The 57671-nt window shown below is 36.6% G+C and carries 50 protein-coding genes (1 of these 50 running past the window's edge); 23 read left to right on the top strand and 27 right to left on the bottom strand.

Going from position 1 to position 57671, the window contains the following annotated elements; genetic code table 11:
* The 9 genes from ABH942_RS00250 to ABH942_RS00210 form a co-directional block, all read right to left on the bottom strand.
* Positions 1-577 carry the 5' portion of a hypothetical protein gene (locus tag ABH942_RS00250; protein WP_370028829.1) on the bottom strand. 494 nt of this gene lie to the left of the window's left edge, so the window shows 577 of its 1071 coding nt (coding positions 1-577); it begins with the start codon at positions 575-577; its stop codon lies off the left edge, out of view.
* Positions 578-637: 60 nt separating this feature from the next.
* Positions 638-1420, bottom strand: a complete 783-nt coding sequence (locus ABH942_RS00245) for a hypothetical protein (protein WP_370028827.1) — start codon at positions 1418-1420, stop codon at positions 638-640.
* Positions 1421-1435: 15 nt separating this feature from the next.
* Complete coding sequence (locus ABH942_RS00240; RefSeq protein ID WP_370028825.1) at positions 1436-2665, bottom strand: TolC family protein; 1230 nt, start codon at positions 2663-2665, stop codon at positions 1436-1438.
* Between the two features lie 11 nt (positions 2666-2676).
* Positions 2677-2889 carry a hypothetical protein gene (locus tag ABH942_RS00235; RefSeq protein WP_370028823.1) on the bottom strand — a complete coding sequence of 71 codons (213 nt, stop codon included), beginning with the start codon at positions 2887-2889 and terminating at the stop codon, positions 2677-2679.
* 99 nt (positions 2890-2988) lie between these two features.
* The gene (locus ABH942_RS00230) at positions 2989-3378 is read right to left on the bottom strand and encodes a hypothetical protein (protein WP_370028821.1); all 390 of its coding nucleotides are present in this window, start codon (positions 3376-3378) and stop codon (positions 2989-2991) included.
* Between the two features lie 34 nt (positions 3379-3412).
* A complete protein-coding gene (locus ABH942_RS00225; protein WP_370028819.1) occupies positions 3413-3868 on the bottom strand; it encodes a DUF2589 domain-containing protein in 456 nt (151 codons plus the stop codon).
* A 21-nt stretch (positions 3869-3889) separates the two neighbouring features.
* Positions 3890-4171, bottom strand: coding sequence for a hypothetical protein (locus tag ABH942_RS00220; RefSeq protein ID WP_370028817.1), 282 nt, complete (start codon positions 4169-4171; stop codon positions 3890-3892).
* Between the two features lie 28 nt (positions 4172-4199).
* A complete protein-coding gene (locus ABH942_RS00215; protein ID WP_370028815.1) occupies positions 4200-4901 on the bottom strand; it encodes a DUF2589 domain-containing protein in 702 nt (233 codons plus the stop codon).
* 21 nt (positions 4902-4922) lie between these two features.
* On the bottom strand, positions 4923-5522 hold the full coding sequence (locus tag ABH942_RS00210; protein WP_370028814.1) for a hypothetical protein: 600 nt from the start codon (positions 5520-5522) through the stop codon (positions 4923-4925).
* 185 nt (positions 5523-5707) lie between these two features.
* On the opposite strand from ABH942_RS00210, the gene ABH942_RS00205 reads away from it, so the two are divergent.
* The 3 genes from ABH942_RS00205 to ABH942_RS00195 all read left to right on the top strand — a co-directional run bounded on the left by ABH942_RS00205 (position 5708) and on the right by ABH942_RS00195 (position 8730).
* The gene (locus ABH942_RS00205; RefSeq protein WP_370028812.1) at positions 5708-6136 is read left to right on the top strand and encodes a hypothetical protein; all 429 of its coding nucleotides are present in this window, start codon (positions 5708-5710) and stop codon (positions 6134-6136) included.
* Positions 6137-6348: 212 nt separating this feature from the next.
* A complete protein-coding gene (locus tag ABH942_RS00200) occupies positions 6349-7977 on the top strand; it encodes an ATP-binding protein (RefSeq protein ID WP_370028811.1) in 1629 nt (542 codons plus the stop codon).
* A 3-nt stretch (positions 7978-7980) separates the two neighbouring features.
* A complete protein-coding gene (locus ABH942_RS00195) occupies positions 7981-8730 on the top strand; it encodes a LytR/AlgR family response regulator transcription factor (protein WP_370028810.1) in 750 nt (249 codons plus the stop codon).
* On the opposite strand, the gene ABH942_RS00190 is transcribed toward ABH942_RS00195, so the two are convergent.
* The 4 genes from ABH942_RS00190 to ABH942_RS00175 form a co-directional block, all read right to left on the bottom strand.
* Positions 8731-9576, bottom strand: a complete 846-nt coding sequence (locus ABH942_RS00190) for a DMT family transporter (RefSeq protein ID WP_370028808.1) — start codon at positions 9574-9576, stop codon at positions 8731-8733.
* A 305-nt stretch (positions 9577-9881) separates the two neighbouring features.
* Entirely contained in the window at positions 9882-11858 is a 1977-nt protein-coding gene (locus ABH942_RS00185) for a DUF3857 domain-containing protein (protein WP_370028806.1), read from the bottom strand.
* On the bottom strand, positions 11855-13804 hold the full coding sequence (locus tag ABH942_RS00180) for a DUF3857 domain-containing protein (RefSeq protein ID WP_370028804.1): 1950 nt from the start codon (positions 13802-13804) through the stop codon (positions 11855-11857). The genes ABH942_RS00185 and ABH942_RS00180 overlap by 4 nt, the downstream gene beginning before the upstream one ends.
* Positions 13770-17024 carry a tetratricopeptide repeat protein gene (locus tag ABH942_RS00175; protein ID WP_370028802.1) on the bottom strand — a complete coding sequence of 1085 codons (3255 nt, stop codon included), beginning with the start codon at positions 17022-17024 and terminating at the stop codon, positions 13770-13772. The genes ABH942_RS00180 and ABH942_RS00175 overlap by 35 nt, the downstream gene beginning before the upstream one ends.
* Before the next feature lie 155 nt (positions 17025-17179).
* Here ABH942_RS00175 and ABH942_RS00170 point away from each other — a divergent pair, with 155 nt between their 5' ends.
* From ABH942_RS00170 to ABH942_RS00130, 9 genes are all read left to right on the top strand, one after another.
* Complete coding sequence (locus tag ABH942_RS00170) at positions 17180-18055, top strand: clan AA aspartic protease (protein ID WP_370028801.1); 876 nt, start codon at positions 17180-17182, stop codon at positions 18053-18055.
* Between the two features lie 165 nt (positions 18056-18220).
* Positions 18221-18613, top strand: a complete 393-nt coding sequence (locus ABH942_RS00165) for a hypothetical protein (protein WP_370028799.1) — start codon at positions 18221-18223, stop codon at positions 18611-18613.
* A 175-nt stretch (positions 18614-18788) separates the two neighbouring features.
* Positions 18789-19868 (top strand): efflux RND transporter periplasmic adaptor subunit, encoded by a 1080-nt coding sequence (locus tag ABH942_RS00160; protein WP_370028798.1) that lies wholly within the window; start codon positions 18789-18791, stop codon positions 19866-19868.
* 227 nt (positions 19869-20095) lie between these two features.
* Positions 20096-23266, top strand: coding sequence for an efflux RND transporter permease subunit (locus ABH942_RS00155; protein WP_370028797.1), 3171 nt, complete (start codon positions 20096-20098; stop codon positions 23264-23266).
* Positions 23259-24692: a TolC family protein gene (locus tag ABH942_RS00150; protein WP_370028795.1), complete on the top strand. Its 1434-nt coding sequence runs from the start codon at positions 23259-23261 to the stop codon at positions 24690-24692. Before ABH942_RS00155 ends, ABH942_RS00150 begins: the two co-directional genes overlap by 8 nt.
* 288 nt (positions 24693-24980) lie before the next feature.
* On the top strand, positions 24981-25760 hold the full coding sequence (locus tag ABH942_RS00145; protein WP_370028794.1) for a hypothetical protein: 780 nt from the start codon (positions 24981-24983) through the stop codon (positions 25758-25760).
* A 200-nt stretch (positions 25761-25960) separates the two neighbouring features.
* Positions 25961-27112 (top strand): efflux RND transporter periplasmic adaptor subunit, encoded by a 1152-nt coding sequence (locus ABH942_RS00140; protein ID WP_370028792.1) that lies wholly within the window; start codon positions 25961-25963, stop codon positions 27110-27112.
* A 6-nt stretch (positions 27113-27118) separates the two neighbouring features.
* Positions 27119-30268, top strand: coding sequence for an efflux RND transporter permease subunit (locus tag ABH942_RS00135; protein WP_370028790.1), 3150 nt, complete (start codon positions 27119-27121; stop codon positions 30266-30268).
* A gap of 20 nt (positions 30269-30288) precedes the next feature.
* Positions 30289-31677: a TolC family protein gene (locus ABH942_RS00130; RefSeq protein WP_370028788.1), complete on the top strand. Its 1389-nt coding sequence runs from the start codon at positions 30289-30291 to the stop codon at positions 31675-31677.
* Between the two features lie 66 nt (positions 31678-31743).
* On the opposite strand, the gene ABH942_RS00125 is transcribed toward ABH942_RS00130, so the two are convergent.
* Complete coding sequence (locus ABH942_RS00125; RefSeq protein ID WP_370028786.1) at positions 31744-33903, bottom strand: tetratricopeptide repeat protein; 2160 nt, start codon at positions 33901-33903, stop codon at positions 31744-31746.
* Between the two features lie 256 nt (positions 33904-34159).
* Between ABH942_RS00125 and ABH942_RS00120 the strand changes: the two genes are divergently transcribed.
* The 4 genes from ABH942_RS00120 to ABH942_RS00105 all read left to right on the top strand — a co-directional run bounded on the left by ABH942_RS00120 (position 34160) and on the right by ABH942_RS00105 (position 36628).
* Positions 34160-34954 (top strand): hypothetical protein, encoded by a 795-nt coding sequence (locus tag ABH942_RS00120; protein WP_370028784.1) that lies wholly within the window; start codon positions 34160-34162, stop codon positions 34952-34954.
* Positions 34955-35030: 76 nt separating this feature from the next.
* Positions 35031-35891 (top strand): WG repeat-containing protein, encoded by an 861-nt coding sequence (locus ABH942_RS00115; RefSeq protein WP_370028782.1) that lies wholly within the window; start codon positions 35031-35033, stop codon positions 35889-35891.
* 62 nt (positions 35892-35953) lie between these two features.
* Positions 35954-36235, top strand: coding sequence for a hypothetical protein (locus ABH942_RS00110; protein ID WP_370028780.1), 282 nt, complete (start codon positions 35954-35956; stop codon positions 36233-36235).
* Between the two features lie 156 nt (positions 36236-36391).
* Positions 36392-36628: a hypothetical protein gene (locus tag ABH942_RS00105; RefSeq protein ID WP_370028778.1), complete on the top strand. Its 237-nt coding sequence runs from the start codon at positions 36392-36394 to the stop codon at positions 36626-36628.
* Positions 36629-36746: 118 nt separating this feature from the next.
* Here the strand turns inward: ABH942_RS00105 and ABH942_RS00100 are convergent, their stop codons facing one another.
* From ABH942_RS00100 to mnmE, 5 genes are all read right to left on the bottom strand, one after another.
* Positions 36747-37940 carry a retropepsin-like aspartic protease gene (locus ABH942_RS00100; protein WP_370028776.1) on the bottom strand — a complete coding sequence of 398 codons (1194 nt, stop codon included), beginning with the start codon at positions 37938-37940 and terminating at the stop codon, positions 36747-36749.
* Positions 37941-38031: 91 nt separating this feature from the next.
* A complete protein-coding gene (locus ABH942_RS00095; RefSeq protein ID WP_370028774.1) occupies positions 38032-38781 on the bottom strand; it encodes a succinate dehydrogenase/fumarate reductase iron-sulfur subunit in 750 nt (249 codons plus the stop codon).
* Between the two features lie 17 nt (positions 38782-38798).
* Positions 38799-40715 (bottom strand): fumarate reductase/succinate dehydrogenase flavoprotein subunit, encoded by a 1917-nt coding sequence (locus ABH942_RS00090; protein WP_370028772.1) that lies wholly within the window; start codon positions 40713-40715, stop codon positions 38799-38801.
* 11 nt (positions 40716-40726) lie between these two features.
* Positions 40727-41383: a succinate dehydrogenase cytochrome b subunit gene (locus ABH942_RS00085; RefSeq protein ID WP_370028770.1), complete on the bottom strand. Its 657-nt coding sequence runs from the start codon at positions 41381-41383 to the stop codon at positions 40727-40729.
* A gap of 248 nt (positions 41384-41631) precedes the next feature.
* On the bottom strand, positions 41632-43041 hold the full coding sequence (mnmE, locus tag ABH942_RS00080) for a tRNA uridine-5-carboxymethylaminomethyl(34) synthesis GTPase MnmE (RefSeq protein ID WP_370028768.1): 1410 nt from the start codon (positions 43039-43041) through the stop codon (positions 41632-41634).
* A gap of 142 nt (positions 43042-43183) precedes the next feature.
* Between mnmE and ABH942_RS00075 the strand changes: the two genes are divergently transcribed.
* Both ABH942_RS00075 and ABH942_RS00070 read left to right on the top strand, forming a co-directional pair.
* Entirely contained in the window at positions 43184-44023 is an 840-nt protein-coding gene (locus tag ABH942_RS00075; protein ID WP_370028766.1) for a universal stress protein, read from the top strand.
* A 34-nt stretch (positions 44024-44057) separates the two neighbouring features.
* Positions 44058-45428, top strand: coding sequence for an NAD-dependent succinate-semialdehyde dehydrogenase (locus ABH942_RS00070; protein WP_370028764.1), 1371 nt, complete (start codon positions 44058-44060; stop codon positions 45426-45428).
* A 359-nt stretch (positions 45429-45787) separates the two neighbouring features.
* Here the strand turns inward: ABH942_RS00070 and ABH942_RS00065 are convergent, their stop codons facing one another.
* The 6 genes from ABH942_RS00065 to ABH942_RS00040 all read right to left on the bottom strand — a co-directional run bounded on the left by ABH942_RS00065 (position 45788) and on the right by ABH942_RS00040 (position 51392).
* Positions 45788-46327 (bottom strand): hypothetical protein, encoded by a 540-nt coding sequence (locus ABH942_RS00065; RefSeq protein WP_370028762.1) that lies wholly within the window; start codon positions 46325-46327, stop codon positions 45788-45790.
* A gap of 10 nt (positions 46328-46337) precedes the next feature.
* Entirely contained in the window at positions 46338-47456 is a 1119-nt protein-coding gene (gene dnaN, locus ABH942_RS00060; RefSeq protein WP_140001486.1) for a DNA polymerase III subunit beta, read from the bottom strand.
* 98 nt (positions 47457-47554) lie between these two features.
* The gene (gene gldG / locus ABH942_RS00055) at positions 47555-49219 is read right to left on the bottom strand and encodes a gliding motility-associated ABC transporter substrate-binding protein GldG (protein ID WP_370028759.1); all 1665 of its coding nucleotides are present in this window, start codon (positions 49217-49219) and stop codon (positions 47555-47557) included.
* The gene (gene gldF / locus ABH942_RS00050; RefSeq protein ID WP_370028757.1) at positions 49219-49944 is read right to left on the bottom strand and encodes a gliding motility-associated ABC transporter permease subunit GldF; all 726 of its coding nucleotides are present in this window, start codon (positions 49942-49944) and stop codon (positions 49219-49221) included. The genes gldG and gldF overlap by 1 nt, the downstream gene beginning before the upstream one ends.
* 238 nt (positions 49945-50182) lie before the next feature.
* The gene (locus ABH942_RS00045) at positions 50183-50479 is read right to left on the bottom strand and encodes a putative quinol monooxygenase (protein ID WP_370028755.1); all 297 of its coding nucleotides are present in this window, start codon (positions 50477-50479) and stop codon (positions 50183-50185) included.
* A gap of 85 nt (positions 50480-50564) precedes the next feature.
* Positions 50565-51392, bottom strand: a complete 828-nt coding sequence (locus tag ABH942_RS00040) for an S-adenosyl-l-methionine hydroxide adenosyltransferase family protein (protein ID WP_370028753.1) — start codon at positions 51390-51392, stop codon at positions 50565-50567.
* Between the two features lie 106 nt (positions 51393-51498).
* Here ABH942_RS00040 and ABH942_RS00035 point away from each other — a divergent pair, with 106 nt between their 5' ends.
* The 4 genes from ABH942_RS00035 (at position 51499) to ABH942_RS00020 (ending at position 55044) form a co-directional block, all read left to right on the top strand.
* Entirely contained in the window at positions 51499-52449 is a 951-nt protein-coding gene (locus ABH942_RS00035; RefSeq protein WP_140001492.1) for a PhoH family protein, read from the top strand.
* Between the two features lie 126 nt (positions 52450-52575).
* A complete protein-coding gene (locus ABH942_RS00030; protein ID WP_370028750.1) occupies positions 52576-53373 on the top strand; it encodes a T9SS type A sorting domain-containing protein in 798 nt (265 codons plus the stop codon).
* Positions 53374-53516: 143 nt separating this feature from the next.
* The gene (locus ABH942_RS00025; RefSeq protein ID WP_370028748.1) at positions 53517-54467 is read left to right on the top strand and encodes a phosphoribosylaminoimidazolesuccinocarboxamide synthase; all 951 of its coding nucleotides are present in this window, start codon (positions 53517-53519) and stop codon (positions 54465-54467) included.
* 193 nt (positions 54468-54660) lie between these two features.
* Positions 54661-55044 carry an ankyrin repeat domain-containing protein gene (locus ABH942_RS00020; RefSeq protein WP_370028746.1) on the top strand — a complete coding sequence of 128 codons (384 nt, stop codon included), beginning with the start codon at positions 54661-54663 and terminating at the stop codon, positions 55042-55044.
* Positions 55045-55119: 75 nt separating this feature from the next.
* Here ABH942_RS00020 and ABH942_RS00015 read toward each other — a convergent pair whose 3' ends face one another.
* Entirely contained in the window at positions 55120-56211 is a 1092-nt protein-coding gene (locus ABH942_RS00015) for a M42 family metallopeptidase (RefSeq protein ID WP_370028744.1), read from the bottom strand.
* Between the two features lie 81 nt (positions 56212-56292).
* Here ABH942_RS00015 and ABH942_RS00010 point away from each other — a divergent pair, with 81 nt between their 5' ends.
* A complete protein-coding gene (locus ABH942_RS00010; RefSeq protein ID WP_370028742.1) occupies positions 56293-56949 on the top strand; it encodes a DUF4294 domain-containing protein in 657 nt (218 codons plus the stop codon).
* A 146-nt stretch (positions 56950-57095) separates the two neighbouring features.
* Here ABH942_RS00010 and ABH942_RS00005 read toward each other — a convergent pair whose 3' ends face one another.
* Complete coding sequence (locus ABH942_RS00005) at positions 57096-57392, bottom strand: hypothetical protein (RefSeq protein WP_370028740.1); 297 nt, start codon at positions 57390-57392, stop codon at positions 57096-57098.
* Between the last annotated feature and the right edge of the window lie 279 nt (positions 57393-57671).

Genomic DNA, 57671 nt, shown 5'->3' with positions numbered 1-57671 from the left:
AATTTTCTTTTTTACTGCTGCTTGCAATATAATTGAGCATGTTAAGGATTGGATTTTTCTTGAATTCTGCAGTTTCTTTTTCAAGACCTAAAAGATCGTTACCTTTTTCACCAGGTACAGGATCTACAGCCAGGATTCGTATTTTTTTAATAGGACTTCCTTCCAGAGTATTGCCTTCTTTGCAACTAGCATACAAAGCAGTGATAAAGCCCAATATACCAGCGGCTGCTCCACGGCTGTGGCCGCCAATGATTAATTCTACATCTTTATCTTTCTTAGGGTCTATTTCTTCCAATAGTTTGAAATAGTGTTCTAACTGAGCTAGTTGATGCTTTTCTTTATAGCCATAGGCCTGATCATGAAGCAGCTCAGTTTTTTTAAAAAAGCCCATCAGCCATTCTGTCCAGCTTCCGGTCTGGTTGTTCGAAAGTTTTTGGCTTTCTGTACGGTTATTTTCCGTTCCTAAGCCATCGACATAGGCAATTTTGATAGTGTCGTTTGCAGTAATATTGAAAAAATTACGCATGTGTTCAGCTGTGGTACCCGTTCCGGAGTACCATAAAAAAAGTTTTTTCATGTTTAAAATTTTAAGGTTAGAGTAAGCCGCATTGGCCTACGATGGAGTAAAAATTCGAGGTTATTGCCTGAATATTGTGTTTAGGATATCAACAATAAAACCTATGATTATGCCAATAAAGAGGTTATTGATGAATGTGAGATCCGTTAAAAAAAGTTCTGGAATTTTAAGTGCAAAAAAACTGCTCGCAAAAATTCCCAATAGAAGACAGTTCCGGTAAAAAGAAATCCGTGCTGAGGTTAAAGTAACATCACGGATCTGTTTTGAAAGTTTGACCGCCAAATAAAGCAGGTTTCCTAAACAGGCTGTTGCAATACCATAGCTTTTGATAAAATAGAATACAGCGGTATCCGTCAGTTCGAAAGAATAATAGCCGGTAAACAATCTGGTTTCTTTAGTACAGAAACCAACAGCGACAGCAATCACCATAAAAACAATAAAGCAAAAAAAGTATCTTGCTATTGGCAGCCTGAAGAATTTCTTTTTTGAAGAGAAATCATCATAAAATAGAGCGGCATACTTTACACTTTTTAATGTAGCCGGAACAATAGATTTTTGAAGCTGTTCATGCCATTCCATTTTTTGAGAGAGTTTTAAATCGTCTGTCAGAAGTTCGGCTGTATAGGTATTTCTTCCTTTTTTTCGGATGTGGTCTGACATCAACTTAATTTCATCATCAATGTACTGTTCTATAGCTGTTTTTCTCTGCCTTTTTTTAGTAAGCAGAAGTGTGGTTTTTTCTCTTTCCAATTCTGCTGCTTCGGTTTCGCTATTCTCGCTATTTACAATACCAACTTCTTGAAAATAAGAACGGTTTTTTATTTTTTCGACTATTGCATTCATAATAACTGTATTGAATTATAAGGTAGTTCCGGTATAGAAATCAAGAAGTTTAGCCTGAGTAATGGCCTGGTATTTTAAAGCAACTGAGTCCAAAGCGCATTGCTTGTTCCAATTGCGTACAACCAGATAAGATTCGGGATACGTATTTTTGCTCTTTAGTTTTTCTTCGCTGTCCTTTAGCAGGAGCGCAGACTTTTCTAAAGTGGAACGACTGGTTTCATATAAAGCCTGTCTGTTTTTTAATTCGCTGATGATAAGCACTACGGCATTCCAGAGTATTTCTTTCTGATTGTCGAGCTGTTTTTCCTGAAACAGACCTTGTATTGCTGCTTTTTCAATAGCTGCTTTTTGGGCAGCCCGATTAAATAGAGGAAACGAAATCTGTAGTCCGGCATAATGTTGCAACCCTGGCTTATTAAGTTCATAATAAGGTGCGTATCGAAGTCCTATTGATGGCAATAATAAAGTCTTGGCAATTATGCTATTTTCACGGGCAATATCAATGTCGAGCTGGTTGCTGCTAATGCCCGGATCTGCAAGAATAGCCAGAGGATAAGCTTCGTTAAGGTCAGTATGGCTTGCTTCAAATGATGGAATTTCTGCAATTTCAAAATCGGAGTCGTCATAAAGATTAATAGTCTGCTTGATTTTTAATAATGCGATGGCATATTGCTGCTGCAACGACTCAATTTCCTGGCAATCCTGCTGTAACAGGGCGTCAAAAAAGTAGCTGTCAGTTTTGGATAACAGTTTAGATGCACTAAATTCATCATACAGTTGTTTTGTCTTTTTATAAAAATCGACACAAACCTGATATTGCCCTTTTTTGGTGAGTGCTTCAGTGTAAGCATAGAGTACTTGCATTTCGATATTATTTTCGGCCATTGCAATACCATACTCGCTTTGGTTGATTATCAGATCGGCTCTCAGCAGTTCATGTTTTTTCCTTGAACCCGAATAGATAATGGTATTGGTTTCAAAACCAACATTCGGGCTCCAGACAAAAGAATTATTACTTGCTGTAAAGGCTCCGTTTGCAACAAGATTGTATTGTGGCAAGTAAGAGGCTCGGACACTTTTCTTATCCTCTCTATAGGAAGCGTTGAGTATTCTAATTTCAGAGGCCTCAAAACTGTTCTCTCTTCCATAAGCAATACATCCTTTTAGTGTCCAGACATTTTGTGCTGTTACCGTTTGGCTCAGATAGAGTAGGCCCAGATAAAATAATATGATATGTTTTTTCATGGTTATTAATATTAGTTTTTTGCTAATTCATCCAGGTTAACAGCTTCATATTTGCTGATATCGACTTTTTGTCGGATTTCGCAATTAGGGTAGGGCACGCCTTTTTTTTGAGAAAAATCGGCTATAGCGAAAATGCATAATTCGTCATCTAAGGCCAGCCTGTTAAGACTGGTTACATAAAGCATTTCTTGATGCTTTCCTTTAACGGTTAGTAAGCTTCCCATAACTATATTTTTTTAGGTGAAACAAATAGTTAAACCTCTTTACATCCGGATGTTTTTTTGAGGAACCCAAAAGGGTTTTTATGCTATGCTTGAGAAAAACTATCTTCTGAAATCACTTACAGTTTGTCCTTTTTCACGGTAAGAAATTTCTATGATTCTCGGCGTGCCGTCCAGGTTTTGGATAATATAGAAATGGAAAGCGTAACCCGAGTTGTCTCTTCCTGTGAAGTGAAGGCAAAATCCTCCTGATCTAAGGTCTTCCGGCTGGTGCGAGCCTTGTTCGATACTAACTTGCTCAACCCTGCCAGGATTAGTAGCAATATCAATAAACTCAAGTACCCAATGATCGCTAAAATGATTGCGGGCGTTACGAAAAGCGCCAACAACAAGCGATTCAGTAAGCGTATCCAGAAATGCCTGGTATTTGCCATATGTTTTAACATAGTCTTGACGAGCCACATTCCAGCCCTTTTTGAAAATCAGTGCCATAATTTTTTAAATTTTAATGGTTAGTAATTGATTTTTAGATTACACTCTTGACTAAATAGTCATTGATTCTTAAGAAAGATTCTGAAGGATCACCTGCCTCAAAGGTGATGTCAACTTTTGCAGTGGCCTGTTTTTTTCCAAAAATACCGCCGCTTCCGCCCATATCGATGTCCAGGCTAGGCCCGTTTTTGCTATCCGACTGGTCTATTTTTATTTTGCCAAGTCCTACTTCGAAACTCAGTTTCAGTTCTTTGATTTTTATAGCAGTTGGCGGAAGAAGGCTCAGTAGCGGAACTCTCAATGTGGTCATTGCCTCTGGATCGTCGTCCGGATCGAGAGTTGGAACATGGATCTCCTGTATGATAGGTTTTCCGTCTTCATCAAAATATTTCGCTATCTGCATGATATGCTGCTCTTCCGTAATTTCTTGGGCTTTTAATGCAGCGTTGTGGATAGCCTGTAACAGATGGTCAAATCTTTGTTGCGACATGATATGGTTGTTTTTTTAAAGTTATTTTTCATCAAGCCAGTAAGGTTTTCTGGCAAATCCAACATGGTAAGTTGTGCTCTGCATGTTGAGCTCATGCTCGCCCAGCTTAAAGCTTCCAATAGAAATGTCTTTTCCTATTATGATGCCTTTAGGGTGCTGTGACAGGCATTTGTTAAGCAACACCAACTGATCTTCCCGCATATCGTCTGTAAAAGGCGCACTCGGATTAACAGTACCTATGGTTACTTTTTTGATATATCGTATCTCTGCGATTGTGGTCTTTTTTGAATTGTCAGGAATCATGGCAGTTGGCGTTAACTTAATAGATTAATTAATTGTTTTCTGAAGTCGGATTTGCTTCTGTACCGTCAGCATTTACAAGCTTACCTTGTTCTTTCGGTTTTCCGTCTTCGCCTCTTTCAATCTCACCATTTGCATTTGGCTTGTAGGCCACAATCTGGCGTGGTTTAGCAGCGTCGTTCATAATGTCCAGTACTCTGGCCAAACCTTCCGGCATACCGTGGTTGGTAGCTTTTACGGCTACATGATATTTGGCTGAATGGTCAGTAGAACGCGTGTTTTCTTTGCTCGATGAAATCGATCCCGAAACGCTGGCATTGATAGAAAAGAAGGCAATTTTTGCGCTCATAGAAGCACTGAATTCTCCTTTTGAAGCAGAAGATTCTACAGTTTTGGTGGAGCTTTTAACCTCCATGTCAAAAGTGATATCGACAAGATCTACCTGTAAGTTTGGAATCGGTACGATGGCAAGCATCGGTACTTTCATTTTTACTTCTTCGACAGTAGCATTTCCATCCTTGTCCTGTCCGGGACGTTCGAAAACGAAGTCTACCATACGTGCAGGTCCAGGCATGATTGCGCCGTTTTCATCTTTTACTTTTTCAAAACCGATGTCATTGATAAAGGCAGCTGTAGACTTTGCCAGATCGGTGTTTGACTTTACGGCTGCCGATAACGGCCCACCGATCAGGTCTTCCATAGGAAGTCCCTTAAATTGGTCTCCAATGTTCATAATGTAAATATTTAAGAATTATTAACTCGTAGTGAAGTCGGATTCTTCCAGCAAAGTGTACGTGAAAGAATTGCCGTAGAGTCCCTTGGCTTTGTTGCAGATGCCCATAAAGAAATGGAAATCGGCTACTTTTTGGAACACGGTGCATCCGGCCGACCATTTTTCGACCGTTAGCGATTCTGAAGTAGGATTGCTTCGGTGAATGTTGATTCCGAAAACGCCTTGGTGTTGTGGTCCGGAAAAATCCAGTTTGCCATCTTTATTGGCGTCTCTCCAGACTTTTACAGGTGCTTTTTGTACCAAAGCTTCGTATTGGCCTTTATGAAGCCCGATCTGGTGGGAACCTTTATATTGTCCCGGAACCAAAATGGCTGTACCATTAACATTGGTCGGGTTTTTGAGCCAGTATAATCCCGGATCAGTCGTAACCGAAAATGTGAAAATTTGCGAGCTAAGACTTTCATCCCTGTAAACAAGGTATAAGGTGTCGTCAAAAGAATTTGCTACAAGATTTTTACTTCGGATGCCAATAATGTTGACATTATAAGGCTTGTTCTGGTCAAAAAAGTCATATCCTTTTTTTGTAAGAACTTTTTGAATTTCAGCAATTGATGGTTTCATTGTCTTGTTTTTTAAATGAATATTGATTTTCAATTATTTACAAGACAATATTATCGCAACCCTAAAGGCTTTTGGACTGAAATGGCATAAGCGGTAAAACGAGAGGTATAAACGGTACGATAAAGGGAATAAACTTTATTTGTTTATTTTTACTATTAACTTAACCTGTTAAACTATTTTATGTCATGACAAAAATTAAATTTAAAAGCCCGATTTTACTGACCCATCCGGATTCTAAACAAAATCTAACACTTGTTTCCCCTTTGCTACATGCAAAATTTCAAAAAGGAGATACGGAAGGTAAAGAGAAATGGACTTTAGAAATCATCTGTACGCTACAAGTTTCCCGAGAGTATATTGAAAAGAGTATTGATATATCTATGGATGATGGTCTTCAGATGATGGGTATACTGCCAATAAAGAAAATATTTTTAAATAAGATCGATAATTTTGATTATAGAGTTGACCATTTGTGGTATATAGAAACAGAAACATTTGAATTGGATGAGTTTTATAATATAATTGAACTCTCTGTTGATGATGATCCGGATTGTAGCGGCAAAAGAAGAGGGGGAAAGACTGTGGGAATATATACGTCTCTTTCTAAACCTTAAAAGATGAAAATCATAATTATTTTTTTTTTGGATGTTACACTGTATTAGGACAAGATGAATCTACAGATGTTGCATCATTGCTTAAACAGCAATGCCCCATATGCAGGCATTATGTTAATAAACAACTCCCATTACTAGCAGACAATAAGAAAGGGACAAAAGACGGAAAACAAAAACCGGATTTTGTCCCTTTTCACAATATGCATGTGCAATTGGAGGAAAAGAAATATGCCGAGGTACTTCCTTTTATATTGGCTTCAATAGCAAACTATAGTGAAACTCCAAAAAATGACACGTTGCTTTATCTGTCTTATTATGCAAAAGGAAGTTTTTATACTAAAAATGGTTTGAAAGATCAGTCATTAGCGCCTATGCTACAGGCAGAAAAAGTCAGCAAAAGCATGGAAAATCCTCCCGGAAAAATTGGCTTCTATTCTGATATAGCCAACCTTTTTTTTGAACTTAGTAAGTATGAGGAAGCTCTTCAATATTATTTAGATCTGATACATAAAAATGATTTCAGTACTGATAAAAAGATTCAGGGTGCTATATACAATAATATGGCACGGTGTTATGCTACTATTGAGACACACGATTTTGAAAAAGCCGAATCCTACTATAAAAAAAGCCTTGCCTTTTATGGTGAGCTTCAGGATAGCCTTAATTTGGCAACAGTTCATTTGAATCTTGGTGATCTGTACTTTGAACAATATAAAGATCGTATGGCAATTGCCCATTTAAAAAAGGCGCTTCTTTATTCTGACGCTTCTCAAGCAGCCGATATAAAAGATGATATTTATTTTAATCTTTCACTGGCAATGGAATCCGCAGGTGATACTAAAAAGGCGTTGGCATTTTATAAGAAATATGTTGAACAGCTGGAAGGAATATGGAATAGGGATAGGATTTGGGGACTAGCCGAACAGGAAAAAAAGTTTGTAGTTGATAAAAAACAAACCGAAATTAAACTTTTAGAAAAAGAAGCCAAACTTCAGAAAATGCTTCTTGAAGCCAAACGACAGCAAAGCAATACTTTTTTTTCTATTGCTTCGGCATTATTGCTTTTGCTTCTGATAGGTTTATATTCCTACCGTCAACGGATAAAAAAAAATAAGGTTATTGCCATGCAAAATTTGCAGCTTGATGAACTCAATAAAACCAAAGACCGTCTTTTTTCTATCATTGCCCATGATTTGAGAACTCCGGTGCATCTGCTTAAAGAGAGTAATCTGAAACTGAAGAGCGCTTTGAAAAAAAATGAACTTCCTATTTTAGAAAAACAGCTTGAGTTTAATATTAGAATGACAGAAAATACTTACTCTATGTTGGATAATTTACTATATTGGTCATTGGAACAAAAAAAAGGTACTTTCTTTAAAAAGGAACCATTGCCTTTGGATTCTATTGTTGAACAGGTTCTTATGAATTATAGCGATGCGCTAAAAATGAAAAAAATTGAGCTAAAGAAGAATATTCCGGAAGGAATACAGATTTATGCGGATTCCAATGCTTTTAAAATTGTGCTTCGAAATATTATAGATAATGCAATAAAATTTACTCATGAAGACGGCCGCATATTGATAAACGCCAGTGTTCGTAAAAACCAGGCAGAACTTGTGATAGAAGATAATGGGATAGGAATTAAAAAAACAGTGCTGGAAACTATTTTTAATTCAGGAAGAGAGTCACGGCAAAAAGATACATCGGGAAGAATAAGCACCGGTTTGGGACTTGAGTTATGCCGAATCATGACTGAAAAAAATGAGGGTGAACTTTACCTGGATAGTGAAGAAGGAAAAGGAACTTCGGTTCGGATTTTATTTGAATTAGTAAAAAATTAGATTATGGCAAAAATACGTATACTCATTATTGAAGATGATTCCCTGCAAGCCGGATCGTTGCAGGATGCTTTGGAAGAAAAAGGATATGAAGTAACAGCAATAGCTGCAAATCTCAAAGATGCGCTGGGTTATTTTTATGCCCAAAAGCCTGACATCGTTATAATTGATGTTTATCTTGGAAATAATCCGGACGGCATTGTCTTTGCCCAGCGGATTAATGAAAACCCGGCTACATTAAGGCCATTCGTATTCCTGACATCAGCCGTAGACAGAGAAACTTTTGAAGCTGCCCGGTTAACCAATCCCTACAGTTACCTGATAAAACCTTTTAATGTTTTGGAATTACAGTTTGCGATTGAGCTTGCAATAGAAAGATTTGTAGAAATGCCGGGAATGTTTTCTACCCGACAAACCGGAACCGTGGTGATGGATGCTTTTTTGCTTATCAAGAAGAAAGAAGCTCTGACAAAAGTGCTGTTTAATAGTATTGAACAAGTCAAGGTAGAAGGCAAATATGTTTCTATTGCAACAGAGGAAGAAGCCTTTCTTATAGAAATGTCTTTAAAATTACTGCAACAAAAATTGCCTGAAAAACAATTTATTCAGGTACATCGTAATTATGTAGTTAATATGAATCTTGTCAAAAAACTGCATTTATCAGATAATGACATAGAACTTTTGTCTGGCAATAGGATACCAATGAGCAGAAGGTTCAAGGAAAAATTTATGGAACACTATTCCATTCTAAAATAGCTATCGTCTGGAAGTGATTGTTGATCCTGCTGAAGCGGCAACCACGAAAACTACTGCTAAGATTTCGTTGAATGAAAGATACTCCTGTAAAAATATAAAGGCACAGATTGCGGCCGCAGCAGGTTCTAAACTCATCAAAATGCTGAACGTGCGTGCAGGAAGCCTACCCAACGCTTTCATTTCTAAAGTAAATGGAATGGCGCTTGATAAAAGAGCCAAAGCGATTCCCATACCTAAAAATTTAGGAGTAAGACTGTCTAGTCCATCTCCAAAAATTCCGAAAGGCACAACAAGGCAAGCGGCTATAAGCATTCCTGTTGCAACGGCTTCATTGCCGTCCATCCTTTTTGAAATTTTTCCTCCAAGAACGATATAAGCTGCCCAAAAAACACCCGCCAGTGTAGCTAACGCCGCGCCCAGAATATCCACTCCGTTTGTTGTCCACGGAGCAATCAACACAATCCCTACAGCAGCAAGCAATACCCATAAAAAATCAACGGCACGTTTTGAGCCCAATACGGCTACCATTAAAGGGCCGATGAATTCTAATGTTACGGCTAATCCTATGGGAATTCTTTCGATTGCAAAATAAAACACCAGGTTCATGGCTCCTAAGCAAAGACCATAAGGAATCACAAATTTCCATTGCTTTTTTGTAAGTTTTGTCAATTTTGGCCTGTAAACGGTCATTAAAATCAACGCCGATATACCAATACGTAGTGACGCAGTTCCCGCAGCACCTATGGACGGAAAAAGTGTTTTGGCAATCGCTGCTCCCGATTGTACGCTGATTATGGCAAAAAGTACAGCAGGAATAGGAGGGATGTTGATGTTTCTGAGTCTCATAGAATGATTGCGTTGGAGACGACAAAACTACAAAATTAGCATTTGCGCTATTAGCAAAAGATAAAATACTTTTAAATGACTATCGGGAAGTTTATACCAGATTAGGTTTTATTATTAGGAATTTTGCGGCTCTGCGCCTTTGCGTGAAATAGTTGCTCGCAAAGGCGCAGAGCCGCAAAGAAAGAAAAGGAATTTGTTTTTGGTATGAAGTTTTAGATAATCAGAGCATTAATCGAACTTTTAAAGTCACTTTTGTATCTTTTAAAAACAAAAAATCCGGGTTATCCCGGATTTTCTTGTGTAATCTATTGCTTATTTAATATGATAACAATTTTATTAAAATCAGCCGCAGCGTTAATTACGGTTCTGTATGCTTCAAAGTTTTCGAGAGGATAATGTAATATGTTATAATACTCCTTGTTTTCTACGATAATTTCATTTCCTTTTTTCTCATACTTGCTAATAAATGCCGCTTCAGTTTTGCCATTTATGTCAGCCGTATAATTCATATTGAACTTGTCCAGGTTTTTTACAGTAACTCCTTCCGGCAGTATTATTCTTATTTTACGGGTATAAGCGTGGGGAAAACTGATTTCTACAGGTGACATACGTTTGTTTTCCTGATAAAGTTCCATCTGTTTTCCAATAGTCTGGCCCACAGAAAAAAGGTAATTTTCTCCTGCCTTACGAATCAGATCTTTTCCTTCAAATGCTACGTTTATCACAAATGGTTTTTTGCCAATATTGTCAACTCCATCATTTTCGGTTGTCAACGTTTTGAATTCCGTCTCGACCGTATAATTTTGGGCAATATTTTTGAGCAAGTCCTTATATTGTTCCGGAGAGGCAAAATCTTTAATCGGTTGGAAATTAAAAGCAGAATAGCCGCCAAATTGAATTTTATCGGTTATCATTGGATTTTCAATATCTTTTGTAAAATCTATGACAATGTCTATCAAATCATGTGTTACTTCTACACTTGGAATATCGATAGCTGCGATTTCACCAATTCCCATTTTTGTTCCCGCAAAAACTTTTTCTTTTATAAAAAGCCCATTCGTTCCGGCCAATTCAGCAGGTATTAATGGAATTCTGTATTCAATTTCTGTTGGAGTCATAAATTTCTTGATAGTCGGGAAATAGAACAACAATTCGTCCAGGTTTTCATAACTTTCAAACTCCTTATCAAAAGGTTTTTTATAACGATTGGATGTGAATACCATATTGTTTTCTACACCCATTTTTTGGAATACGGCAATATAAAGCCTTAAAATGTCGGTTTGGTTGGCTTGTTTTGATTTGATAATATCCTGTAATGTTTCCTGGTTATTGATATAGCGGTTATAGTTTATTGTTTTCTTGATTTTATTCTCAATATTCCAAACCTGTTCCTGTACATCATTAGATTTAGCAATGCCTTTGCAAAACTCATCTATAGCTTTTTGCTCTTTTTTGTCATACTGCGGATGAAATCTTTCGTATAAGGTTGTTGAGAATTCCTTGAAGTTATTAAGATTTTTGGAGCCGTTAGCTAAATTTTCATCCAGTTTGTAACGGAATCGTTTGATATTGTTGTTCCAGTTTGAATAGCTTTCATTGTCATCAAGAGCAGGCGTATCGGTTTCGCTTACAGTAAGGGTATTGTTTTTTTCGTTAGGCTGTTTTTTTTCAATTACAGCTTCAGAAAGTCCGTTATAGCTTTTAGTACGGAATATCAAATGTTCAGGATAAATTAGTTGGAAGGTGCTTTTTGCAATAGGATATTCATCCTGCATTTTTACAGTATAGCCTTTAATTTCAGGAAATTCTTCTATAATGAATATCTTTTCAATTATAGCTCCTTTTTCAAGTCCATTGACTGCAAAATATTTGAATTTAATACCTCTTTCTTCATCTGTTTCTTCTTTTATATCGCTATTGTGAAGTTCGATTATTTTGCCATTTTTTAGAATAACACGCGCTTTAGTAGAGAATACGCTTTCGTTGGCTCCAAAAGGAATATAGATCTTATTATTTCGTTCAATGGCATCGTCACTATTGATATATCTCTTTTCATGTATAAGATAATATTGGATGGCCTTGCCTTTTTCAATAAGAAGCTCAATTTTTGTATTTCGTTCTAAAATAGCTTCCTTTTCATCTTTGTATTTTGAAGGAATATCTGTTTTGGCTTGTTTTTCATCCCAATTATAGTTTTTAAAAGAAAAGTCCTGGGCAAAGACGTTAAGGCTAGAAAAAACAAGGAGGGTTAGTATTGTTTTTATTCTGAATTTAGAATTCATTTTTCGCTAAGTATTAAAGTTTGTGTATAGGTGTTTTTAAGCTTTTTAATCGTCTCATTCCACAAGGCAAAATCAGATTGTTCGAGCAATATTTTTTTTAATCTTATCTTTAAGGCTAAAGAAACTTTGCCGGCTGTGTTTGTATACTGGCATTCAAATTTCATAAGAGCATTGTCAAAACTGAAATTTTCAGGCAGGTATTTTACGGAATAGTTTTTTGGCAATTCCAATTCATAACGGCCATTATAAGCTGCTAAATATTCTAAATCGAATGCGGTGACGCGATCCGGTTCCAGTGACAATTTTTCATACATGCGGTCTAGGAAAAGATTTACATACAATTCTTTATCTACCTGTATGGCATAATCCGAGAGTTCAAAATTAAAATCGATTTGATAAGGCTTCTCGCGATCAGAAACGTTTTTTTCAGAAAATTCCTTGAGATTAAATTTGTTGTTACCTTTAAGCACCAGGCTTTTAATCATATCAAAACGCCTTTTATTGGAAGCATCTCCAATTTGAGACAGTATGCTGCTTCTGGCAAATCCTTTAAATTCTACAGTTCCGGAACCTATAATTTTTTCTTTATCAAAACTTAATTTTAGCACTTCCATAGTTTCATTATTCTCTGCTTCAACTATCGGAACTTTTATGATTTTATAGCTATCACCATTGCTAATCAGGGCTTCTTTTCCTTGTATGAAAGAAGTTGGGATTCCGTAGCGGCTTTCGCGATCTGTAGCGTCGAGAAATACATAATTTCCATTGTCATTATATACAGCAATCATGTGATTATCAACCGAAGGAGTAGAAAGCTGTTCATAAGAATAAGGGATTTCGCGTGTCCCAATCCAGGAAACGGTTACATTTTTTATTCCCGCATAATTAGCCATTGAAGTAATAATGCTGGACATATCCTTACAATCGCCAAATTTGCGCTTGTAAACAAGGCTGGCTTCACGCGGAATAAAGCCTTCATATCCATTTTCAAAAGCGATATATTTAATATTGTCTTTTACCCAATAGAATATTTTTTTGATTTTTTCAGTGTCTGATGTTACTCCTGCTGTGAGTTCAATAGAAAGTGTTTTGAGCTCATCATCGTCTGTTCTGTTTAGGTTTTTTATAAATGATTTGTAGTAATTGTACAGCTCTTGTGTGTTGTCCAATACATTGGTTTTGTTTTTATCAATAGTGTAATCCTTGACATACACGTTTATATGCGGAATAAAATAGCGATAGCCGGGATTATTCGGTTCCATTTTTACTGCCTTTACATCTTTTAATGTCCAGCTATAAATGTATTTTCCTTTTTTTTCAGTTTTAGAAAACTCAATACTGTTTGTAGGATCATTAAATATACGATATCCTATGTTGATGTCTTTATCAGTACGGACTTCCAGTGTAGAGTTTATTATTGGAAAATTGTCACCAAAAATAAAACTATGCAATAAAAAAGGATCTACAAATTCCGTTTGTACGCTATATACTTTTTTAGCTCCGGCTTCAAGGTTTGAAAAAATAAGCTGCCTTTCCTTTACATCGTTGTAAAAAACAGAGTTTTGTTTTGCTTGTTTTTCATTAGTCTGAGTAACTTTAATTTTACGGTCTTTCCCTTTGTCGTTGATTACTGAATAGGCTTCGTATTTATTAAGTTTTACTAACTCTGAATACGAAAAATTTTCTTGATTGTTTTGGATCCCGTTTTCAGATAAGATCATGGATTCATAATAGTTGTCTTGCAAAACACGGAGTTTCTTATTCTCAATAAAAATATCGTAAGAACTTTTATTGCTGATAACGACTTCATTTATGTCTCCATACTTTTTTTTATATTCCAAAAACAAAGGTGTTTTCTCCTGTGCCTTGACTTGTATGGACAACAGAAACAAGAATATAAAAAAGTGTTTTTTATTTACTGATTTCAACAAGTGCGTCTGAATCATATCGTTGGGTTTGGGAAACAATTCCATTAGTGTAAATTTTGCAAAGGCCATGCAATTCATCGTTTTTATATTCTGCTGTTATCCAGGGTTTTCCATCTTCTTTAAAAAACTCCTGTAATCCTTCAAAATTGGAATTTTTAAAGTTTTCCTTTTTATAAATCTTTCCGTTCGCATAATATTCAATTCTTGGGCCAGTCAAAAAGCCCATATCGTAATTGATTTCATATTCTGGCCTGCCTTCCTGATTATTAACTACTAGCTTGCCATCATTATTGCCTTTAACAAAATTAATTTCAATAGCAGTCTTTCCATTTGGATAGGATGAAATTATTTTGGCTGTTTGTCCAACAACAGGAGTTTTTTCAGTTAGTTTTCCGTTCTTGTCAAGTTTTATATAATAGAGCAGTGCAGCATTCTGATATCCTAATATAAGAATGTTATCGCCTTTTTGATTATAGTATTTAACTTCGCCTTCTATGTTGCCGTTATGTTGGTTGTATTCCAGATACTTCCCTTTATTATGATAATAGCGCGTCGAAAGTCCCGTATTGCTGCCAAATATATCCGTATCAGACATCCTGATGTTTCCGGCGATGTCATAATATTTGCCTATGCCGTCTGCTTTTCCAGAATATGAACTCCTTTCACTGATTAGTGCTCCAGTTGGACCATAAGCAGATTGTTTGCCATGTCTGACACCATTTATATAATTATTATCGCTTATTATCTTGCCATTTTTGTTCTTAATGATATACTTTCCTTCAAATACACCATTTTTCAGCGTATATTCATGTATTTCTGTACCGCCATATAATGCAACAGTAATTTTCTCATTTTTATTGGTATAATCAATTTCATTAAATTTTTTACCGTCAGAATTATAAGTTTCCAATTTTACAGGAGAGGAATTCATATAGGATGTCACAAAATTAACATTGCCATTTTGCCAATAACTGATACTCTTATACAGTTCACCATTTATATAGAAATCTTCTTGTGAAACACTTCCGTCAGAATGAAAAGACTTATGTGGTCCATTTAATTGTCCGTTTTTATAATGATAAATATTAGATAAAGCTCCGTGTCCATAGCTTTCATAAACTCCTGAAATAGTATCATTAACATAATTAAAGACAGAAGAAGGTCGTTCATCCATGTTATATGTTTTTGCAAGGCCGGTTAGTATTCCATTTTCATAGTTTTCTTTTTTACTCAAGGCACCGGTATTATAAAAATAACTCCATTCTCCTTTTTTCTTTCCTTTTTCATAACCACCTTTTATGAGTACTGAGCCTTCTATGTTTTTCATTAGATAGGTTCCTTTGCTTACTGGTATGTCAGTTGGTTTTGAATTGCCAGTTTCAAATTGCAGGGCAGTTTTTATTTCTCCTTTTTTGTTGTATGTTTCTTGAAAATAAAGAGCATCATTGCCATTGAAGTAGTTATTGGTTGCAACATATCCTTCTTTATCATAAAGTGTTTCATACGATTTTTTTCCATTGGCAAGATTGGATACTAGAGTAGCAGGATTATTATTCTGATAAGTGGTTTCTTCTTTAAGAATTCCATCGGGATAATAGACTTTATAAGGAGATGTGATTTTTCCTGCCTTATATTCAATTTCAGATTTTAATACCTTTCCGTTGAAGTATTCATATACTTTACCATCCACTTCGTCCATTGTATAAGAGTACGTTTTTGATATATTGCCTGCTTCATCATATTGAACACAATTGCCATTTACCTTTCCTTTTGAGTAGTTGATTTCACTTTTCTTAGTGCCATTTTCATAAAAGCAGATAAGCGCTCCGTCACGTTCATTATTGACAAAATTCACTTCACAGCTTTTCCCTCCATTAACATAATAGGTAGTACTGATTCCGTCAAGCAGATCATTTTTGTAATTTTCAATAAACTCGATATTGCCATTTTCGTAATATTTGGTTCTTTTGCCTTCAACTTTGCCTTTAGAATAATTGTTCTCTTCTGTCAGTTTGCCTTTATTATCATAATATTTTTGCAGGCCATCCAATTCATCATTAATCAGATTAAGTTCACTGATCATATTTCCTTCTTCATTGAGAACCTTGTATTTGCCTACTTTTTTGCCGTTTTCTTCTTTGCCTAAAAGATATGGCCTGTTATTTTTCAGGTAAACGATCACTTGTTCCTGCTTACCGAACAAATCAACATTACGTCTTGCAAATACCTGCCAGAAATCTTTAGAAAGATACGTTTCATTGAAAGCTGTCATTTTTTTATTCTGAGAGGTAAGTTTCTTGCCCAACTGTTCTTTCATGCCTAATAGTATATGGTAGGAAAAACCTTCAAATTGTTTTTTCTTTACAATATCAGCAAGCCAAGGAACATAGGTTGTTTCAAAAAAACCATTTTCCATTTTATGTTCTACGGCATATTCGGCAATAGCCTGTACCTGGCGAGTAATCACATCATCAATGGTCGAATTGACTTTGTAGGCACTTTTTAGAGGCAATGAATTACGCAAAATGACGTCAATCTCTTCGAAATTATCACCGGATTTGGAGAATGTCAGTTTGCTTTTCTCCAGGTAATTTTCTGAAAACTTCGCATTTAGCTTTAAGATTGCATTTTTACAACCTTCACCTTCATTAATTAGTGACAGATAGGCAAGAAGAGCCATTGAGCCTTCCGTTACGCGACCATCTTCAAGCGCTATCATACCTATAAGATAATGAGAACCGGCGTGATTTGGATTTATAGAAATTGCTTTTTCAAGATAGTCCACACATTTTTGGCGTTCCTCTTTGCGAAGATAGAGCAAGGCTAAATTGTAAAGTAATCTACTTGAATTTGGATATATTTTTAGAGCTTCAAAAAACATCTTTTCTGCCTTATCATAATCTTTTTGATCGCTTAAAAGACTCCCATAAGCCATATAAAAAGAAGGGTCCTCTTTCATATAACCTTTGTTGTAGGCATCTTCATAAAATGCTTTTGCCGCTTCCTTATCTTCGCCAGCAGCAAGCGCTAAAGCTTTTTCATATTGAGCCGTATAGAATTTAGGGTCATTTTTCACAATCTTATCAAATGCCTTAATAGCTTCTTGATATTTTCCTTCATCATAGAGCTGTATACCGTTTCTTAAAAAAGAGTCGCTGTCATATACAAAAGAATAATCGGTTTGTGAATAACCAACGCTGCTAAGCCCTAAAACAAAGGCTATGAATATGTTTTTCATATTGGGAATTAATTTTCCCAAATATAATTTTTTTGTAAAAATTTCCAAGCTATTCGAAAAATTTTAATCTCTTTTTTCTTACTCTATTTTATGAAATATTTATGAAGACAACTTCTATATTTGTGCCGCATAGACAACCCTGAAAACATCATTCAATGAAAAAATATCTACTTGTCGTAATCATCCTATTGTCAATTACTGCTCACTCACAGAATAAAGCATCTTTACCAGATACGATTCCTTTAATTATCAATAGCCAAAACACAATTTATGTCAAGGCCGTTTTTAATAAAATTGATACTTTAAATCTGAATTTTGATACAGGTACTACAGAATTAGTACTGACAAACGATGTGAGAAAAAACAAATTGAAGTCTGTACCTGAGCTTTACACTACGTTTTACGATGTCAGAATAGGCAAGCATGATTACAATACAAAAGTATATGATGCTGAATTGACCGGACATGGCACAGATGGAAGATTTGGCTGGGATTTATTCAAAGGCAAGGTAGTAGAGCTTAATTATGACAAGAACATTATGGTTGTTCATTCTAAATTACCCGACTATGTTGTGAAAGACAACGCATTTTCAAAACTTGGAATTACGTTTTTTAAGGGACTTGTTTTGGTAGAAAGCAAAATTTCGCAGGATGGAATAGACAATACGGCTTTGTTTTTATTTGACTCAGGTTATCAAAGGACAGCTATGCTTGATAACGATTTGCTGAAAGAAGGTAATTTTCCTGCCGATAAGATGAAAGTGATAAAAAAAGTCATCATGAGAGGCGCACAAGGAAACGAAGTGCCTGTGATTACAGCAGACTTGCAGTCACTGAAAATTGGAAAATATGAACTGAAAGATGTTCCGGTACAGCAAATCACGGGAAACAAGCCATTACGTGGAGCCAATATCCATATTCTTGGAAATGAAGTATTGAAAAGATTTGACACTTTCTTAGATTTTCAAAACAATGTGGTTTATTTAAAGCCAAATCGTCTTTTTAATGCAGAATATATTGAGAAAAGCTAATAGGTAGCCACTCACTTTTGACTACTTTTTATGTATTGGTTTAGAATAAATTACACTGAAAAAAACATTTTTGGAATCAATGATAACGTTTTCGAAACATTTACTTGTTAAAGCGTAGTGAAAATTCTTTTTTTGTTTCAATACTTTGTTTACTTTTGGCGACAAATGAAAAAGCTATTTGCATTACTCGTATATGTCTCTTTACTTCTGTTAAGCGGAGGGCAATACCTTAATGCAGCTACGCAACCAACTTCTCATTCGTCTTCCCATAGTTTCCAGAAAAAACATAGGGTAAAATTTACCAATCAGGACACAAGCAACACTTTAATCGAAGATGCTGACTTAGATCTTGATGAAGGTCATCCCGGCGGAGATGATCTCAAAGACGGAATTTGGAATAAACTTTTCATAGGAAATTATAGCTTATCTGATAACTGGTACCAGACTATCTACTGTCAACCTATTTTGGGCAGTTATCAAAAGAATTTTAAAACCTTCGCGCCATTTTGTGGCCAGTCAAATCCTATTTACATTACCCATAGGGTATTACGTATTTGATTAACTCGAATATATCGGTTGCCTAAAGTGTGATCATTATATTTTGTAGTTGTTATTTAACTCACTTCTTCATATATGGCTGTTCATGCGTAACTATGGTTACTGATGTTTTATTACACCTAACGGAATCATCGCATTCCAAGCATTCAATCGCTTAATTTCCATTTTTCACCTAATGAAGAAAATCATCCTAACAGGCATTATTGCCTTGTTGTGCCTTGCTAGTTGCACAACTAAAAAAGTAGAAAAAGAAGAAGCCGATAAATTTACAGTTACCAGCCCTGTAAAAATCGACACTACTTTTACTAAAGAATATGTATCGCAGATCAGATCGGTACGTAACATTGAGATCCGCGCTCAGGAAAAAGGATTCTTACAAAACATTTATGTTGATGAAGGCCAATTCGTAAAAGCAGGACAATTGCTATTTAAAATTATGCCTAAAATGTATGAGGCAGAATTACTTAAAGCGCAAGCAGAACAAAAATCGACCGAAATAGAATTACAGAATACTAAAATTTTAGCAGATAAAAACGTAGTTTCAAAGAACGAACTGGCCGCAGCCCAAGCAAAGCTTCAGGCAGCAAAGGCAGAAGTATCGTTAGCAAAACTTCACTTATCATTCACAGAAATCAGAGCTCCGTTTGACGGAACAATTGACCGTATCCCATTAAAATTAGGAAGCCTTATTGACGAAGGCGAATTACTGACTACTCTTTCAGACAATAGCCAGATGTTTGCGTATTTCAACGTATCTGAACCGGAATACCTGCAATACCAAACTAACGTGAAAGACCGTGCAGAAACCAAAGTAAATTTGATTTTAGCCGATGGTCAGCCGTTTAAATTCAAAGGAGACGTAGAAGTAATCGAAAGTGAATTCAATAACGAAACAGGAAATATTGCTTTCAGGGCACGATTCCCAAATTCGACCAAACTCCTAAGAAATGGTGAGACAGGACAAGTTCAAATGCTTGTACCTCTTAAAAATGCAATTGTAATTCCACAAAAAGCTACGTATGAAATTCAGGATAAAAAATATGTTTTTGTTGTAGGCAAAAATAACGTACTGAGCTCAAAAGAAATCACTATTGGTGGTGAAATGCCAGACTTATATGTAGTCAATAACGGCATTAACGAAAATGATAAAATCTTATTGGATGGTGTCCAGAAAGTAAAAGACGATGATAAGATCGCTTACGGATATGTGGCTCCTAAAAAGGTAATGAGTAATCTACGATTAAAAGCGGAATAAACAGATTAGTTTATAGTTGACAGTTTTTAGTTGATAGAGGATAATCGATAGTTGATAATCGATAGTGGATAGTTTTTAGTCTTTAGTTGACAATTGATAGTGGAAAGTTATTAGTCTGTCCATCTGTCATCTATTCTCTATTGTCCAAAAATCCAAAATCCAAAATCAGAAATCCAAAATCTGCCATCTGAAATCCATCTTCTTTAATCATTAAAAAATCAAAGTAAATGTTTAATAAATTTATACAAAGACCTGTATTGTCGATAGTAATATCGCTTATAATTGTCTTTTTAGGAGCCTTGTCAGTCTTGAACCTGCCAGTGACTCAATTCCCTTCGATATCGCCACCAAAAGTAAATATAACAGCAGATTATCCGGGTTCTAACGGTGAACTTATGATCAAATCTGTAATTATTCCTTTGGAAAGAGCCCTAAACGGTGTTCCTGGAATGAAATACATGACCTCTGATGCCGGTAACGACGGAGAAGCAAGTATTCAGGTAGTATTTAACCTGGGTACAGACCCGAACCTTGCAGCTGTAAACGTTCAAAACCGTGTAGCTTCTGTAGTAAACAAACTGCCGCCATTGGTAGTTAGAGAAGGAGTTAAGATTACGCGTGAAGAATCGAGCATGCTGATGTATGTGAACCTTTATAGTAACGATAAAAATACCGACCAGAAGTTCTTATACAACTTTGCTGATATTAATATCCTGTCAGAACTTAAAAGGGTAAATGGTGTTGGTGTTGCCGATATTTTAGGAACCCGTGAATATGCTATGAGAATCTGGTTAAAACCAGATCGAATGCTGGCTTACAAAATTTCTGCCGATGAAGTTATGGAGGCCTTATCAAGCCAGAGTTTGGAAGCCTCGCCAGGAAAAACAGGTGAAAGTTCCGGAAAAAGATCTCAGGCGTTTGAATATGTACTAAAATATTCTGGTCGTTTCACAACTAAAGAACAATACGGAAACGTAGTCTTACGATCTAACCCAAATGGCGAACTGCTACGACTAAAAGATGTGGCCGATATTGAATTGGGAAGCTCGATGTATGATATCTATTCCAACCTAAACGGAAAACCATCTGCGGCAATCGTATTAAAACAATCGTACGGAAGTAACGCGAGCCAGGTTATTAAAGACGTTAAGGCTAAATTAGAAGAGATCAAGAAAAGCTCTTTCCCAAAAGGAATGAACTATGAAATCAGTTATGACGTTTCTAAATTCCTGGATGCTTCTATTGAAAAAGTAATTCACACCTTGGTTGAAGCCTTTATACTGGTAGGTATAGTGGTGTTTATCTTCTTAGGTGACTGGAGGTCGACGGTTATTCCGGCAATAGCGGTACCGGTTTCTCTTATCGGAACGTTTGTTTTCATGCAGTTCTTCGGAATTACCCTAAACCTTATTACATTATTCGCTTTAGTACTGGCAATTGGTGTCGTCGTCGATGATGCCATTGTGGTCATCGAGGCCGTCCATGCCAAGATGGAAGAAGAACATCTCTCGGCACTGAAGGCGACTAAAAAAGCGATGCATGAAATTGCGGGAGCTATTATCGCGATTACGTTCCTGATGGCAGCGGTATTTATTCCGGTAGCTTTTATGTCAGGTCCGGTGGGTATTTTCTACCGCCAGTTCTCTATTACTATGGCAACTGCGATTATCCTTTCGGGTATTGTGGCATTGACTCTTACACCGGCGCTTTGTGCCATCATGTTGAAAAACCATCATGGACAGCCAAAAAAGAGAACTCCTGTAAAAATCTTTATCGACGGTTTCAATAAAACGTTCAACATTGCTTCTGATAAATATCAGAATGTTTTGGGGAAAATTGTAAACAGAAGAACCGTAACTTTTATCGCATTGCTTGGTTTCTGTGCCGGAACCTGGTTAATAAGCAGCTCGGTTCCTTCAGGATTTATTCCAAATGAGGATCAGGGAATGTTTTATGCCATTATCCAGACGCCTCCGGGATCTTCATTGGAAAGAACAAACAATGTTGCAGAAAGGCTACAGAAAATGGCAGAGAAGGTAGAAGGCGTTCAATCCGTATCAGCTTTGGCAGGATATGAAATCCTTACAGAAGGTACGGGTGCTAACTCAGGAACCTGTTTGATTAACCTTAAAGATTGGAGCGAAAGAAAACAGTCTGTACAGGAAATAATGGAAGAATTGGAAGAAAAAGCAAAAGAAATTCCAGGTGCAAATATCGAATTCTTCCAGCCGCCAGCCGTTCCGGGTTATGGAGCTGCAGGTGGATTTGAACTTCGTCTGTTAGATAAAACAGGATCGGGCGACTATAAGAAAATGGAAACCGTTACTCAGGATTTTGTAAAAGAATTGAACAAACGTCCTGAACTTTCTTCTGTATTTAGTTTTTATAGTGCGAGTTTCCCTCAGTTCATGCTAAAAGTAGACAACGACCTGGCACAGCAAAAAGGAGTTTCTATTGAAAATGCAATGAACACATTGTCTACACTTGTTGGTAGTAACTACGAAATCAGCTTTATTAAATACGGATTCAACTATAAAGTAATCGTACAGGCAGCGCCACAATACAGAGCCTTGCCAGATGATATTTTAAAACTGTATGTCAAAAATAATAAAGATGAAATGGTGCCTTATTCTGCTTTTATGAAAATGGAAAAAGTATATGGACTATCTGAAATCACAAGACATAATATGTACACTTCTGCTGAAATCAGTGGTGCTGCTGCTGAGGGTTACAGTAGCGGTACGGCGATTAAGGCTATTAAAGAAGTAGCCGAGAAAAAACTGCCAAGAGGTTATGGAATTGACTGGGCTGGTATTTCTGCCGATGAAGTGGCGCAAGGAAATCAGGCAATTTGGGTTTTCCTTATCTGTTTAGGTTTCGTTTATCTGGTATTAGCTGCACAATATGAAAGTTTTATCCTGCCATTGTCGGTTATCTTTTCGCTTCCGGCTGGTATTTTTGGAGCTTTCCTATTGCTGAAAATTATGGGACTTGAAAACAACATTTATGCTCAGGTTGCTATGGTAATGTTGATTGGTCTGCTTGGTAAAAATGCCGTGTTGATTGTCGAATTTGCCATTCAAAGGCATGCCGCCGGTAAGTCGGTTTTAGAAGCGGCTATGGAAGGAGCAAAAGCGAGATTCCGTCCTATTTTGATGACTTCGTTTGCCTTTATCGCAGGTTTGATTCCGCTGGTTTTTGCAACCGGTCCTGGAAAAATAGGTAACAGAACCATTGGTACTGCAGCAGCAGGAGGGATGCTTCTGGGAACCATTTGTGGTGTATTTGTGATACCTGGATTGTATTACATATTTGCCCGAATAGCCGAAAAGCACAAATTGGTGAAAAATGAAGAAGAGAACCCATTAACAGAAGAAATTGATAACAATCATGTTTAAATCCAAAATATACCAATATAGTATTGTCGTAGCGCTTTGCCTTGCCGTAATTGGCTGTAAGGCGCCACAGACAATAGCTGAGACTCCAAGCAAGCCTGTTCCGGAATCTTTCGGAACCAGCAAGGATACGACCAATATGTCGACTATTAAATGGAATCAGTTCTTTAAGGATCAGAATCTTGTAGAACTGATTGATACGGCATTGAAAAACAACCAGGAATTGAATATTACTTTACAGGAAATCGAAATTGCTAAAAACGATGTTCGTGTTAAAAAAGGATTATTGTTGCCAACAGTTGGACTTCGTGCCGGAGCCGGACTTGAAAAAGTGGGAAGATACACAAGCCAGGGTGCTGGTGATGCTTCAACCCAAATCAAACCGGGCGTTGAAACGCCAGATCCATTGCCAGATTATACGATTGGTGCTTATGCCAACTGGGAAGTTGATATTTGGAAAAAACTGCGCAATTCTAAAAAAGCGGCAGTAAACAGATATTTGGCTACCGTCGAAGGTAAGAACTTTGTAATTACAAATCTTATCGCTGAAGTAGCCGATTCGTATTATGAATTGTTGGCTTTAGACAGCCAATTGGATATTGTAAAACAAACAATTGAATTGCAATCCAATGCATTGGAGATTGTAAAAATCCAAAAACAGGCCGCAAGAGCAACAGAATTGGCGGTTCAGAAGTTTCAAGCTGAAGTGTTGACTTCAAAAAGTTTGGAATTTGAGATCCTTCAAAAAATCAAGGAAACGGAGAATAAGATCAACTTTTTGTTGGCGCGCTATCCACAGGAAATCAAAAGAGACAAAACCAATTTTACTGACTTGCTGCCAGCTACTGTAAATTCAGGTATCCCATCACAATTGTTGTCCAATCGTCCGGATATCAAACAGGCAGAATTAGAATTGGTTGCCGCTAAATTGGATGTAAAAGTTGCGCGTGCTGAGTTTTATCCGTCACTTGATATTTCAGCAGCATTTGGCGTGCGTGCATTCAAACCGGCATATCTGTTTACATTCCCGGAATCGCTTTTGTATTCTGTGGCAGGCGATTTAGCAGCACCGCTGATTAACAGAAATGCCATCAAAGCAGAATTTAAAAGTGCCAATGCAAGACAACTTCAGGCATTGTACAATTATGACCGTACGGTTTTAAATGCGTATTTGGAAGTTTCTAACCAGCTTTCTAAAATTGATAACCTTCAAAAAGGCTACGATTTAAAATCGCAACAGGTAGATGCTTTAAACAGATCTATTGATATTTCAAATGATTTGTTTAAATCGGCTAGAGTTGATTATTTCGAGGTATTGATGACCCAAAGAGATGCTTTGGAATCGAAACTCGAATTGATAGAAACCAAAAAAGAACAACTGAACGCTGTAGTTCATGTATATAAAGATTTAGGAGGAGGCTGGAAATAGGTTGATTTGTTAGGTTGATTGAAGAACTAGTTGAGGAGTATATTATTCCTTGGCTAGTTTTTTTTTGCTGTAAAAAGAAAAGACGCTAAGAATCCTTCATAAAATAATTTTCTAGTTAATTATGTAAGTTTATTTTTATAAATTTGATTGTAAACCAATGTAAATCAGTAATTGTTGGTTTCTGTGTTACGATGAAAATGCCAGCCCTGATTACCATTTTCACAGTGACTAAACAAACAATTATTCGGAATAAGTAAAAACACAATTGAAACTAAAAAGAACAAGAAGATGAATTATTACGAAGAACTTAAGCCTGCAAAAAGTCCAAATCTGCAACCATTAGAAGAATTGTTAGATAAAGTGCATCTGTCAAAAGAACTTGATACTAAGTATTACAGTACGAAAGTTGAAAATAATATAGAAAGATTAGTTTTTCGTATGGGTACCGGCAATATAAATATAGTGCCAACGGTGAGACTGGTTAGTTGTGTGAAAAAAGGTAAAAGAAAAGATTCGTATCAGTCATTTGTAATAGAAACTAAAGAAAAATCAACAGGGATTGCCGTTGTATTGATGAAATCAGAAGATAATGAAGTTTTCCATTGTAACATAAGGATACTGCCCCTAAATAACCTTAATGATATAGCTGAAGTGGAAGCTGATTCAAAACTGCTTACCGTAAATCTGGAAAAATCTAAAATTGTTTTAAAAACCGATATCACTATCTCACAATCCGAAACAGGACAAGCACTATATTCAGTTCATGATGTTGATGTAAGCAAGATTTCTGATCTTGTTACAGAAGCCGAGGTAGTAGGGTTAAGCAATGAATTAAAATATATCGGAGCCAGGCTGGTAGCCCATTATTTTCAGAATGTCATGAATTTTTTTAATCATGATGGAAAGCACACTTCAGTATTACCATCAGACAAGTTAAAAGAACTGTTATTGGCAAACGTCATGGCGGGTTGTATCGTTATTGAATTGGTAGGGTCGAGTGTCATTCAGGATTTAAATAAGGATTGGAAGGCCGCACAATCATTTACAGCTTATCTATTAGATTATTAATAATCTTGTTATAGTTTGTAGTACGATGTTGTTGTTTATTTAGTAATTTTTTTAAATGAATTGTTTTTCGTTATTATTTTAAAATCATATCTGTTAAATTCTTATTTTTATAATAGAAATCCTTAAAAGGTTTTTATTCATAAAATGACTGGAAAATTCTAATTTTCTATTTGGTTCCATTTTAATATAAACACAGTACTATGATAAAAAATACACTTATTCTTTTTATTTCAGTAGTATTATTTTCCTGCAGTCAAAAAAAAACACCGCCAAAAGAAAATTCCATACAAAGTTATCAGGTATTGATGCTGGCTCCAAGACAAGTTACTGTTTTTAATGACTTTCCGGCATCTATACAAGGACAGGATGTAGTAGAAATCAAACCGATGGTTTCAGGCTATCTTCAGGATATTTATGTACCTGAGGGAGCTGCCGTTACTAAAGGACAACTATTATTCCGTATCAAGAATCCGCAATATGAGCAGGATATCGTTACCGCTAAAGGAGCTATAAAAATTGCAGAGGCTAATGTCAATACGGCCCGCATGAATGTTGAAAAAGCAAAACCTTTGGTAGAACAGGAAATTGTGAGCAAATATCAGCTGAGTGCAGCTTTATATACGCTAGAGTCTCAACAGGCAGCTTTATCACAAGCCAAAGCGAACCTTGCTAATGCAATGACTAATCAGGGATATACTTATATACGTAGTCCGCAAAATGGCACTATTGGTCTTATTCCGTATAAGATAGGAGCATTAGTGAGCAGTACCGCTACCGATCCATTAACAACGTTGTCTAATACCACTAATGTATTTGCCTATTTTTCTCTTAGTGAAAAGCAGTTGCTGGATTTTATGAATAAAATGAAAGGAAATACAACTGCCGAAAAACTAAACAATATGCCAATGGTAACCCTGGTATTGGCAGACGGGACGGTATATCCGGAAAAAGGCAAATTGGAAACAGCCAGTGGAGGTATAGATACCCGTACGGGAACAGCAACATTTAAAGCGATATTCAATAATAAATTAGGTCTTATCCAAAATGGAGCAAGTGCTACGATTAGGATTCCAATCAATTTAGATAGTGCTTTATTAGTACCGCAGACAGCAATTTATCAAATGCAGGATAAGTCATTTGTTTATCAGGTGATGGACGGAAATAGAGTAATGAGTGCTATGGTAGCAACCTCGCCAACAGACGATGGTAATTTTGTCGTAATTAAGAATGGAGTTAAAGCAGGTGACAAACTTCTTCTAAATGGATTGAATATTGCGGATAGCACCGTGATAAAGCCTCTGCCCGCTGATCCAACGGCTATTTACAGCACTATGAAAACCAAATCTAACTAAGCGGATATGCTGAAACTATTCATAAGAAGACCGGTATTGAGTACAGTGATTTCCGTAATCATTGTTGTACTGGGTATTTTAGGAGTGAGCAGTCTGCCCGTGGCACAATATCCTGATATTGCACCGCCAACGATTCAGGTATCGGCTTCTTATCCTGGAGCTAATACGACAACTTTGATCAATAGTGTGATTTTTCCTCTTGAGCAGCAAATTAACGGAGTGGAAGGAATGACCTATATGACTTCTTCGGCAAGCAACACAGGTTCTGCCAGTATTAGTGTATATTTTTCAGTTGGAGTAGATCCTAACCAGGCAGCAGTAGACGTACAGAACAGAATAAGCACCGTATTATCCAAACTTCCTCTGGCAGTAACCCAATCAGGAGTAACTGTTAGAAAACAACAGAGTAGTAATGTACTGATTGTTGGACTTTACAGCGACCGTCCACAATACGACCAGAAATTTTTACAGAATTATAGCGCCATAAATCTTGTTCCGCAACTTCAGAGAGCGAAAGGAGTAGGTGGAGCTACTATATTTGGCGGAGCAATGACTTATGCAATGCGCATCTGGCTGCAACCCGATAAAATGGCTGCCTATGGATTGATTCCTTCTGATGTTACTACCGCTTTAAATGCACAAAATTTTAATGCTGCTCCAGGTAAGATTGGCGATAATATGGATCAGGCATTCCAGTATGATATTACCTATTCCGGTACATTAACTTCACCGGAACAATTCCAAAATGTTATTGTCAAATCAATAGGAACCGGACAATACCTTTACCTGAAAGACATTGCACGTATTGATCTGGGAACTCAGACTTATACAAGTGCTACGGCTATTAATGGAAAGCCGGCCGTAGCAATTGCTATCAGCCAAACTCCGGGTTCCAATGCACAGCAGGTTATTGTAGGAGCCCAAAAAATAATGGCAGATGCTTCAAAAAGTTTCCCATCAGGTATTAAAATGATGGAATTGGTTAATATCAATAATTTCCTGAGCGAAAGTATTACTAAAGTACTCCATACTCTGGTTGAATGTTTTTTATTGGTATTTCTTGTAATTCTTATTTTTTTACAAGATGTACGTTCCACCATTATTCACGGAGTTTCGGTTCCGGTATCTATTATAGGGACTTTTTTCTTCTTATATCTATTCGGATATAGCCTTAATCTTCTTACGTTATTTGCTTTGGTATTAGCAATTGGTATTGTTGTAGACGATGCCGTGGTGGTCGTAGAAGCAGTACATAGTAAGCTGGAAAAAGGATATACTTCTCCACGTAAGGCTGCAATTGATGCTATGGGAGAAATTGCCCCTGCTATTGTTTCTATTACTCTTGTAATGGCTTCTGTATTTCTTCCGGTAACTTTCCTGGGAGGATCAGCGGGAGTATTTTACAAACAGTTTGGAATTACATTAGCTGTTGCCATAATGATTTCGGCCGTGAATGCTCTGACTTTAAGTCCTGCTTTGGCTGCCATGTTTTTAAGGCCAAAACATGAAGAAGAGAAGGATAAAAAAAGTTTCTTACAGAGAATAAAAAATGGTTTCAATTCCAATTACGAAAAACTGATTAATAAATATACAACTGCCGTATCCTTTCTGATAAAAAGAAAATCACTGGTTGTCGTTTTTGTTTTACTTTTTAGCGGACTCTTTTATTTTGCGATTAAAAGTACGGCTTCAAGTTTTGTACCGGCTGAGGATATGGGTACAATTTTCGTAAATGTAACACTGCCGGCGGCAGCTTCAAAAGAAAGGGTTCAGGTTATAAATAATCAGATTGACAGTATTGCCCATACTATTCCACAGGTACAGGCGTCAATGACAACGTTGGGACAAAATCAATTAGGAGGGAGTGGAAGCTCTTATGGAATGCTTATTTTACGTCTTATTCCCTGGAATGACCGCCCTGGTATTACAGATATGGATGTAATTCAACAACTTACACAGAAAACAAAAAACATACGCGGTGCTTCTATCAATTTTATGCGACAGCCTACAATCAGCGGTTTTGGTACCAGCGGAGGATTTACATTTCAAATTGAAGACAGGGGAGGACATACGATTGGTGAATTTTATAAGGTGGCACAAAATTTCCTGGCAGCACTCAATAAAAGGAAAGAAATCCAATACGCAGCTACCGCATTTGATCCAAATTTTCCGCAATATGAAGTAGATGTCAATACGGCTAAGTGTGAAGACAACGGGATACATCCTTCAGATATCCTCAACTTGATGAGCGTTTATTATGGAAGTTCCTATGTGAGTAATTTCACAGAGTTTGGACAACAGTATCAGGTTATTCTCCAGGCTGATAATCCTTATAGAGGCACTATCGACCAACTAAATAATATCAAAATCCGTACCAGCAGCGGAGTCATGAGCCCTATTTCAGAATACATTACAATGAAAAAGGTATACGGACCTTCCTCTATATCCAGATTTAATATGTACAATGCCATTTCAGTGAGCGGTTCACCAAATCCGGATTATAGTACGGGCCAGTCTATGGAAGCGATAAATGAAACGGCAGCTCAGCTTCTTCCTCCCGGTTATAGCTTTGAATATAGCGGTATCAGTAAAGAAGAACAAAGTTCCGGTTCTCAGGCAGCTATCGTATTCTTGTTAAGCCTTTGTTTTGTTTACCTATTGCTAAGTGCTCTATATGAAAGCTATATTCTTCCGTTTGCAGTAATTTTTTCATTGCCGGTGGGACTGAGCGGCATATTCGTCTTCGCAAAACTGTTTGGAATAGATAATAATATTTATGTACAGATTTGTATGATCATGCTTATAGGACTTTTAGCCAAAAATGCTATTTTGATGGTAGAATTTTCTTTAGAAAAAAGAAATGAAGGAATGGGACTTTTTGAAAGCGCACTCGCAGGAGCTAAAATCAGAATCCGACCTATATTAATGACTTCCCTGGCTTTTATTTTTGGTTTAATGCCCTTAATGTTTTCTTCTGGAGTAGGTGCGAATGGCAATAAATCTATTGGTATAGGATCTATTGGAGGAATGCTTTTTGGAACCCTACTCGGAATATTTGTGATACCCGGATTGTACGTGATTTTCCAGGGATTGCAAGAGAAAATAAAGTCTAATAAATACGATGGAAACGACGAGTTGATTGTTGAAGATAAATGATAATCTTACATTGGAAAGGCATGACAGAATTGAGAAAAAAATATAAGTTTATTTTATATGGTGCAGCTTTTTCAGCATTGTTTTATAGTTGCGATATTACCAAACCGTATGTGAACAAGCAGTCTGTTCCGGATAATTTATATGGAAATCAGGTAACGGAATCCGAAACCAATATGGCTACACTTTCCTGGAAAGAAATTTTTAAAGATCCTTTACTACAGGAATTAATTAGCGAGGGAATTAATAATAACCTGGATTTAAAAATAGCGGCGGCCAATTTACAGGCGGCGGAAGCAAATTTTGTACAGAGCAAACAGGCGTTTTTGCCTTCGCTTTCAGGAAGCGCCTCGGCAGGTGCGTATCATCCTTCCGATAAGCAGGCTCCTAATAAGGAAATATATCAGTTGTATGCACTTTCATCATGGCAGGTCGACATTTGGGGAAAACTTAGGAGCACTAAAAGATCAATGTATGCCAGTTATCTGGCTAGTGAGGCTTATAAACAGGCAGTGCAGACCGAACTTGTTGCCAATATAGCAATAACCTATTATCAGCTGCTTGCTTATGATGAACAATTGAATATTGTCCAGCAGTCATTAGAAGTATATTCCAAGGATGCAGCAACAATGAAGGTACTGAAAGATAGTGATGTAGTTACCGGTGCGGCTGTTGTACAAAGTGCAGCCAATTATTATGCGGTAAAATCTACAGTACCGGATATAAAAAATAATATTCACCTAACAGAAAACACCATGTCTTTATTGTTAGGCAGAACACCAGGCCCTATTAAACGAGATTCGCTTTTTAATCAACAAACCTATAGCGAATTATCAATCGGACTTCCGGTACAGCTTCTTGCCAATAGACCCGATGTAAAACAGGCAGAACTGCAACTTAGAAGTTATTTTGAACAGGTAAATATTGCCAGGACATCTTTTTATCCTGCCATTACAATAACAGGCGAAGCCGGTTTATATTCAACGCAATTAAAATCTTTTTTTAGTGAAGGTAATTTTCTCGCTAATATTGTGGGAGGCTTAACACAGCCCATTTTTAATAATGGCCTTAACAAGCAAAAGTTAAAAATAGCGCAGGCCAATTATGAGGCTGCCGAATACAATTATAGTAAAGTACTGCTCACAGCCGGACAAGAAGTATTTAATGCACTGTATCAGTACCAAATGGTAGAAGAAAAAATGCCTGACCGAATGGAACAAATTGCCAATCTTGAAAAGGCTGTCCACTTTACAAAAGAATTATTAAAATATACCAGCGATACGAATTATACCGATGTTCTTACTTCAGAACAGAGTCTTTTAAGTGCCAGACAAAGTGCTATTACAGATAAGTTACAGCAACTACAGGCGGTAGTAAATCTTTATGCCGCTTTGGGAGGAGGATGGAAATAACTATTGAGAGTTTTACACCAAAAAACATCCCATTTGTACTTTTTATGCTCCTAAAACAATAAGTGTTTAACTTTCATAGATATAAGGAACCTCAAAAGCAACTTTGGCTCCTTCGATACTTCCATCAGAAGCGATAACATTGTTAGTTTGTACCACAAAATCTTTGTTTTTAGTATAGAATGTCAAACGTTCTTTGGTGATGGTCATGGCCAGTGATTTGTGGTTGCTGATTTTCTCATCTGTACCAAATCCTTTACCGTTATCGGTCACTTCAAAATAGAGTTTTTCTTCTTTCAGATAGTAATGGACATCAATTTTTCCGTTTTCTGTAGTATTGCTTAACCCGTGTTTAATGGCGTTTTCAATATAGGGCTGTGCCAACATAGGCGGTAAAAATATGGATTCGGTATCCATGCTTTCTTCTATACGGATATTGAAAACGAATTTGTTTTCATACAAAAGTTGCTGTATGGTAAGATAGTTCTCAAGCATCTCAACTTCTTCAGCCAATGAAATATAATTCTGATTTGAGTGTTCAAGGATTTGTCGGGTTAGTTTAGAAAATTTGCCCAAATAATTTACCGCTTCATCATTTTGTCTGTTATTAATCAAACTCCTGATGTTTTGTATGGAATTGAATATAAAATGCGGGTTCATTTGTGTAATCAGTAACTTCTGTTCCAACAGCAGCTGTTGGTTCTGCATTTTTACTCGTCTGATTTTTAATAAGGCAACTAAGAAGCCCAAAACAATCAAAAGGCCTATAAAACCGGCAATCAGCCACTTTTTTTGCAATTGAGAAACGGCTACCGTTTTCTTTAAGGTGTTTACGCTTTTCTTTGCCGTAGTTAAGGTGTCTTTATAGGCATATTCGTATTTTATTTCCGCCAGTTTATCAAATGTTTCTTTTTTGTACAGGCTGTCGTTCAGTTCTTTATGCTCTTGTCCGCTCTCATAAGCCAACTTATATTCTTTTAGAGCATAATAGATTTTTGAAAATAAAAGGGAGTAATCCGTTTGGAGGCTCAGGAGTTTGAGTTCATTAGCAATATCACTACCTTCTTTCGCAAACTGCATTGCTTTGTCATATTCTTTTTTTGCAAAATAAATCCTGCCCATATTCAAATAACTGTTAGACAGTTCCCGCTGAGCTCCGATCTGCTTGTATGTTTTTATTGCTTTTTCATAATGACGGAGCGATTCATCGTAGTTTTCAGTCATAAAGTAATAAGCACCTATATTGTTATTGAAAAAAGCGACGGCAAAGGTTTCATTTGCTTCCTGGCTTAGTTTTAATCCTTTCTTAAATATAGCTAAGGCTTTAGGATTTTTTTCCGTCATAAGGATAATACCGATGTTGCTTAAGCAACCCATAACCTGTTTTTCTTTTTTTAGCTTTTCAAAGATGGCTAATGATTTATATAAATAAGAAAGAGCGACTTTATTATTCTCCATTTCCTGATACATCGTACCAATGTTGTTTAAATTGGAAGCAATGCTATATTCATCATTAAATTGTTTGCTGATCTCTATGGATTTATTATAATACTCTAAAGCAAGAGTGGGTTGGTTTTGCTGTTTATAAAGATTTGCCAAATTGATATAAGTAATAGCAAGCCCTTTTCGATCTCCTAACTTTTCATCAATCACTATTGTTTTTTTATAATAGTCAAGGCTTTTGTCATAATCTCCCTGAGTGTTATGAATCATGGCAATAATCATCAAAGCGTTTGAGGCCACTTTTAATTTACCGGATTGCTCACTAAGTTCTGTGGCAGTTTTAAGATATTCCAAGGCTTTTGGATAATCGGTAAGATCGTAATAAGCCATACCAATGTTCAAATTACAATTGGCGACACTCACCTTAATCTTTAAATCCTCATAAACCTCCATGGAATTCTTAAAATAACTAATAGCAGTTTGATAATCTCCTTTTCCTGAATAGGTTCTACCCGACATCAGTAAGCTATAGGCTTTTCCTTTTTTATACTGTAAGGATTCAGAGAGCTGTTCCGATTCTTTATATAGCTGTAATGCTTTATCAGCATCACTCCTCATTATTTTAAGAGCTGCTGCATTTAATAATTTAACCCTTATGGTATCTTTTTTTGTATAGGTCTGTAAGCTGTCTACTGCTTTGTTTTGTGAAAAACCATTGGATAGGTTGGCTAAAAAGAGTATAAGAAAAATTCGCTTTAGGAATTGAGAAGATTTGGTAGTAAACATCAGTAAGGTGGTAGTTTGTTTTGGTTTGTTACGCTTTTAGAAAATCAAAAATAGGATAATTTTTGAAGTAAACTCACTAAACTATCAACAAGTACCATTTTATTTATTATTTCATTATTACCATAATTGAAAATACAATAACTCAGATAAAATAGTATCGATTAATAAATAATTTATGAATATATAATTCTGTAGAAAAAATCTTTCATTTAGTCATTCAAACCTTTTTTTCTCTACATTTGGAAAAACCAACCCAATGAATACCCTAAAAATCAAAGACTATATATTCCCCATCGATACTGAGAAATCGTTCATAAAAGAATACAACCAAGAAGATTTAGAACCCGTTTGTACCGTTTGGGATATTTGGGTACAAAGTGATGAAGCTCCTTTTATAGAAGGAAATCATAGCGGGAATATCCGTTGCGAGCAGATGATGGCTACGCAGGGCAATTTGCAATCACTTGTAGGGAAAACAATCCATATAAAAGACGCCTATGATTATGTGACCGATGAAGATCTGTTTACCTTTTACATGTTTAGACACAACGGTATCAAGGACAATGAAATCACATTCGAAAAAATCGAAAACAACAAAGTTGATGTACACTGGAAAGGCATAATTGAAGAATTGGGTTTTGAAGGCGAATACAATACCAATGTGCCTTTTGAACTTTCCTGCGTATTGGAAATTAAACAAATGGTGGATAACAAAGACTATAAATCGCCATCTACCGAAGTGCTAAGGCTTATCGCTACCGCTAATGACGACCTTGATAACAATCAGGAACTACTTGATGCGATTATCGATATTACCGACGAATACCGATTGGACGACGAAGCCTATACTGCGATTATAAATCTTTTAAGTTCAGAATCTTTTCTCGAAACTTTTGAAGATGAAATTGACAGCCTGGAGGATTTTATTTCAAATTTCACCCATTTCAGTAACGACCGTACTACTCCTGTACCACAAAACATTTCAAAGAAAGCCCTGAAAAAGTGGCGTAAAATAGATCTGTTGGCTGAAATTATTGGAGATGATGAATAGCTATTATTTATAATGCTATGCGTCTACAAATATCTGCATACAATTATCAGCTTGTAAAACAATCGATAGTAACGAAATGATGAAATATCCAATACCCTATAGAAAAATAGACAAATGGGGCTTTTCAGATGCTGAGAAGTCGATACTTATTGACTGTATTTATGATGATGTAATCTTTCCGTTTAGCGAAGAAAATTTTGATCTGGCTCTTGTGAAAATTGCTGATAAACGCTGTTGGATCAACACAAGCGGAAAACAGATATCACCACTTGCAGACAGCGTATTCCCATTTACTAAAAAAGAAATATCAGTACTGATTATTGATGATAAAAATGTGGAAGAAAGACAATCGACAGATAATTGTTTATTTATAAATCGCTTCGGCGAAAGTGTCTTTACACTTCAGGCACTAACAGCTGATGGCTTTCAAGATGACAAGTGTATTGTTTGCTTTCCAAACCATCATTATGGAGCTGTAAATTCAAAAGGCGAAATTGTTGTTGAACCCAAATATGACGATCTTAATGCGGTTTGGAATGAAATAGGGCGACCTTATTCTGATGATAGAAACCGAAAACTTAAGAAAAATCAAGAACTGATAAAATTTGAAAAGGACAGATATTTTGGATTTAAAGACAGGGATGGAAATGTGATTTTTAAGGCCAATTATTTTTCTGCCAGCGAGTTTGACGAAGGAACATCCATGGTTGCGAAAAATTCCAAAGCATTTTATCATATTGATAGTAGCGGGCAAAGATTGTACAACAAAGAATACTACTTCGGATTTAATTATGAATATGATATTGCAAAAGTAGTAACCGACATGCCGGACGTTAATCCATTTGTTCATGAACGATGGGGAGTTGACTACTATATTCCGGGAAATTCAAAATGGGGATATATTGATAAAAAAGGACAAGAATTTTGGGAAGACTAAAATAGTATGGAGAAAATAAAACAATTTATAGAACAATTATTAAGATAGAAAATAATTCTCTAATGAAAATACAATGCCCCAAATGCCTCCCAAAAGAAGGAATCGAATGCCCGGATTTTAGTACCTCAGAAAAAGACAAACTGTCTGAAATGGTAAAAAACAATCCTATGAAGGGCATGATGTATCTAAGAGAACAGCATATGCTCAGTCTTCATGATGCAAAATATATTGTATTGCATATAAACGAAAAAACGGGACATTGCAATCGTTGCAATTTTGATAATTTGAAAGGAGAGTATATAAACTGTCCTAAATGTAGAGCCTTTAATTTTAACTGGATGTAAGCCACAAGAAAACATATAGAGAAATAAATGAAAATAAACAACACACACTAAGACCTGAAAGTGTCATTTATGAATGCAATGATTTTGAAAAACAAAAAGTTATAGAAGTTGTTTACAAAGAGTATCAATAGTATGAATAAAAAGTAATTGTTTATAATGAACACTAAGAAACTAATAGAAAAAAAAGATTGGCATTATTATGTTTATGAAGAAAACAATAGTATCACATTATCTGTTCCCATTCCTAAACCAACTCCGGGATTTGACATTCTGTATACGTTAAACGAATCTGAAAAGGAAAAATATGTAAGTACAGGAATTAAATCCCTTAAAAACAGGATAGAAGATATGAAAATAAACTTTTTAAATTATGAAATGAATTCCTGGAGATAGGGAGTTATTTATTTAATATGGAGAAGTGGAAGATCTATGATAGTTAATATAAAAAACCAACCTCTAATGGGTTGGTTTTTGTTTTCATATTATTTACAAAAGAAAGAAGCTGATAAACTTATTTTTTAACCAGCTCTACGTTTTTAATTTCACCGGTTTTTATGTCTTTCAGCACCATTATGGCGGTATCCGTCTGAGGTTTTCTATTCAATTTGAATGATTCGCAGGGATTCATATCTGAAAAATCAAATTCCCCAAATTGTAGTATTTCATCTCCTTCATTAATTCTGTCATTCAATGCAGCATCCCAGACTATACCAACAACAAATTTATCGTCTTTGATTACAGGTTGCACAGGCCAGTTCTTTTCGGCCAAATCTATTGCTCCATCCTGGTAAGGATTGAAATAGAGTTGCCTGCCCGGATAATCAACTACAACATCTCCATACGATAGTATTTTGCTTCCTATTCTTGATTTGGTGTCGCTGGTAGTTGTTGCGGTAATATTTTTAAAGCTAACTCCTGCAAAATTTAGTTCGGGCATCGATAGCATGAAATGTTCTTTTTGACTTTCAACACCATGTATGCCTAGTGAAAAGGCTCCCTTAGCTTGATATACTACAGAAAAAAGATCAAGCTTTTGAGACAAAGCATTTTCGTAAACGGCTAATGACAAATCATATAGCCCAACCATTCCAGAATCGAACAAGATGGTTTCACTTGCGTCAATATTATTATTTTTTATGCCAATCTTTAAGTAAGGATTACTTTGTGTTTTGTCCTTTAATAAATGGGCACTTTTCTTTTTATCGGTACTAAAGTTTTTCAGTTTATCCGTAAAACTAACCGTCTTATCCTTATATGAAAATTTCACTATACTATTACGCATCATGTTACTACCAATAAATCCGTCAATTCCAAGGCATTCTAAAAAGAAACTGCTATCGGTAACCACAGCAGGGACATCAGTAAAGGTAATATCGCCTACCTGAACAGGTGGCAGTGTTACGAGCTTCATATTCTGTCTGAGGTTGCTGGAATCGCCAACATCCAGCCCATTATTATCCGATTGTAGTCCCAATTCATTATACAGTTCCTGCGAAATGGCACTCAGAGCTCCGGTATCGACAATAAAATTATAGGTCTTGCCTTTAATAACAGTTTGTATGATTACCAGGCCGTTAATATCCTCGTAAGGCACGCTAACATTATAATTCTTTTGGACAACCTTGCCCTTATTAAAGGTTTTAATAGTTTGGGCAGTAGATACATTAAGGCACAAAAGTGCAGAAAAGAGGTAAAGGAGCTTCATAAAGTAATTGTTTAGATGAATACTCGATTACACAATCTGTGCCAAAATTTAATGTTTCTAAAATATTAGTATTTTCTTACGTATTCAACATTTATTTTTTCTTGAAAAACAAAGCTCTGTTATATTCATAATTCATTCTTGCAATATTCAAAATAGAGATACCCTGCGGACATTCGACTTCACAGGCTTCTGTATTCGAGCAGTGTCCGAAGTGTTCAGAATCCATTTGTTGTACCATATTGATGACACGTTCGCTGCGTTCTTCTTTTCCTTGCGGAAGCGTAACCATATGGGAAATTTTTGCAGATGTAAATAAAGCTGCGCTTGCATTCTTACAGGTAGCCACGCAAGCCCCGCAACCAATGCATGCTGCGGCATCAAATGCTTTTTCGGCTGTCTGATGCGTAACGGCAACGGCAGTAGCATCAGGAGCCTGACCTGTATTTATTGAAACAAATCCACCGGAAGAGATAATTCGGTCAAATGCAGACCGGTCAATCTTAAGGTCTTTTTTGACAGGAAAAGCCTCTGCCCGAAAAGGTTCTATCAAAATCGTTTCACCGTCTTTAAAGGAACGCAGGTGAAGCTGGCAGGTGGTTGTCTGCTTCAAAGGACCGTGTGCGATACCGTTGATCATCATCCCGCATTGTCCACAAATTCCCTCACGGCAATCATGGTCAAATTCTACGGGTTCATCGCCTTCAAGAATCAGTTTTTCATTCAATGTATCCAGCATTTCCAGAAATGACATATGGGGATTAAGCTCTGTAAGATCATAATTTACCAGTTTCCCTTCACTTTGACGGTCTTTCTGTCTCCATATTTTCAGGTGTAAATCCATAATTCCTATGTTTTTTCTTATTTATAACTTCTTACCGTTGGCTTTATTTCTTCAAAAATCAAGGGTTCTTTGACGAGCTCAGGTTCCTTATTTTCACCTGTCCAATTCCAGGCAGAAATAAATTGAAATTCTTCATCGTTCCGTAATGCTTCTCCATCAGGAGTTTGAAATTCTTCCCGGAAATGGGCGCCACAGGATTCATTCCGGGTTAACGCATCATAACACATCAGTTCGCCAATTTCAAAATAGTCTGCAACACGGCCAGCCTTTTCGAGCTCGCTATTCATTGCATCTCCTTGTCCCGAAACTTTTACATCTTTATAAAATTCCTGTTTTAGTTTCCTGATTTCTTGGATAGCATATTTTAATCCTTCTTCATTCCGTGCCAGACCGCAATAATCATAAAGCAATTTTCCTAAAATTTTATGGAAGTAGTCTACCGTTTTTGTCCCTTTGATATTGATGAAGTTTTCAATTTGCTGTTTCACATTCTTTTCAGCTTCTTCAAATTCTGGAGTAGTGGTAGCTATTTTTTCGGTATGAATTTCATTGGATAAATAATTTGCTATGGTATATGGAGCGATAAAATAGCCATCGACAGAAGCCTGTAATAATGAGTTGGCTCCCAGTCGATTGGCTCCGTGGTCTGCAAAATTAGCTTCTCCCAAGGCAAATAGCCCCGGAATGGTTGTCATTAATTCGTAATCTACCCAAAGCCCGCCCATCGAAAAGTGCGCAGACGGAGAGATCATCATCGGTTCCTGATACGCATCATATCCGGTAATCTTAAGATACATATCAAAAAGATTTCCATATTTCTCCTGAATCTTTTCTTTTCCCTGTTCTTTGATGGCCTTGGAAAAATCAAGATACACCGCATTTTTTAACGGACCAATCCCAAAACCGGCATCAATTCTTTCCTTCGCTGCTCTTGAAGAAATATCTCTTGGAGCTAAATTTCCAAATGCAGGGTATCTTCTTTCCAGATAATAATCCCTTTCATTTTCTGGAATATCATTCGCTTTTCTGGTTTCATTTTCATTAGAGGGAACCCATATCCGTCCGTCATTTCGTAACGATTCGGACATCAGCGTTAATTTTGATTGATAATCGCCAGACTGGGGCAGGGAAGTAGGGTGTACCTGTATCCAGCTTGGTGATGCCATTAGTGCACCTTTTTTATGTGCTCTCCAGATGGCAGAACCGTTGCATCCCATTGCCAGAGTTGATAAATAATATATTTTGCCATAGCCTCCGGTAGCCAAAACCACGGCGTGTGCGGCATGTCGTTCAATTGCTCCCGTATCCAGATTCCTGACAATGATTCCTCTTGCTTTTCCGTCAATCACAACCAGGTCGAGCATTTCATGTCTTGAAAACAGCTGGACACTTTTCTTACCAACCTGTCTCATCAAAGCCTGATAAGCACCCAATAGTAATTGCTGCCCGGTTTGTCCTCTGGCATAAAAAGTACGGCTTACCTGGACGCCACCAAAAGAGCGGTTGTTCAGATAACCGCCATATTCTCTTCCAAAGGGAACACCTTGTGCAACGGCCTGATCGATCAGGTTTAGTGAACATTCTGCCATTCGATACACATTGGCTTCCCGAGCCCTGAAATCTCCGCCCTTCAATGTGTCAACAAACATTCGGTAGACGCTGTCGCCATCGTTTTTGTAGTTTTTTGCGGCATTTACACCACCTTGTGCGGCAACAGAATGCGCCCTTCTCGGACTGTCCTGAAAACAGAATGATTTTACGTTATAACCCATTTCTCCCAATGAGGCAGCAATGGAACTTCCAGCCAGACCTGTTCCCACAACAATGACATCCAGTTTTTTTCGGTTGGCAGGATTTACAAGTTTAGCTGTTTTTTTATAGTTCTCCCATTTTTTTTCTAAAGGACCTTCGGGTATTTTTGAATTTAAAACCATACTATTTCAATTTAGCGGTAAGTGAAAAATATGTAAATAGGCATCAATGCAAATCCTATACTGATGATAACAGAATAGGCTATACCAACTCGTTGGAACCATCTTACAAACTTCGGATGGTACAATCCCAAAGTCCTGACAGCACTGTGAATTCCGTGAATCAAATGATAACATAAAGCAATCATCGAGACGGCATAAATAAGGACATACCACCATTGCTGAAAAACAGTCACTACTATAATATATAAATCTTTATTTCCATTGGCATCCAAAGGCGGATTTCCAAATTTATAGACATACCAGAAATTCTGGAAATGGATGACAAGGAAAATTAAAATCAGTGTTCCTAAAACTCCCATATTTCTTGAGTACCATTTGCTCGCCCTTCCTCGATTTTCCTTTTGGTAGTTTCCACCTGCCTTTTTGTTTTTTAAGGTAATAATCAATCCTTCGATTGCATGGAGGAGAATACTTGCATACAAAATGTACGAAACTAATTTAATAAGGATGTTTCCTGATAGAAAATGGGAATACGCATTGAATTGAAGATGTGCCTGTTCCTGTGGTAAAAACAGTTGGAGGTTTCCTAGAAAATGAATCAGGAGAAAGAAGCTCAGGAAAAGCCCTGTAAGGCACATTAGCATTTTTCGAGATAAAGTTGAAAGCATACTTTTCAGTTTAGATTACTACTAACCAGGAATTAGTATTCAAAGTCCTTCGATACCAATAAAGATAATCAATAAAAAAATAGGATTCTCAGATGTATGATTTTTTTTACGTTTGATTAATGGAATGATTAAAATGTTGATTAAATAGGAGTTGTTTTTAAGCTATCTATAAAATAAAAAACCAGTTAAATCGCTATTTTATGAGCTTTTAACTGGTTTTGTTTTGTGCTTTATGTTGTTTATACTTCCTACTTCCCGATACAAAAATTCGCAAAAATATTCCCCAACAATTCATCGTTCGTGACTTGCCCTGTAATCTCTCCAAAGTAATACAAAGCCTGTCGAATATCAATAGCCATCAAATCACTTGAAATATTAGATTGAAGCCCAAATTTTACTTTCTGTATTTCTTCCAATGCTTTTAATAACGAATCATAATGCCTTGTATTAGTCACAATGGTTTCATTATTTCGCAAAGCACCCGTATTAACAAAAGATAAAAGTTGTTCTTTTAAGGCTTCGATATTGGTGTTTTCTTTAGCAGAAATTAAAAGTATTTCAGGAATTTCTGATTTGAGATTTTGGATTTGAGATTCACTAAGCGTATCAGCCTTGTTCCCAATAATAACCAAAGGTTTTAACGGAAACTGATTTCTTATTTTTTCCACTTCAACCTTCACATTTTGCAGCTTATCAGAAATCTCAGATCTTATATCTAAAATCCCCGAGCTGTCCAAAAGATAAACAATAACCTGAGCTTGCTCTATTTTTTCAAAAGTCTTTTTGATACCGATGCTTTCTACTACATCTTTAGTCTCACGAATTCCAGCAGTATCAATAAATCGGAAGCTGATACCGTTAATGACTAGTTCATCTTCAATCGTATCGCGTGTTGTTCCGGCAATTTCTGAAACGATAGCACGTTCTTCATTCAATAAAGCATTCAGAAGCGTAGATTTCCCTACGTTCGGTTCGCCCACAATAGCGACTGGAATTCCGTTTTTGATAACATTACCCACAGCAAACGAATCAATCAGCCTTTTTAATACAAACTCGATACGTTCCAGCAAATCATAAAACTGTGTCCTATCAGCAAATTCGACATCTTCTTCGGCAAAATCCAATTCGAGTTCGATAAGAGAAGCAAAATTCAGCAGCTCTTCACGGAGTTTGGCAATTTCATTCGAAAAGCCGCCTCTCATTTGCTGCATGGCAATCTGGTGTGAAGCCTCATTTTCCGAAGCAATCAAATCGGCTACGGCTTCAGCCTGTGAAAGATCCAGTTTGCCATTGATAAAAGCCCTAAGTGTAAATTCGCCCGGTTCCGCCATTTTGCATCCTTTGCGAAGCAATAATTGGATAATCTGCTGTTGAATGTATGTGGAACCATGACAGGAGATCTCCACCACATTTTCACCTGTATAAGAATTCGGACCTTTAAAAATTGAAAGCAATACCTGGTCGTATACTTTCGTGCCATCGACAATATGTCCCAAATGGATGGTATGTGTCTTCTGTTTTAGGAGATCTTTTCCTGAAACCGACTCAAACACGGATGCAGCAATCGTCAAGGCATCTTTTCCTGAAACCCTGATAATTGCAATCGCTCCAGCTCCAGATGGAGTAGCTAAGGCAACGATAGTATCTTGTGAAACCATAATATATATTTTGTGCAAAGATAGGAGTAAAGTTGCTATGAGCAAAAAGGCAAGTTGTATGTTAAATAAAAGCAAACTTGCTTCTGGGATTTTCTTTAGGCTGTACTTTTTTGTAACTTTATATGTACAAAACAACTGAAAAATGAAACGAATCCTTTTTCCAACCGACTTTTCCGAAATTGCAGACAACGCTTTTTTATATGCGCTAAAAATGGCAGATTCACTGGAAGCAGAAATTATACTGCTTCACACTTTTGATATGCCAATTATCGATGGAGCTGAAATCCCGATTAATTTTAAAGAAATGTACGACACGCTAGAAATACAGCAGATGTCGCATTTCAAAGATTATATTCCGCATTTAAAAGAAATTGCTGCGAATAACGGAATGGGACATATCCAGATATCGCATCTGCTCAAATCAGGTGACCTGACGTATGCTATGCAAGATGTAGTGCACGAACACAATATCAGTTTGGTAGTAATGGGAACAAGCGGCGTTTCAGGTTGGTTTGATTCAATTTTTGGTTCGCAGGCCGGCGAGGCGATTACTTCACTTACTGCTCCTGTATTAAGTATTCCCATAGAAGCCAAGTACAAAAAAATCAAAACGATTGCTTTTACTAATCTGTATAGAGAAAAGGATTTTGAAGCCTTAGAGCGTCTGGTCGAAATTGCATTGAAATTTGACGCTACGATAAAAAGCCTGTACGTCAAAAAATCATTTACGTCACTTTCTGACGAAGATATAAAAGCATGGGAAGAAAGATGCAGTGCATGGCCGGTTCAGTTTTTTGTTGTTCCTCATGACGATGTTAAGGAAACGATTCAAGACTTTATCAATAACCAGCATATTGACCTGTTGACCATGCTCACAGAAAAAAGAGGATTCTGGGAAGATCTTTTTACATCCAGTCTTACCCAAAAAATCTCTTATAAGATTGATATCCCGATGTTGGCGCTTCACGAAAACGGCTTCTAAAGAACAGACTCTATACTCCTAAAATATTTTAAAAATGGCTATTAAGACAATTAATCCCTATAACAATAAAGAAATCAAATCCTTTGAAGAGTTTTCCATAGAAACGGTGGAGAAGAAAATTGCTCAGGCGGATATGACCTATCAGAAATGGAAAAGCGTTGCCATAAAACAACGGGCGGAACTTCTGATGAAGGTTGCTTCTCTCTACAGAAAAAGAAAAGAAGAATTGGCAAAATTGATTACGCTTGAAATGGGAAAACTGATTGCCCAAAGCGAAGCCGAAGTCGAAATGTGTGCTTCGGTTTATGAATATTATGCGAAAAATGCCGCCGATTTTTTAGAAGACAAACCTATTGAAATAAAAGACGGAAAAGCCTTTGTCCGTTACACACCAATAGGAATTATACTTGCTGTTGAACCTTGGAATTATCCATATAATCAGGTAGCAAGAGTTGCCGCGCCAAATATTATGGCGGGCAATGTAATCATGGTTAAGCATGCCTCAAACGTACCTCAATGTGCCGCTGCTATCGAAGAAATTTTTAAGGAAGCAGGAGCGGATGAAGGAATTTATACAAATTTATTCCTGTCCAGTTCAAGAATTGCTAAGTTGGCAGAAGACCCAAGAATTGTAGGACTGTCTCTTACCGGAAGTGAAAAGGCGGGAGCGAGTTTAGCAGAAGCTGCCGGAAAAAATTTGAAAAAATCAGTTTTGGAATTGGGCGGTAGCGACCCGTTTATCATCCTGGAAGATGCCGATATAGAAAAAGCGGTTAAAAGTGCTGTAAAAGGACGCTTCGGTAATATGGGACAAGCCTGTACTTCCTCAAAAAGGATTATAGCTGTTGGTAAAATTGCAGATGAATTTCTTGAAAAATTCAAAGAAAAAATCACCGGACTAAAAGTAGGCGATCCGATGGAAAGAGATACAGAAGTTGGCCCGTTAAGTAGCGAAGATGCTGCACAAAAAATCGAAAAACAAGTAAATGATACCGTAAAGTCAGGAGCGAAAATTGTATTAGGAGGCAAAAGAATCATTAGAGAAGGTGCCTTTTATGAACCGACTATACTAACAGATATCAAACCTGGAATGGTTGCCTATCATGAAGAGATTTTTGGACCTGTAGCCTCATTCTATAAAGTAAAAGACGAAAAAGAGGCAATAGCCCTTGCAAATGATTCTACGTTTGGTCTGGGCGGTTCTGTTTTCAGCGAAAATATTGAAAGAGCCGTCGAAGTAGCGAGCCAGATCGAAACAGGAATGATTTTTATAAACGAACATGTGGCATCACGTCCGGATCTGCCTTTCGGCGGAACGAAACGATCCGGTTATGGACGGGAACTTTCGGAATTGGGAATTGAAGAGTTTGTGAATAAGAAATTGATTCGGATTAGTAATAAATAAAGTTGCTAAGGTACTAAGGTTCTGAGGTGCTAAGTTTATGTATTTTGTATGTAAGAGAGTAAGTCATTGAAAGCGAATTTATTTGATGCAAAATTCCACATTAATCATTTACCACTATCAACTATAGAGGTACTAAGGTACTGAGGCTCTAAGGTGCTAAGTTTATGTATTTTGTATGTAAGAGAGTAAGTCATTGAAAGTAAACTTTTGTAATTTTTTTATTTAGTGCAAAAACTTCATATTAGCCACTTACAACTATCGACTAACCATTATCAACTAACCATTACCAACTATCAACTATAAAAAAAGCCGTAGCTCAAAGAGACTACGGCATTTTGGTATAAAGGGTTGGTTATAGCTTATTCAGTACTGCTCAAGTCAGTAAATAATCCGTTATACTTTCCGCTGAATGTTTGCCCGTCTGCTCGGGTAAATAGGAAAGTCAGGTCGATTTTGTTTTCCGTTACAGAATTAATCGTAACTGTTTTTTCAGTAGCAGTAAGTCCCGCTTCTGAACTTTTTAGTAAAAAGGTACCATCAACATACGTATAATTCTCATTATCTGTATTCTTCACATAAGCACCACCGGTTTGTATAGAATAATTAGAAATATCGGTTATAGTTCCGGCTTCCAGATTTACACCGTTGAAATCAAAATAAACCCTGCTGATGTTTGATACTGCAGTAGAATCGTTCAGATTTACATTGGAAAGCACGATAGAAATCGGACTTGGAGTTTCATCCACGATATTCTCATCCGTAACAAAAGAGTTATTCAATACGTGAAATGCGCCATTAAAAGTAAAACCATTTTCGCCCAGTTTTCTACCATCGTCGTTTGAACAAGACAGTAACAGAAATACAGCCAGGAAAGGAAATATTTTGATGATAGAGCGCATGGAAAAAGTTTTAATTATTAAGCATTACGGGCATAACAAGCATCGTAACTGTCTCACCATCTTCAAGTCCGTCAACAGGAGTCAGAATACCTGCTCTGTTTGGTAATGACATTTCCAGCATGATTTCGTCTGATTGAAGATTGGTCAACATTTCAGTTAAGAAACGAGAGTTAAATCCAATCTGCATATCATCTCCTTGATAATCGCATGTCAAACGTTCTTCTGCCTTGTTTGAGTAATCAATATCTTCAGCAGAAATATTCAATTCAGCTCCGGCAATTTTTAAACGGATCTGGTGAGTTGTCTTATTTGAGAAAATAGCAACACGACGAACCGAACTTTGGAATTGCGAACGGTCAATCATTAGCTTGTTTGGATTTTCTTTTGGAATTACGGCCTCATAATTCGGATATTTCCCGTCAATCAATCGGCAGGTCAAAACGTAGTTGTCAAAAGAAAACGTAGCGTTTGAGTCGTTGTATTCAATCTTAACTTCAGCCTCAGAAGTTCCTAGTATATTCTTTAAAATAGTCAAAGGTTTCTTTGGCATGATAAAATCAGCTACCTGAGATGCTTTTACGTCTGTTCTGGCATATTTTACCAGTTTGTGAGCATCAGTAGCTACGAACGTAAGTCCTTCCGGTGAGAATTGGAAAAATACTCCAGACATTACCGGACGCAAATCGTCGTTTCCAGCAGCAAAAATAGTTTTGCTTACAGCAGTAGCCAAAACTCCGGCAGGAACTATAGTTGAAGACGGATCATCAAGATTTACAGATTTCGGGAATTCTTCGCCTGGTGCGTATGCCAATGCATATTTACCAGAATTAGAACTGATTTCAATAGTACTGTTTTCCTCTACAGTAAAAGTAAGCGGTTGCTCCGGGAAAGTCTTTAAGATTTCCAAAAGCAGTTTTGCAGGAACAGCAACGCTTCCGGTACTTGTAGAATCAATTTCTAAAGTAGCAGACATTGTGGTTTCCAAATCGGATGCAGAAACGGTCAATTGTTTGTTATCCAATTCAAAAAGGAAATTATCCAGAATTGGCAAAGTATTGCTGCTATTGATAACGCTTCCTAAAACCTGCAGTTGTTTTAATAAGTAGGAACTCGATACTATAAACTTCATTTTCGTCTTTTATTTAATAAGGATTGTAAAACTACAAATATTTTACATTGCACAAATATATCTTAAACTAATTCTAAAACAAAACCAATTTATTAACATTATTTGCTATAAGCCCGCTTTCTAAGATAGGTAAACACCAATCCGAAAATAGCGAGAATGAGGATTGGTAATCCAACAGTTAGGAATTGGGTATAGGTATAATTCTCAGAAACTTTTTTCTCATTCAACAATGGAAGCTCTACATTTTTACCTCTAATGTTGATAAGTCCTGTATCGTCTAGCAAGTAGTTCATAGAATTCATCAGGAAATCTTTATTGCCATATACCTGCTGTGTCCATTGATCGATTCCGTTCTGCAAAGGCTTTTTATTGACATACATATAATTGATAATATCACCATCAGCAATCACAATCATCTTGTTGTCTTTTCCTTCGTCAGTTGCCTGATTTGCTTTAAAAGGCTTGACACGGTTTTTAAAAGCAGAGGTAAATTTTCCTTCTAACAATACGCCTAAGGTTTGATTTCCTTTGGTATATTCAGCTTCATTCAGCTGGTCCATAAATTGGTGCAGGCTAATTTCTACTGGAGTTCCCACAACTTTAGATTGAGGCGAACTTTTAAGAAGTATTGTTTTTTTGATATTGTTTTTCAGAGTATCGATCTGATTGGCAAACTCCAACTTAACCAGATTAACATTTTTATTAATCGGATGGTTTTCTCCCGATTTTACGATTGGTGAATACAGCCAGTCGATAGGGAAGTCACCTTTTTCAGAACGCGCCGTAATTGGTGTCGACAGTAAATCCTCTACAAGATTATAATTGATACGGATACCATATTTAAAGAACATATCATCAAGATTCAGTTCTCTTGGAAAAGCCATAGTTGACTGCGATTCATTCTGAAGATTGTCAATGTCGGCAACTACCTTATCGATAAGCCAAAGCGTTTTACCGCCATTCATGACATATTGGTCAAGAATATACTTTTCAGAATCGCTAAAAGCTTCAGTAGGCTTAGCAATGATTGCCGCGTCAAAATGAGCCAGATTCTGCATGACTTTGTTCGGATCATTGGAAAGCGAATCCAGATTGAACTCTCCAATCATGTAATATTCTTTTAAATTAAGAACAAAATCAGCCAGATATTTGTCATTAAGTTCACCGTTCCCTTTCAATACGGCAATCTTTTTCTTTTCAGTAACGGCCAGTTTTGTAAGCGCATCAGCAAATGCAAATTCAAGCAATTGAACAGACTTGCTGATATTTTCATCGGCGTTGTTTCCAAAATTATTAACCAATAAAGGAACACGAACCGATTTGGTACCATAATTTGCAATAGCCCACGGAAAAACCTGTATCATGGATTTTTTTCCGTTTTTATTGCTTTGAATATTAGTAGGTGTAAACCCAAGCCCTGCCAATTCCGATACAAATTGCTCAGCCTTAGAGTCATCAGCTAATGGGTCCGTAAAATTAAAAATGATGTTGGAGTTATAAGCCCTGAATTCCTCAAGCATCTGTCTGGTTTCTCCTTCGAGACGTTTGAATTCAGGTGGAAACTGTCCATCAAGAAATACATCAATATAAAGTGGCTTGTCGACCTTTTTGATCATGTCAAGCGTACTCTTCGACAAGGTATAACGTTTATCTTTCGTAAGGTCGAAACGCTTAAAAAAGAAATTTCCGGCAATATTTACTGCAATCAGGACAAGGATAATGATGCCGAGCTGCTTCAGGCTTTTTTTCTTAGTGGCTTTCATTAGGATTTTAAAGATTTAAGATTAAAAGCTGTAAGAGATAAAAACAATACCGTAATACTTATAAAATAAAGAATGTCTCGCGTATCCAAAACACCACGGCTCATGCTTTTGAAATGATAGTCCATACCAAACGATGAAACGATAAGGTCGAATCCTTCTGCATAGGTTGAAATACCGTCAAAACCAAAGTAAAACACAAAGCACAAAAGCACGGATAAGATAAATGCGACAATTTGGTTTTCAGAAAGCGTCGAAGTAAAAATTCCGATAGCAGTATAGGATGCAATCAGGAACAGCAATCCAAAATATGAACCTAATGTACTTCCAAAATCTAAATTTCCTTCAGGATTTCCAAGATTGGAAATAACCATTACATATATAAGGGTAGGAATGATAGCTATTACAATCAATAGGAAAGCTCCAAAAAACTTACCGTTAATGATTTCCCAGATACCCAATGGTTTTGTAAAAAGCAATTCAATCGTTCCTTGTTTTTTCTCATCCGAAAAACTTCGCATCGTTACTGCCGGAATAAGAAAAATCAAAATCCAGGGAGCTAATGTGAAAAACGGACTCAAATCAGCAAATCCGGAATTTGGGATATTAAAATCGCCTTCAAAAACCCAAAGGAAAAGTCCGTTGAGCAGCAAAAAGATAGCAATTACCAAATAACCAATCGGCGAACCGAAAAAGGATTTGATTTCTCGTAGTAAAATTGATTTCATCTAATAGTTTATAGTTGATAGTGTTTAGTGGATAGTTGATTTCTGATTTCTGATTTCTGATTTCTGATTTCTGATTTCTGATTTCTGATTTCTGATTTCTGATTTCTGATTTCTGAATCTTTGATAACGGGGCAAGTTACACCAAAAATCTAAAATCTAAAATCATAACTCCAAAATTCTAAAATCCAAATAAAGATCTAAAATCTAAAATTTTAAATCATAAATCATAGATCCCAAATCATTCAAGCGATGCCAGCTTATCCACACTCCAGGCCTCAGGCTTGTCATTAAATAATTTTTTGGTAAACGTCCAGATGTTATCAAAAAGTGCCGATTTCCTATAGTTTTCTAAATCTTCTTCGGTTTCCCAATAACTATAGGTAAAAAAAATACTCTTGTTGTTTTTGTCCTGGTATAATTCTAGAAAACGATTTCCGGGAGCATTTCGTATTTTTTCCTTCATTAATTCGAAATTTTCTAAAAAAGCAGGAATGTTTTCTTCGTGGAAAGACAATTTTACAATTCGTACAAACATAGTATATATAATAGGTGATTTTAGATTTATGATTTGTGATTTCTGATTTGTCTATCGCGTAAGGCCTATTGCCTGCTGCATAAAGCTAAATAAAATTAATACTGACAAAATCACGGTACTTTAAACCCAATAAACTCGAAGCGCCACCCACAGAATTAGGGTTGCTGCGGTATATCGCAATTTCCAAAAACCCTGCCTCATTAAAAATAGCCAATTCTTTTCCTTCGTAAAACTTGATTGAATTCTGTTCAAAATTAACAATCGAAGAATAATTCGGTAGAATAGTTCGTAACTTATAATTCTTAAAGCTGACTTCGTATTTTCTTCCTTTTCCAACTTTCGTAAAAAGCTGCTTGGAAATATTGGTGACCACATTGCCAAAATGATCAATATAGATAGCATAGCCTTTTATCGAACTGTTATCTTGACTGACCACAGCTTGTAGTTCTGTGACTTCTTTTATTTTAGTAATCTCTTTCCCAATAACATTTAGCAATCCGCCTCTTGAAAGATGGCAGGCTACGGTTACAAAAACGTCCATAGCCGTAGCATTGATGCCCAGTCGGTCGTGTATATTGATCGAAACAATTTTCTGTGGAATTATTTTTTGTATCAGAAGGCTCAGTATACCATTGTCAGCACAGATAAAGTACTGGTCGTTCCACAGCATTGCAATATGCTGCGTTTCGGGATGCAGTTCAGAATCTACACCTATAATATGTACAGTACCTTTTGGAAAGCTCGGATAGGAAGAGCCAATCATATAACTGGCCTCAGAAACATTAAACAAGTCAATTTCATGTGAGATGTCCACAATCCTGGCTTCAGGATATTCAGAATAAATTTTACCCTTTAAAGAACCGACAAAGTGGTCTTTGTATCCAAAATCGGTCGTGAGGGTAATTATTGACATAAAATTGTTTATAACATTAACGCCAGTGCGCCTAAATTTTTATTAAATTTGAGATATGCAAAGCTAACAAAATAGCCAGATAATTTTTAATTTAATACTATAGCTTTTGAACGAAAGAACCATCGAATTAGTAGATATTGCTCCAAAAGATTTTTGGGGCGCTCAAGACTCTCATCTTGAAACTATTAGGAAATACTACCCTAAATTAAAAATTGTTGCCAGAGGAACTACAATTAAAGCTTTTGGAGAAAAAGAAGTTTTAGACGAGTTCGAAAATCGCTTCCAGCGTCTGATGCTCCATTTCTCACGATATAACAATATTGATGATAATGTTATTGAAAGAGTTATCGAAGGTGGCGTCCAACAGATTGAAAGAATGGGCGACCATGATAAAATTCTTGTACACGGCGTTGGCGGAAAGATTATCAAGGCAATGACACCAAATCAGCAGCTGCTTGTTGATAACGTAAACAAAAATGATATGGTTTTTGCCGTAGGCCCTGCCGGAACAGGAAAAACCTATACGGGTGTGGCAATGGCTGTAAAAGCATTAAAAGAGAAACAGGTCAAAAGGATTATCCTTACACGTCCGGCAGTAGAAGCTGGTGAAAATCTGGGATTCCTTCCGGGTGATATGAAAGAAAAACTGGATCCGTATATGCAGCCTTTGTATGATGCGCTTCGCGATATGCTGCCAAACGAAAAACTGGAAGACTATATCACAAAAGGAATCATACAAATTGCACCTTTGGCGTTCATGCGTGGGCGTACGCTCGACAATGCATTCGTCATTCTCGATGAAGCTCAGAATACGACACATTCTCAAATGAAAATGTTCCTGACACGTATGGGGAAAAATGCCAAATTCATGATTACGGGCGATCCTGGTCAGGTTGATTTGCCAAGAAGGACAATTTCCGGATTAAAAGAAGCCTTATTGATTTTAAAAGATGTAGACGGAATCGGTATTATTTATCTTGATGATAAAGATATTGTTCGCCACAGATTAGTTAAGAAAGTAATTGATGCTTATAAAAAGATAGAGAACCACGACTAATATATAATTGTGGTATTTTAACAAAAAATAAAAGCAATACGCAAATAAGTGTATTGCTTTTTTGTTTTTTATTATGGTAAAGCATAATTTGTTACATTTGATTCATAATATTTAAACCCTCATATTATGAAAAAAATTACTTTATTACTTTTTATGTTTTTTCTGGGAGCGCTGGCTTCTTATGCGCAGTACTCCTGCGCAAATGCGGTTCCCATAACGAATGGATTTACACAATCTAATATTGTGACGCCGGGTCTTGGAAATGGAAGTCCCGGAAATTGGGTGACTTCGGCACCCGATTGCCAGGGTACTGGAGGTTATAGCAGTACGCTAAATTTTAATACCACTTGTTTTGATGACGTATTTATCTCTCAAGGCGATGATTATTTATTTAAATACACATCTGGCCCGGTTGCAGGAGAAACAGCCTATTTTGAAATTTTAATCAAAACCAGATATATGGGATTGATGGCTTTTTCAGATTGTAATGGAACTGTGATTTCAGGATGCCTGTCAGGAGCCTACTCAGGATCATTCAATACTCCTACAGGAACCTTATCGGTTACAGTGTCCAATCTTGCAGCCAACCAGACCATTTATTTTGGTGTCGGAATTTGGGCAGATCCTAAAGTTTTAAATTTTGACGTGGCTAATTTTACGGTAACGCCTCCAGCATTAGGAGTTGGAGACTTGTCTGAGGAAAAAATAAAACTATTTCCTAACCCTGTTGCCGATATGCTAAACATATCAGGTCTAAAAGAAGATTCCAATATTGCTATTTATAATATGCTGGGGCAAGAAGTTGTTAAACAAAGCAAATTAGATAAAGAACAAGTTGATGTTTCAGGCCTTGCACCGGGTACCTATTTAGTGAAGATAAATACAGAAGCTACAACCAAGACCTACAAAATTGTAAAAAACTAGGCTGGTAGTTTTAAAAAAAGACAATAAAAAAAGTATGGCTCGAAAGTACCAATCACAGGTATTATTTCGAGCCTTTTCTTTTGTGTATCTCTGCCAAACGAATTACTTTTGCATCTTTACAAACAACACAACAACCACAAAAAATGAACAATACCATAACTGCTACCAGTTTTAATTTCCCGGGGCAAAAATCAGTCTACAGAGGAAAAGTACGTGAAGTATATAATATTAATGACGAGCTTTTGATAATGATTGCTACCGACAGACTTTCGGCTTTTGACGTAGTATTGCCAAAAGGAATTCCATACAAAGGACAAATCTTAAACCAGATCGCAACCCGATTTATGGAAATGACCTCACATCTTGTACCAAACTGGTTGATTGCATCACCAGATCCAAACGTAGCAATAGGCCATCTTTGTGAACCGTTTAAAGTTGAAATGGTTATTCGTGGTTACTTGTCTGGTCATGCTGCGAGAGAATATGCAGCAGGCAAAAGAGAAATCTGCGGAGTTGCAATGCCTGATGGTATGAAAGAAAATGATAAATTCCCGGAACCTATTATCACACCAACAACCAAAGCTGATAATGGAGAGCACGATGAGGATATTTCCAGAGAAGCAATTTTAGAAAATGGGATTGTATCACAGGAAGATTATGAAGTATTAGAAAATTATACAAAGGTCCTTTATAATATAGGTACACAGATAGCAGCCGATAGAGGTTTGATTCTGGTTGATACAAAATATGAGTTTGGAAAAACGAAGGAAGGAAAAATTGTACTGATTGATGAAATCAATACACCGGATTCTTCAAGATATTTTTATAAAGAAGGCTACGAAGAAAGACAGGGGAGAGGCGAATCACAAAAACAACTATCGAAAGAATTCGTAAGGCAATGGCTTATCGCAAACGGATTTCAAGGCAAGGAAGGACAGCAGATTCCGGAAATGACAGACGAATACGTTGAATCGGTTTCAGAAAGATATATTGAACTTTATGAAAATATTTTAGGAGAGAAATTTTTTAAAGCCGATATATCCAATATTGATGAACGTATCGAAAAAAATGTACTCGATTTTTTGAATAAATAATCTAACAAAATCATAATTCTCTGATAACCACGCTTTGCGTGGTTTTTTTGTTCTTTGTAGTGTGAAAAACAATTTGATATAAGCCGTGATATGTTAAAGTTATGTTAGAATGAGAAAATACTGTAACAAAAGAAAAAATTGGTCGTCTACTATTTAACAATCAAATCAAAAAATAATTTAAAACACAATCATCATGAAAAAATCAATCGTTTATTTAGGAATTGCATTACTTGCATTTGGAAATGTTGCTATCGCAGCTAACACTAATTCCCTAACAGAAAACACTGTTGTAAAAGCTAAAAACGTAAGCCCTTTATGTCTGGCTATCGCTAAAGGTGATGTTGAAACTGTAAAAAGAATGATAGAGTTCGGTACAGATATCAACGCTACTTCAAACGGAATGACTCCATTAATGTTTGCAGCACGTTACAATAAGGTAGAAATTGTGAAACTACTTTTGGAAAGTGGAGCGAAAGTAAACACAAAAGATGAAAAAGGATTTACAGCATTAAAACATGCTGAACTGTCTAATGCTACAGAAGCTGCTGAAGTTATAAAAGCTCATAAAAAAGCATAAGAAATCATCAATCAAAATAAAGTCCCGTTATCTCATCAATAACGGGACTTTTTGTTTCATGTAATATATAAGGTATTATTTACCGAAGTAGGTAAACGTTTCTTCGTTTTTAATTTTAAGCAAAGATTCATAAATAAGTTTTATTACATTTTCTACGTCATCGCGGTGAACCATTTCTACAGTGGTATGCATATAACGAAGTGGCAAGGAAATTAATGCTGAAGCAACACCGCCATTACTGTATGCAAAAGCATCCGTATCAGTTCCGGTAACTCTTGAAGAAGCTAATCTTTGGAATGGGATTTTCTTTTCTTCAGCCGTATCCAGAATTAATTCTCTAAGATTGTTTTGAACAGCTGGAGCATAAGTCACAACGGGCCCTTTTCCTATTTGAGTGTCACCTTCAATTTTTTTATCAATCATTGGTGTTGTCGAATCATGGCAAACGTCAGTAACAATAGCAACATTAGGTCTGATTGTTTTGGTAATCATTTCTGCGCCACGCAAACCTACTTCTTCCTGGACAGAATTAGTAATATACAATCCGAAAGGAAGTTTCTTTTTGTTTTCATGAAGCAGTCGTGCTACTTCAGCAATCATAAAGCCGCCAATTCGATTGTCAATGGCTCGGCAAACAAATTTGTTTTCATTCAATACCATGAAATCATCAGGATAGGTAATAACACAGCCAACATGAACGCCAAGTTTTTCAACCTCTTCTTTTGTTTCGCAGCCACAGTCAATGAAAATATTGTCGATTCTTGCGCCTTCTTCTTTCCCGCGATTTCGGGTATGGATTGCCGGCCAGCCAAAAACACCTTTCACAATTCCTTTTTTGGTATGAATATTGACGCGTTTTGAAGGAGCGATCATGTGATCAGAACCACCATTCCGAATTACATAAATTAAACCGTTATCAGTAATATAATTAACATACCATGAAATTTCATCAGCATGCCCTTCGATAACGACCTTATAGTCTGCTTCAGGATTGATGATTCCAACAGCTGTTCCATAGGTATCCGTAATAAAAGTATCAACGTATGGTTTTAGATAGTCCATCCAAATTTTTTGACCGCTGGATTCATATCCGGTAGGCGATGCATTATTAAGGTAGTTTTCCAGAAAGTCAAGTGAAGACTTCTTAAGTATAGATTTTGATGCCATATTATTATTTTTTGCTAAATTATAAATTTGAAATTACAGTTATCCATATATTATATAATTTTACACAACAAATCAAACTTAATGAAAGCTATAAACTATTTCTTTTTCCTGTTTCTTTTATCAAATGCGTTGCATGCGCAGGTTGATAAAAATGATGAGTACTTAAACGAGCCTGATACAATTAAAGTTGTACAGCTTGATGAAGTACTTATATTAAAAGGAGAGATTGATGAAGAAAGCAAAAAGAACTTCCTGATTTTGCAAAGAAGAGTGCAAAGGGTGTATCCTTTTGCAAAAGCAGCAGCCGACAGATTGGTTGCGCTGGAAAAGGGGATGGCCAAATTAAAGACTGAGAAAGAAAAGAAGAAGTACTTTAAGATTGTAGAGAAATATCTTGAAGATGAATTTGAAGGACAACTCAAGAAATTGTCAAGAAGAGACGGGCAAATTTTGGTAAAGCTTATCCATAGGCAAACAGGTTCGACAACTTTTGATCTTATTAAGGAGCAAAAAAGCGGATGGAAAGCTTTTTGGGCCAATAAGACCGCCCGTGTTTTTAGCATAAATTTAAAAACACAATACAATCCTTATAATGTACCAGAGGATTTTCTAATTGAAACTATATTGGTTAGAGCTTTTGAAGAAGGTAGGCTCCCAAAACAAAACCCAGGTATCAGTATTAATTATCAGGAATTAGCCAAATCATGGAATGAGAAAGTAGCGAAGTCTAAAACATAATAAGATTTTTACATCCAAAATAGAAGAGGGCAGCTGTTTAAAGCGGCCTTTTTTATTGCTCCTTGGTTGAATTCACCCTGATTTTGTCTGTATACCTATATATAGGTAGATAAATTTACTTGGTTTTCTAGGAGAAATAGCACGCTTTACAATTCACTTCCTTTATTTTTTGAGGGTTTATGCTTTGTGCTTGCAAAGGGATCAAAAAAGCGATTTTGCAGAGTTCTGTTTACCAGAGTGTTGCGAAAAAGTTTAAAAAAAGTTAGGATAAAGTTTGCGAAAGCGGAAAAAGGTGCTACTTTTGCACCCGCAATAAAGGCGAAGTTCATAGGTAAATACTGACAGTAAGCGGATTTAGGAAGGGGATAAAAATTTCCAAAAATAAATTTGCAGGAATCAAAAAAGGTTTTTACTTTTGCACCCGCAATCAGGGCGACGTTCATATAGAAAATGCATACCAGCTTAGGGGAAAAAAATTTTTCGGAAAAGCTTGTGGGAAACGGAAAAGGGTCATATCTTTGCCGTCCGCAAAAAACGGTAACGGGCTTTTAAAAAGAAGAAAATTTTTTTTCAAAAAAAGCTTGCAGGATTCGAAAAGAGTGTTACCTTTGCAGCCGCTTCGAGAGAGGCGGAAACATACAGAAGAACACGTTCATAGACATATTGGATTGACAGCAAATTAAAGAATTAGAGAGCAAGGCGGATCGAAGAGATCTGCGCAC

It is taken from the genome of Flavobacterium sp. 28YEA47A (assembly GCF_041262125.1).
Classification (GTDB): Bacteria; Bacteroidota; Bacteroidia; order Flavobacteriales; family Flavobacteriaceae; genus Flavobacterium.
Note: the sequence above shows the minus strand (reverse complement) of the source record. Positions and strands in the feature narration are given on the sequence as shown.

Bases quoted from the DNA above. Each gene is read 5' to 3' on its own strand.
- ABH942_RS00140 (WP_370028792.1), top strand. From the start codon at position 25,961: ATGATAAAAAATACACTTATTCTTTTTATTTCAGTAGTATTATTTTCC.
- ABH942_RS00030 (WP_370028750.1), top strand. From the start codon at position 52,576: ATGAAAAAAATTACTTTATTACTTTTTATGTTTTTTCTGGGAGCGCTG.
- ABH942_RS00150 (WP_370028795.1), top strand. From the start codon at position 23,259: ATGTTTAAATCCAAAATATACCAATATAGTATTGTCGTAGCGCTTTGC.
- ABH942_RS00240 (WP_370028825.1), bottom strand. From the start codon at position 2,665: ATGAAAAAACATATCATATTATTTTATCTGGGCCTACTCTATCTGAGC.
- ABH942_RS00005 (WP_370028740.1), bottom strand. From the start codon at position 57,392: ATGAACGTCGCCCTGATTGCGGGTGCAAAAGTAAAAACCTTTTTTGAT.
- ABH942_RS00025 (WP_370028748.1), top strand. From the start codon at position 53,517: ATGAACAATACCATAACTGCTACCAGTTTTAATTTCCCGGGGCAAAAA.
- ABH942_RS00040 (WP_370028753.1), bottom strand. From the start codon at position 51,392: ATGTCAATAATTACCCTCACGACCGATTTTGGATACAAAGACCACTTT.
- ABH942_RS00020 (WP_370028746.1), top strand. From the start codon at position 54,661: ATGAAAAAATCAATCGTTTATTTAGGAATTGCATTACTTGCATTTGGA.
- ABH942_RS00065 (WP_370028762.1), bottom strand. From the start codon at position 46,327: ATGCGCTCTATCATCAAAATATTTCCTTTCCTGGCTGTATTTCTGTTA.
- ABH942_RS00190 (WP_370028808.1), bottom strand. From the start codon at position 9,576: ATGAGACTCAGAAACATCAACATCCCTCCTATTCCTGCTGTACTTTTT.
- ABH942_RS00100 (WP_370028776.1), bottom strand. From the start codon at position 37,940: ATGAAGCTCCTTTACCTCTTTTCTGCACTTTTGTGCCTTAATGTATCT.
- ABH942_RS00090 (WP_370028772.1), bottom strand. From the start codon at position 40,715: ATGGTTTTAAATTCAAAAATACCCGAAGGTCCTTTAGAAAAAAAATGG.
- ABH942_RS00110 (WP_370028780.1), top strand. From the start codon at position 35,954: ATGAAAATACAATGCCCCAAATGCCTCCCAAAAGAAGGAATCGAATGC.
- ABH942_RS00215 (WP_370028815.1), bottom strand. From the start codon at position 4,901: ATGAACATTGGAGACCAATTTAAGGGACTTCCTATGGAAGACCTGATC.
- ABH942_RS00075 (WP_370028766.1), top strand. From the start codon at position 43,184: ATGAAACGAATCCTTTTTCCAACCGACTTTTCCGAAATTGCAGACAAC.
- ABH942_RS00130 (WP_370028788.1), top strand. From the start codon at position 30,289: ATGACAGAATTGAGAAAAAAATATAAGTTTATTTTATATGGTGCAGCT.
- ABH942_RS00085 (WP_370028770.1), bottom strand. From the start codon at position 41,383: ATGCTTTCAACTTTATCTCGAAAAATGCTAATGTGCCTTACAGGGCTT.
- ABH942_RS00230 (WP_370028821.1), bottom strand. From the start codon at position 3,378: ATGGCACTGATTTTCAAAAAGGGCTGGAATGTGGCTCGTCAAGACTAT.
- ABH942_RS00245 (WP_370028827.1), bottom strand. From the start codon at position 1,420: ATGAATGCAATAGTCGAAAAAATAAAAAACCGTTCTTATTTTCAAGAA.
- ABH942_RS00160 (WP_370028798.1), top strand. From the start codon at position 18,789: ATGAAGAAAATCATCCTAACAGGCATTATTGCCTTGTTGTGCCTTGCT.
- ABH942_RS00120 (WP_370028784.1), top strand. From the start codon at position 34,160: ATGAATACCCTAAAAATCAAAGACTATATATTCCCCATCGATACTGAG.
- ABH942_RS00125 (WP_370028786.1), bottom strand. From the start codon at position 33,903: ATGTTTACTACCAAATCTTCTCAATTCCTAAAGCGAATTTTTCTTATA.
- ABH942_RS00220 (WP_370028817.1), bottom strand. From the start codon at position 4,171: ATGATTCCTGACAATTCAAAAAAGACCACAATCGCAGAGATACGATAT.
- ABH942_RS00145 (WP_370028794.1), top strand. From the start codon at position 24,981: ATGAATTATTACGAAGAACTTAAGCCTGCAAAAAGTCCAAATCTGCAA.
- gldF (WP_370028757.1), bottom strand. From the start codon at position 49,944: ATGAAATCAATTTTACTACGAGAAATCAAATCCTTTTTCGGTTCGCCG.
- ABH942_RS00185 (WP_370028806.1), bottom strand. From the start codon at position 11,858: ATGAATTCTAAATTCAGAATAAAAACAATACTAACCCTCCTTGTTTTT.
- ABH942_RS00205 (WP_370028812.1), top strand. From the start codon at position 5,708: ATGACAAAAATTAAATTTAAAAGCCCGATTTTACTGACCCATCCGGAT.
- ABH942_RS00165 (WP_370028799.1), top strand. From the start codon at position 18,221: ATGAAAAAGCTATTTGCATTACTCGTATATGTCTCTTTACTTCTGTTA.
- ABH942_RS00010 (WP_370028742.1), top strand. From the start codon at position 56,293: ATGAAAGCTATAAACTATTTCTTTTTCCTGTTTCTTTTATCAAATGCG.
- ABH942_RS00135 (WP_370028790.1), top strand. From the start codon at position 27,119: ATGCTGAAACTATTCATAAGAAGACCGGTATTGAGTACAGTGATTTCC.
- mnmE (WP_370028768.1), bottom strand. From the start codon at position 43,041: ATGGTTTCACAAGATACTATCGTTGCCTTAGCTACTCCATCTGGAGCT.
- ABH942_RS00105 (WP_370028778.1), top strand. From the start codon at position 36,392: ATGAACACTAAGAAACTAATAGAAAAAAAAGATTGGCATTATTATGTT.
- ABH942_RS00225 (WP_370028819.1), bottom strand. From the start codon at position 3,868: ATGTCGCAACAAAGATTTGACCATCTGTTACAGGCTATCCACAACGCT.
- ABH942_RS00235 (WP_370028823.1), bottom strand. From the start codon at position 2,889: ATGGGAAGCTTACTAACCGTTAAAGGAAAGCATCAAGAAATGCTTTAT.
- ABH942_RS00070 (WP_370028764.1), top strand. From the start codon at position 44,058: ATGGCTATTAAGACAATTAATCCCTATAACAATAAAGAAATCAAATCC.
- ABH942_RS00170 (WP_370028801.1), top strand. From the start codon at position 17,180: ATGAAAAAATATCTACTTGTCGTAATCATCCTATTGTCAATTACTGCT.
- dnaN (WP_140001486.1), bottom strand. From the start codon at position 47,456: ATGAAGTTTATAGTATCGAGTTCCTACTTATTAAAACAACTGCAGGTT.
- ABH942_RS00155 (WP_370028797.1), top strand. From the start codon at position 20,096: ATGTTTAATAAATTTATACAAAGACCTGTATTGTCGATAGTAATATCG.
- ABH942_RS00045 (WP_370028755.1), bottom strand. From the start codon at position 50,479: ATGTTTGTACGAATTGTAAAATTGTCTTTCCACGAAGAAAACATTCCT.
- ABH942_RS00210 (WP_370028814.1), bottom strand. From the start codon at position 5,522: ATGAAACCATCAATTGCTGAAATTCAAAAAGTTCTTACAAAAAAAGGA.
- ABH942_RS00095 (WP_370028774.1), bottom strand. From the start codon at position 38,781: ATGGATTTACACCTGAAAATATGGAGACAGAAAGACCGTCAAAGTGAA.
- ABH942_RS00015 (WP_370028744.1), bottom strand. From the start codon at position 56,211: ATGGCATCAAAATCTATACTTAAGAAGTCTTCACTTGACTTTCTGGAA.
- ABH942_RS00180 (WP_370028804.1), bottom strand. From the start codon at position 13,804: ATGATTCAGACGCACTTGTTGAAATCAGTAAATAAAAAACACTTTTTT.
- ABH942_RS00115 (WP_370028782.1), top strand. From the start codon at position 35,031: ATGATGAAATATCCAATACCCTATAGAAAAATAGACAAATGGGGCTTT.
- gldG (WP_370028759.1), bottom strand. From the start codon at position 49,219: ATGAAAGCCACTAAGAAAAAAAGCCTGAAGCAGCTCGGCATCATTATC.
- ABH942_RS00195 (WP_370028810.1), top strand. From the start codon at position 7,981: ATGGCAAAAATACGTATACTCATTATTGAAGATGATTCCCTGCAAGCC.
- ABH942_RS00175 (WP_370028802.1), bottom strand. From the start codon at position 17,024: ATGAAAAACATATTCATAGCCTTTGTTTTAGGGCTTAGCAGCGTTGGT.